General features: G+C 70.9%; 55 protein-coding genes (2 of these 55 only partly in view). 23 read left to right on the top strand and 32 right to left on the bottom strand.

Annotated elements, in window-relative coordinates; genetic code table 11:
• Positions 1-199 carry the 5' end (the start) of a type I methionyl aminopeptidase gene (map, locus tag ACIBG8_RS53425; RefSeq protein WP_397351132.1) on the bottom strand. 650 nt of this gene lie to the left of the window's left edge, so the window shows 199 of its 849 coding nt (coding positions 1-199); the start codon lies at positions 197-199; the stop codon falls past the left edge of the window.
• A gap of 32 nt (positions 200-231) precedes the next feature.
• Here map and ACIBG8_RS53430 point away from each other — a divergent pair, with 32 nt between their 5' ends.
• Positions 232-408, top strand: coding sequence for a hypothetical protein (locus ACIBG8_RS53430; RefSeq protein WP_397351133.1), 177 nt, complete (start codon positions 232-234; stop codon positions 406-408).
• 77 nt (positions 409-485) lie between these two features.
• Positions 486-779, top strand: coding sequence for a response regulator transcription factor (locus ACIBG8_RS53435; protein WP_397351134.1), 294 nt, complete (start codon positions 486-488; stop codon positions 777-779).
• Here ACIBG8_RS53435 and ACIBG8_RS53440 read toward each other — a convergent pair.
• Entirely contained in the window at positions 761-1,372 is a 612-nt protein-coding gene (locus ACIBG8_RS53440) for a cyclase family protein (RefSeq protein WP_397351226.1), read from the bottom strand. The two genes, ACIBG8_RS53435 and ACIBG8_RS53440, sit on opposite strands and share 19 nt — an antisense overlap.
• A gap of 19 nt (positions 1,373-1,391) precedes the next feature.
• Complete coding sequence (locus tag ACIBG8_RS53445; RefSeq protein WP_397351135.1) at positions 1,392-1,655, bottom strand: hypothetical protein; 264 nt, start codon at positions 1,653-1,655, stop codon at positions 1,392-1,394.
• Positions 1,656-1,728: 73 nt separating this feature from the next.
• On the opposite strand from ACIBG8_RS53445, the gene ACIBG8_RS53450 reads away from it, so the two are divergent.
• Positions 1,729-2,721: a LysR family transcriptional regulator gene (locus tag ACIBG8_RS53450; protein WP_397351136.1), complete on the top strand. Its 993-nt coding sequence runs from the start codon at positions 1,729-1,731 to the stop codon at positions 2,719-2,721.
• 1 nt (position 2,722) lies between these two features.
• Here ACIBG8_RS53450 and ACIBG8_RS53455 read toward each other — a convergent pair whose 3' ends face one another.
• Positions 2,723-3,301 carry a hypothetical protein gene (locus ACIBG8_RS53455; protein ID WP_397351137.1) on the bottom strand — a complete coding sequence of 193 codons (579 nt, stop codon included), beginning with the start codon at positions 3,299-3,301 and terminating at the stop codon, positions 2,723-2,725.
• Between the two features lie 95 nt (positions 3,302-3,396).
• Between ACIBG8_RS53455 and npdG the strand changes: the two genes are divergently transcribed.
• Together npdG and ACIBG8_RS53465 are read left to right on the top strand one after the other, a co-directional pair.
• Positions 3,397-4,041: an NADPH-dependent F420 reductase gene (npdG, locus tag ACIBG8_RS53460; protein WP_397351138.1), complete on the top strand. Its 645-nt coding sequence runs from the start codon at positions 3,397-3,399 to the stop codon at positions 4,039-4,041.
• Positions 4,042-4,129: 88 nt separating this feature from the next.
• A complete protein-coding gene (locus tag ACIBG8_RS53465; protein ID WP_397351139.1) occupies positions 4,130-5,410 on the top strand; it encodes an esterase-like activity of phytase family protein in 1,281 nt (426 codons plus the stop codon).
• A 262-nt stretch (positions 5,411-5,672) separates the two neighbouring features.
• Here the strand turns inward: ACIBG8_RS53465 and ACIBG8_RS53470 are convergent, their stop codons facing one another.
• The 7 genes from ACIBG8_RS53470 to ACIBG8_RS53500 all read right to left on the bottom strand — a co-directional run bounded on the left by ACIBG8_RS53470 (position 5,673) and on the right by ACIBG8_RS53500 (position 12,038).
• Entirely contained in the window at positions 5,673-6,353 is a 681-nt protein-coding gene (locus tag ACIBG8_RS53470) for a class I SAM-dependent methyltransferase (RefSeq protein WP_397351140.1), read from the bottom strand.
• A gap of 273 nt (positions 6,354-6,626) precedes the next feature.
• Positions 6,627-7,232, bottom strand: coding sequence for a DNA-binding response regulator (locus ACIBG8_RS53475; RefSeq protein ID WP_397351141.1), 606 nt, complete (start codon positions 7,230-7,232; stop codon positions 6,627-6,629).
• Positions 7,229-8,314, bottom strand: a complete 1,086-nt coding sequence (locus ACIBG8_RS53480) for a sensor histidine kinase (protein WP_397351142.1) — start codon at positions 8,312-8,314, stop codon at positions 7,229-7,231. Before ACIBG8_RS53480 ends, ACIBG8_RS53475 begins: the two co-directional genes overlap by 4 nt.
• A 10-nt stretch (positions 8,315-8,324) precedes the next feature.
• The gene (locus ACIBG8_RS53485) at positions 8,325-9,068 is read right to left on the bottom strand and encodes an ABC transporter permease (RefSeq protein ID WP_397351143.1); all 744 of its coding nucleotides are present in this window, start codon (positions 9,066-9,068) and stop codon (positions 8,325-8,327) included.
• Positions 9,061-9,942, bottom strand: coding sequence for an ABC transporter ATP-binding protein (locus ACIBG8_RS53490; RefSeq protein WP_397351145.1), 882 nt, complete (start codon positions 9,940-9,942; stop codon positions 9,061-9,063). Before ACIBG8_RS53490 ends, ACIBG8_RS53485 begins: the two co-directional genes overlap by 8 nt.
• A 28-nt stretch (positions 9,943-9,970) precedes the next feature.
• Positions 9,971-10,612 (bottom strand): alpha/beta fold hydrolase, encoded by a 642-nt coding sequence (locus ACIBG8_RS53495; RefSeq protein WP_397351146.1) that lies wholly within the window; start codon positions 10,610-10,612, stop codon positions 9,971-9,973.
• 10 nt (positions 10,613-10,622) lie between these two features.
• A complete protein-coding gene (locus ACIBG8_RS53500; RefSeq protein WP_397351148.1) occupies positions 10,623-12,038 on the bottom strand; it encodes a PLP-dependent aminotransferase family protein in 1,416 nt (471 codons plus the stop codon).
• 59 nt (positions 12,039-12,097) lie between these two features.
• Between ACIBG8_RS53500 and ACIBG8_RS53505 the strand changes: the two genes are divergently transcribed.
• Positions 12,098-13,261, top strand: a complete 1,164-nt coding sequence (locus tag ACIBG8_RS53505) for a trans-sulfuration enzyme family protein (protein ID WP_397351149.1) — start codon at positions 12,098-12,100, stop codon at positions 13,259-13,261.
• Between the two features lie 63 nt (positions 13,262-13,324).
• Here ACIBG8_RS53505 and ACIBG8_RS53510 read toward each other — a convergent pair whose 3' ends face one another.
• Positions 13,325-13,975, bottom strand: a complete 651-nt coding sequence (locus ACIBG8_RS53510) for a response regulator (RefSeq protein WP_397351150.1) — start codon at positions 13,973-13,975, stop codon at positions 13,325-13,327.
• A complete protein-coding gene (locus ACIBG8_RS53515) occupies positions 13,972-15,024 on the bottom strand; it encodes a sensor histidine kinase (RefSeq protein WP_397351151.1) in 1,053 nt (350 codons plus the stop codon). Before ACIBG8_RS53515 ends, ACIBG8_RS53510 begins: the two co-directional genes overlap by 4 nt.
• Positions 15,025-15,154: 130 nt before the next feature.
• Between ACIBG8_RS53515 and ACIBG8_RS53520 the strand changes: the two genes are divergently transcribed.
• Positions 15,155-16,246: an alpha/beta hydrolase family protein gene (locus ACIBG8_RS53520; protein ID WP_397351152.1), complete on the top strand. Its 1,092-nt coding sequence runs from the start codon at positions 15,155-15,157 to the stop codon at positions 16,244-16,246.
• Here the strand turns inward: ACIBG8_RS53520 and ACIBG8_RS53525 are convergent.
• Both ACIBG8_RS53525 and ACIBG8_RS53530 read right to left on the bottom strand, forming a co-directional pair.
• Positions 16,224-16,544: a DMT family transporter gene (locus tag ACIBG8_RS53525; protein ID WP_397351153.1), complete on the bottom strand. Its 321-nt coding sequence runs from the start codon at positions 16,542-16,544 to the stop codon at positions 16,224-16,226. The genes ACIBG8_RS53520 and ACIBG8_RS53525 overlap by 23 nt on opposite strands.
• 9 nt (positions 16,545-16,553) lie before the next feature.
• The gene (locus tag ACIBG8_RS53530; protein WP_397351154.1) at positions 16,554-16,910 is read right to left on the bottom strand and encodes a DMT family transporter; all 357 of its coding nucleotides are present in this window, start codon (positions 16,908-16,910) and stop codon (positions 16,554-16,556) included.
• 103 nt (positions 16,911-17,013) lie between these two features.
• Here ACIBG8_RS53530 and ACIBG8_RS53535 point away from each other — a divergent pair, with 103 nt between their 5' ends.
• On the top strand, positions 17,014-17,316 hold the full coding sequence (locus ACIBG8_RS53535) for an ArsR/SmtB family transcription factor (protein WP_397351155.1): 303 nt from the start codon (positions 17,014-17,016) through the stop codon (positions 17,314-17,316).
• On the top strand, positions 17,316-18,224 hold the full coding sequence (locus ACIBG8_RS53540; protein WP_397351156.1) for a threonine/serine dehydratase: 909 nt from the start codon (positions 17,316-17,318) through the stop codon (positions 18,222-18,224). The genes ACIBG8_RS53535 and ACIBG8_RS53540 overlap by 1 nt, the downstream gene beginning before the upstream one ends.
• Before the next feature lie 402 nt (positions 18,225-18,626).
• Here the strand turns inward: ACIBG8_RS53540 and panB are convergent, their stop codons facing one another.
• Positions 18,627-19,520 carry a 3-methyl-2-oxobutanoate hydroxymethyltransferase gene (panB, locus tag ACIBG8_RS53545; protein WP_397351157.1) on the bottom strand — a complete coding sequence of 298 codons (894 nt, stop codon included), beginning with the start codon at positions 19,518-19,520 and terminating at the stop codon, positions 18,627-18,629.
• 133 nt (positions 19,521-19,653) lie between these two features.
• Between panB and ACIBG8_RS53550 the strand changes: the two genes are divergently transcribed.
• Positions 19,654-20,856, top strand: coding sequence for an MFS transporter (locus tag ACIBG8_RS53550; RefSeq protein ID WP_397351158.1), 1,203 nt, complete (start codon positions 19,654-19,656; stop codon positions 20,854-20,856).
• Positions 20,857-21,214: 358 nt separating this feature from the next.
• Here ACIBG8_RS53550 and ACIBG8_RS53555 read toward each other — a convergent pair whose 3' ends face one another.
• The gene (locus ACIBG8_RS53555; RefSeq protein WP_397351159.1) at positions 21,215-22,168 is read right to left on the bottom strand and encodes an intradiol ring-cleavage dioxygenase; all 954 of its coding nucleotides are present in this window, start codon (positions 22,166-22,168) and stop codon (positions 21,215-21,217) included.
• Positions 22,169-22,340: 172 nt separating this feature from the next.
• Here ACIBG8_RS53555 and ACIBG8_RS53560 point away from each other — a divergent pair, with 172 nt between their 5' ends.
• Positions 22,341-23,891 (top strand): MFS transporter, encoded by a 1,551-nt coding sequence (locus ACIBG8_RS53560; protein WP_397351160.1) that lies wholly within the window; start codon positions 22,341-22,343, stop codon positions 23,889-23,891.
• 7 nt (positions 23,892-23,898) lie between these two features.
• Positions 23,899-24,498 carry a TetR/AcrR family transcriptional regulator gene (locus ACIBG8_RS53565; protein WP_397351161.1) on the top strand — a complete coding sequence of 200 codons (600 nt, stop codon included), beginning with the start codon at positions 23,899-23,901 and terminating at the stop codon, positions 24,496-24,498.
• 106 nt (positions 24,499-24,604) lie between these two features.
• On the opposite strand, the gene ACIBG8_RS53570 is transcribed toward ACIBG8_RS53565, so the two are convergent.
• Together ACIBG8_RS53570 and ACIBG8_RS53575 are read right to left on the bottom strand one after the other, a co-directional pair.
• Entirely contained in the window at positions 24,605-24,859 is a 255-nt protein-coding gene (locus ACIBG8_RS53570) for a hypothetical protein (RefSeq protein WP_397351162.1), read from the bottom strand.
• Positions 24,852-25,382 carry an RNA polymerase sigma factor gene (locus ACIBG8_RS53575; protein WP_397351163.1) on the bottom strand — a complete coding sequence of 177 codons (531 nt, stop codon included), beginning with the start codon at positions 25,380-25,382 and terminating at the stop codon, positions 24,852-24,854. The genes ACIBG8_RS53570 and ACIBG8_RS53575 overlap by 8 nt, the downstream gene beginning before the upstream one ends.
• 175 nt (positions 25,383-25,557) lie before the next feature.
• On the opposite strand from ACIBG8_RS53575, the gene ACIBG8_RS53580 reads away from it, so the two are divergent.
• From ACIBG8_RS53580 to ACIBG8_RS53595, 4 genes are read left to right on the top strand one after another with little or no spacing between them, the layout of a single operon-like run.
• A complete protein-coding gene (locus tag ACIBG8_RS53580) occupies positions 25,558-27,534 on the top strand; it encodes a hypothetical protein (protein ID WP_397351164.1) in 1,977 nt (658 codons plus the stop codon).
• Positions 27,531-27,905 (top strand): hypothetical protein, encoded by a 375-nt coding sequence (locus ACIBG8_RS53585; RefSeq protein WP_397351165.1) that lies wholly within the window; start codon positions 27,531-27,533, stop codon positions 27,903-27,905. The genes ACIBG8_RS53580 and ACIBG8_RS53585 overlap by 4 nt, the downstream gene beginning before the upstream one ends.
• The gene (locus ACIBG8_RS53590; protein ID WP_397351166.1) at positions 27,902-29,104 is read left to right on the top strand and encodes a hypothetical protein; all 1,203 of its coding nucleotides are present in this window, start codon (positions 27,902-27,904) and stop codon (positions 29,102-29,104) included. The genes ACIBG8_RS53585 and ACIBG8_RS53590 overlap by 4 nt, the downstream gene beginning before the upstream one ends.
• A complete protein-coding gene (locus ACIBG8_RS53595) occupies positions 29,101-29,637 on the top strand; it encodes a TetR/AcrR family transcriptional regulator (RefSeq protein ID WP_397351167.1) in 537 nt (178 codons plus the stop codon). The genes ACIBG8_RS53590 and ACIBG8_RS53595 overlap by 4 nt, the downstream gene beginning before the upstream one ends.
• Here ACIBG8_RS53595 and ACIBG8_RS53600 read toward each other — a convergent pair.
• The 6 genes from ACIBG8_RS53600 to ACIBG8_RS53625 all read right to left on the bottom strand — a co-directional run bounded on the left by ACIBG8_RS53600 (position 29,613) and on the right by ACIBG8_RS53625 (position 38,896).
• Positions 29,613-30,509 (bottom strand): aminoglycoside phosphotransferase family protein, encoded by an 897-nt coding sequence (locus ACIBG8_RS53600; protein WP_397351168.1) that lies wholly within the window; start codon positions 30,507-30,509, stop codon positions 29,613-29,615. The two genes, ACIBG8_RS53595 and ACIBG8_RS53600, sit on opposite strands and share 25 nt — an antisense overlap.
• Positions 30,509-32,275, bottom strand: coding sequence for an NAD+ synthase (locus tag ACIBG8_RS53605; RefSeq protein WP_397351169.1), 1,767 nt, complete (start codon positions 32,273-32,275; stop codon positions 30,509-30,511). Before ACIBG8_RS53605 ends, ACIBG8_RS53600 begins: the two co-directional genes overlap by 1 nt.
• A gap of 32 nt (positions 32,276-32,307) precedes the next feature.
• Complete coding sequence (locus ACIBG8_RS53610; protein WP_397351170.1) at positions 32,308-34,254, bottom strand: sensor histidine kinase; 1,947 nt, start codon at positions 34,252-34,254, stop codon at positions 32,308-32,310.
• A gap of 129 nt (positions 34,255-34,383) precedes the next feature.
• On the bottom strand, positions 34,384-35,850 hold the full coding sequence (locus tag ACIBG8_RS53615; protein WP_397351171.1) for a BTAD domain-containing putative transcriptional regulator: 1,467 nt from the start codon (positions 35,848-35,850) through the stop codon (positions 34,384-34,386).
• Positions 35,825-37,666, bottom strand: coding sequence for an ATP-binding protein (locus ACIBG8_RS53620; RefSeq protein ID WP_397351173.1), 1,842 nt, complete (start codon positions 37,664-37,666; stop codon positions 35,825-35,827). The genes ACIBG8_RS53615 and ACIBG8_RS53620 overlap by 26 nt, the downstream gene beginning before the upstream one ends.
• 39 nt (positions 37,667-37,705) lie before the next feature.
• The gene (locus ACIBG8_RS53625) at positions 37,706-38,896 is read right to left on the bottom strand and encodes an MDR family MFS transporter (RefSeq protein ID WP_397351174.1); all 1,191 of its coding nucleotides are present in this window, start codon (positions 38,894-38,896) and stop codon (positions 37,706-37,708) included.
• A gap of 61 nt (positions 38,897-38,957) precedes the next feature.
• On the opposite strand from ACIBG8_RS53625, the gene ACIBG8_RS53630 reads away from it, so the two are divergent.
• On the top strand, positions 38,958-39,911 hold the full coding sequence (locus ACIBG8_RS53630) for a DUF5937 family protein (RefSeq protein WP_397351175.1): 954 nt from the start codon (positions 38,958-38,960) through the stop codon (positions 39,909-39,911).
• On the opposite strand, the gene ACIBG8_RS53635 is transcribed toward ACIBG8_RS53630, so the two are convergent.
• The 3 genes from ACIBG8_RS53635 to ACIBG8_RS53645 form a co-directional block, all read right to left on the bottom strand.
• A complete protein-coding gene (locus ACIBG8_RS53635) occupies positions 39,902-40,834 on the bottom strand; it encodes a terpene synthase family protein (RefSeq protein WP_397351176.1) in 933 nt (310 codons plus the stop codon). The two genes, ACIBG8_RS53630 and ACIBG8_RS53635, sit on opposite strands and share 10 nt — an antisense overlap.
• 20 nt (positions 40,835-40,854) lie before the next feature.
• The gene (locus ACIBG8_RS53640; protein WP_397351177.1) at positions 40,855-41,388 is read right to left on the bottom strand and encodes an EF-hand domain-containing protein; all 534 of its coding nucleotides are present in this window, start codon (positions 41,386-41,388) and stop codon (positions 40,855-40,857) included.
• 86 nt (positions 41,389-41,474) lie between these two features.
• Positions 41,475-41,975 (bottom strand): SecDF P1 head subdomain-containing protein, encoded by a 501-nt coding sequence (locus tag ACIBG8_RS53645; RefSeq protein WP_397351178.1) that lies wholly within the window; start codon positions 41,973-41,975, stop codon positions 41,475-41,477.
• Between the two features lie 68 nt (positions 41,976-42,043).
• Here ACIBG8_RS53645 and ACIBG8_RS53650 point away from each other — a divergent pair, with 68 nt between their 5' ends.
• Positions 42,044-43,408, top strand: a complete 1,365-nt coding sequence (locus ACIBG8_RS53650) for a glutamine synthetase family protein (RefSeq protein WP_397351179.1) — start codon at positions 42,044-42,046, stop codon at positions 43,406-43,408.
• Here ACIBG8_RS53650 and ACIBG8_RS53655 read toward each other — a convergent pair whose 3' ends face one another.
• Both ACIBG8_RS53655 and ACIBG8_RS53660 read right to left on the bottom strand, forming a co-directional pair.
• Positions 43,409-43,672, bottom strand: coding sequence for a hypothetical protein (locus ACIBG8_RS53655; protein ID WP_397351180.1), 264 nt, complete (start codon positions 43,670-43,672; stop codon positions 43,409-43,411).
• 88 nt (positions 43,673-43,760) lie between these two features.
• Complete coding sequence (locus ACIBG8_RS53660) at positions 43,761-44,639, bottom strand: TetR/AcrR family transcriptional regulator C-terminal domain-containing protein (protein WP_397351181.1); 879 nt, start codon at positions 44,637-44,639, stop codon at positions 43,761-43,763.
• Between the two features lie 91 nt (positions 44,640-44,730).
• Here ACIBG8_RS53660 and ACIBG8_RS53665 point away from each other — a divergent pair, with 91 nt between their 5' ends.
• The 5 genes from ACIBG8_RS53665 (at position 44,731) to ACIBG8_RS53685 (ending at position 54,113) form a co-directional block, all read left to right on the top strand.
• Positions 44,731-45,879 carry an FAD-dependent monooxygenase gene (locus ACIBG8_RS53665; RefSeq protein WP_397351182.1) on the top strand — a complete coding sequence of 383 codons (1,149 nt, stop codon included), beginning with the start codon at positions 44,731-44,733 and terminating at the stop codon, positions 45,877-45,879.
• Positions 45,880-46,022: 143 nt separating this feature from the next.
• Entirely contained in the window at positions 46,023-48,449 is a 2,427-nt protein-coding gene (locus tag ACIBG8_RS53670) for a collagenase (RefSeq protein ID WP_397351183.1), read from the top strand.
• 117 nt (positions 48,450-48,566) lie between these two features.
• Positions 48,567-49,679, top strand: a complete 1,113-nt coding sequence (locus tag ACIBG8_RS53675) for an ROK family protein (RefSeq protein ID WP_397351184.1) — start codon at positions 48,567-48,569, stop codon at positions 49,677-49,679.
• A gap of 51 nt (positions 49,680-49,730) precedes the next feature.
• Complete coding sequence (locus ACIBG8_RS53680) at positions 49,731-52,502, top strand: RICIN domain-containing protein (RefSeq protein ID WP_397351185.1); 2,772 nt, start codon at positions 49,731-49,733, stop codon at positions 52,500-52,502.
• Between the two features lie 81 nt (positions 52,503-52,583).
• Positions 52,584-54,113, top strand: coding sequence for a long-chain fatty acid--CoA ligase (locus tag ACIBG8_RS53685; RefSeq protein WP_397351186.1), 1,530 nt, complete (start codon positions 52,584-52,586; stop codon positions 54,111-54,113).
• Here the strand turns inward: ACIBG8_RS53685 and ACIBG8_RS53690 are convergent.
• Both ACIBG8_RS53690 and ACIBG8_RS53695 read right to left on the bottom strand, forming a co-directional pair.
• Positions 54,110-54,910: a helix-turn-helix transcriptional regulator gene (locus ACIBG8_RS53690; RefSeq protein ID WP_397351187.1), complete on the bottom strand. Its 801-nt coding sequence runs from the start codon at positions 54,908-54,910 to the stop codon at positions 54,110-54,112. The two genes, ACIBG8_RS53685 and ACIBG8_RS53690, sit on opposite strands and share 4 nt — an antisense overlap.
• A gap of 98 nt (positions 54,911-55,008) precedes the next feature.
• Positions 55,009-55,190 carry the final stretch of a serine hydrolase domain-containing protein gene (locus ACIBG8_RS53695; RefSeq protein ID WP_397351188.1) on the bottom strand. The gene runs 1,066 nt beyond the window's last position, so 182 of the gene's 1,248 nt are visible here — the last part of the coding sequence; its start codon lies beyond the right edge, outside the window — the gene reads right to left on this strand; the stop codon is at positions 55,009-55,011.

Here is a 55,190-nt window from a genome sequence, read left to right on the forward strand (position 1 = left end):
GCACGCAGTGCTTGCCGACCTCTTCGAGGGCCTGCGCGGCGATCCTGCCCGCGACCCGCATCTTCTCGATGATCTCCGGCGTCTTGACGTCGTCCTCGCCGGTCTTGGGGCGCTTCTTCCCGACGTACTCCGGCCTTTCGATGTGTGCGGGAACCTTGCGCATGGGCGAAATCCGCCCGGGCTGGAGCAACGTCGTCATGAAGGAGAGTCTACGGGGGCAGAATCCAACGCATGACGAGTGATCAGTGGTGGTTCTGCCTCAAGCACATGCGCGTCGAGCCCGACCAGGGCTGTCCCAACAAGGACCGCATGGGTCCGTACGCGACGGAGCAGGAGGCCGCGGGGGCGCTGCAGCGCGCCTCGGAGCGCAACAAGGCCTGGGACGAGGCGGAGGCCGACGAAGACTGAGTAGCGGGGTACTCATGCCGGTACGCGAACATACGCAGACACTCTGAGAGGTCAGCCCCCTCGGAGAGGTCCACACCATGTCGCGTCTGCGCGAATTGCTCGAATCCCTGTCCGCCGACTACGGCCTGGTGGTCCAGGCCGTCAGCCCGCACGCCATCCTGATCACCGAGCACCGCGAGGAGGAGTCCCTCACCAAGAGGGAGAGCGCGGTGCTCAGGCTGGTCGCCCAGGGTCTCACCAACGGGCAGATCGCCAGAAGACTGGAGATCAGCCCGCGAACCGTGGAAAAGCACGTCGAGAACGCCAGGGGCAAGCTCGGCGCCGCCAACCGGACGGAGGCGGCGCTGCTCTCCTACGGTATGACGGCGTAAGCCCGGACCGGGAACGTTCCCATGCCCACGACCATCGGCGGCGCCGCGTGGAAGCGGAACCCCTCAGCCGGCAGCGCTGCCAGCCCGGTCAGGTGCTCGACGATCGGGATGCCCGCGCCCAGCAGCACGGTGTGCGCGGGCCGCGGCCCGCGCGGGGGAGTGTCGTCGATGTTGAGCGAGTCGATGCCGACCAGCGCCGCCCCCTGCTCCACCAGCCATTCGGCGGCCGCCGGGCTCAGGAACGGGTGGCCGTCGAGGTATGCGGGGGTGCCGAAGAAGCGGTCCCACCCGGTCTCGACGAGTACGGCCCGGCCGCGCACGTCCAGCCCCTCGAACGCGGAGACGCCCACGGAGCGGTCGGACGACCGCACCACCAGTCCCGGCAGGTCGGCGATGGCGGACAGGGGCACCTGCGACAGGTCGGACCCGTCGGCGTAGCGGTGGTGCGGGGTGTCCAGGTAGGTGCCGGTGTTGGCGGCCAGCGTGATCGTCCCGATGTGGAACTCGGTGCCCTGCTCGTAGATCTCGCGCGAGGCCTCCCTGCTCAGGTGCGTCCCCAGCACGGGCCCAGGCACTCCGGGGTAGGTGACCATGCCCTCGGTGATGCGGTGGCTAAGCTCGACGATCACTGGTGACTCCTCTTCTGATGAGCTTGTAGACCGCCACGATGCCGATGGCCGCCCAGATCAGGTTCAGCCCAGCGGACGGCCAGGCCGCGTTGTAGGCGCTGTTGACCATGAGGCTGAGCGACCCGGTGAGATTGATCAGCTGGTACCGCACGCCGTCCCCCGGCATCCGCGACGTGGACACCATCGCGTAGCCGTACAGCAGGAGGGCGGCGCCCAGCCAGCCAATCACATCCAGCAGCAGGTCCATGCCGCACATTGTCCTGACCAGGCAGGATATAGCGCAATTAACGATATCTAACTGCGCGCGTAAGCTGACCTGCATGGACATCGACCCCCGGCGGCTGCGGGTGCTGCATGAGGTGGCCCGCCGCGGTGGGGTCATGCGCGCGGCCGAGGCCCTCCACCTCACCGCCTCCGCAGTCTCCCAGCAGCTCGCCCAGCTCGAGCGCGAGGTCGGCCTGGCGCTCATCGACCGCTCGCAGCGCCGCGTCTCGCTCACCCCGGCAGGCCGGGTGCTCGCCGGGTACGCCGAGCGGGTCGAGGACGAGCTGGCCGAGGCCAGGCGCGAGCTCACCCGCTTCACCGAACGGCTGGCGGGACCGGTGACCATCGCCGCGTTCCCCACCGTGATCACGCACATGCTCGTCCCGGCCATGCGCGACCTGGCCGAGCGGCACCCGAAGATCACCCCGGTCATCCACGAGCTGTACGGCCAGCCGGCGCTGCAGGAACTGCGCCTGGGCGGCGTCGACATCGTCATCACCGAGCAGGACATGAGCCTGCCGCCGCTCCCGCAGCCGTCGCTGATGGAGCGCACCCTCTACGTCGACGAGTTCCGCGTGGTGGTCCCGGCGAGCTGGCCTGACCCGCCGTGCGCCGTCGCCGACCTGGCCGACGTGCCCTGGGTGGCCGGGTGGCCCGAGCACGCCGTAGGGCAGGCGCTGGAACGGCTGGCCGCGCTGCACGGCTTCGAGCCGCGCAGGCAGCACGTCATCATGGAGTTCGGCCCGATGCTCGCGCTCGTCGCCGCAGGCCACGGGGTGGCCATCGTGCCGACCCTCGCGCTGCTCGACGTGCAGAAGGGCGACGTGCGGGTGAGCGAGGTCAGGGACGTCGGCGCGCGCAGGATCGCCGCGCTCACCCGGATCAGCAGGACCCGCTCCGGCGAGCCCGACCCCGTGCAGGCCGTCGTCATCGGCGCGATCGCCGAGGCGACCCAGGCGCTCGGCGAGTCCCTGGTCGGCCACCTGGGCTCCCCGGGCAGTTCTGGCGAGCCAGCCGGTCAGCTGGGTTCTCCCGAGTCGGTCGGCTGAGCTAGTCGGCGACCTGGGGGCCGCTGACCCGCTCCAGGAGCCTGGCCAGCCGGTCGCGTAGCCCCAGCCGTTGCGGCAGCTCGCCCGCCGCCGCGCTGACGAGGTGCTGGGCGCCGTCGAACGTGATCAACCCGTCGGGGGGTACGGCTATCGCGTCGTGGGCGAGCCCGGCCAGCTCCCGGTCGGCGCCCTCGATCGCCAGGATCGTCGCGCCCGTGCGCCTGGCGTCGTCCACCCGCTCCAGGAGCGGCACCGGCGCCTTCTGCTCGGCCACGACGAACAACGTCTCGCCCCGCCGTACCTCCTCCAGCCGGTCGAGGCCGACCCGCAGGTGGGCCGGGGCGTCGTCCGGCGGGGTCCATCGGACCAGGGTGGGGGTGAGCTGCGGCAGGTCGGCGAACCTGGCCTCGTCGCTCAGGTGCGCCGTCAGGTGCCACGGCTCGTCGTCGGGCGTGCCGACCAGCAGCAGCCCGCCGGGGGAGCGGGTGGCCCGCAGGGCCAGGCCGAGCTCGCGGGTGCGCTCCACCCAGCCGGTCTCGGCGAGCAGCTCGCGCAGGAAATCCACCGACCCTGAGTCCATCAGTCCATCGTGCCCCACGGGCCCCGGTTTCGCCTGGCGTTCCGGCGTGCGGACCTGGCTCTCCTGCGGCGGGCGCGGGCTGGCATGATCGAGCCATGACTGAACTCTCCATCGGCATTCTCGGCGGCACCGGCGACCAGGGGAAGGGTCTCGCGCACCGGTTCGCGCAGGCCGGGCACCCCGTGCTGATCGGCTCGCGCAACGCCCAGCGCGCCCAGGAGGCGGCGGACTCGATCGGCCTCGGCGCGCGCGGCGCGGAGAACGCGGTCGTGGCGGCTGAGGCGGACATCGTGATCGTGGCGGTGCCGTGGGACGGCCACAAGGAGCTGCTGATCTCCCTTCGCGAGCCTTTGGCCGGAAAAATCGTGATTGATTGCGTCAATCCGCTGGGCTTCGACAAGCAGGGCGCCTACGCGCTGCCGGTCGAGGAGGGCAGCGCCGCGCAGCAGGCGGCAGCCGTACTCCCCGACAGCCGGGTCGTCGCCGCCTTCCACCACGTCTCCGCCGTGCTGCTGCTCGACCCCGCCGTGGAGAAGGTCGACCTCGACGTCCTGGTGCTCGGCGACGACCGCGAGGCCACCGACACCGTCCAGGCGCTGGCCGCGGTGATCCCGGGCGTCCGAGGCGTGTACGGCGGGCGGTTGCGTAACGCGCACCAGGTGGAGGCGTTCACCGCCAACCTCATCTCGATCAACCGCCGATACAAGGCACACGCGGGGCTACGCGTCACTGACGTGTGAGCCGCCGTTCACCCTCACGTCAACATCCGGACGTCGCGCGTCGCTACCTTTCGTCTGCTCATGCAGCATTTGACCGATAGGAAGCCTCGTGTCGCGTTCACTCATCGCCGGGCTGGCAGCCGCCACCCTGACCGTCCTCGCGGCGTCCCCCGCGCTCGCCGCGCCTCCGTCACGTGAGCCCAGGGTCACCTCGGACGTGACCCTGTCCGCGCCCGCGCTGGCCGAGTTCGAGCAGGGCCTGGTGCAGGACGACCGCGGCGTCAAGCTCGGCGGGGTGGGCAGCGGCCTCTACCCGGCCGGGCGGCGCGGCGAGTACTGGATGGTGACCGACCGCGGCCCGAACGGCGAGCCGAAGGTCAACGGGGAGAAGCGGCGCACCTTCCCGGTGCCCGAGTTCGCCCCCGCGATCGTCCGCGTCGCCGTACGGCACGGGGTGGCCACCGTCGCGCAGACGATCACCATCAAGAACGCCGACGGGACCCCGATCAGCGGGCGGCCCAACCAGGTGGGGCACGACGAGGTGCCCTACAGCTGGGACGGGCAGACGCAGCTCGCCTACGACCCGGGCGGGCTCGACACCGAGGACATCGTCACCGACGGGCGCGGCGGGTTCTGGCTCGTGGACGAGTACGGGCCGTCGCTCGTGCACGTCGGGTCAGACGGGCGGATCCTGACCAGGTACGTGCCCAAGGGCCTGGGGCTGACCGGTGCCGGTTACCCGGTCGCCGAGACCTTGCCTGCCGTGTTGTCGACGCGGCAGCAGAACCGCGGCTTCGAGGCGCTCGGCGTCTCGCCGCTGGAGCGGGCTCTGTACCTGGCCGTGCAGAGCCCGCTGGCGAACCCGGACAAGAAGACCGGCAAGGCTTCTTCGACGGCTCGCATCCTCCGGGTCGACCTGCGGACGGGGCGGGCGACCGGGGAGTGGGCGTACACGATGGAGAGCGTGGGGACCTTCGACCCGGCTGCTGAGCAGGGGGACATGAAGATCTCGGCGCTGAACGTGCTCAGCCCTGGGCGGTTGTTGCTGCAGGAGCGCACGGATGCGCTGGCCAGGTTGTACAAGGTGGACCTGCGGCGGGCCACGAACCTGTTGGGCGGGCCGTACGACGATGTGGCGACGAGTCCGTCGCTGGAGGCTGCGCTGCCTTCGTCGGTGACGGTGGCAACGAAGGCGCTGGCGGTGGATCTGGCGGCGATTCCCGGGCTTCCCGGGAAGATCGAGGGCGTCACGGTGCTGGACCCGATGACGCTGGCGATCGCCAACGACAACGACTTCGGGCTGGGTACTTTCGGGGCTGACGGCCGGTTGGTGGACTCCGGCATCGCCAGCCACATCCTCACCATCCGCCTCCCCAAGCCCCTCCTGTAACCCACTCCACACCCCAAGGACGCCTCTCCACCCGCGAGGGGCGTCCTTGGGTGCGAGGCCCTCCGGTCTTTGGGCGACGCTTCCACCCGCGGGTCCGCTCCGCTCGTGAGGCCCGCCACCCGCGAGAGGCGGTCCCGCCCGCGGGTCCGCCCTGCCCGTGAGCCCTCAACCCCGCGCGAGGCGGTCCACCCGCGATGCCCTCCGCCTGTGGGGCCCGGCCACCCGTGAGGGGTTCGCCCCTAACGCGCCTTCACCCCTCTCGTCAGGGGGTGGCGAGGGGTTTGCGTAGGCGGACGCCGAGGACCAGCGGGGTGGGGCCGTTGCCCTCGGCGAGGCGCTCGAAGACCAGCCCTGCGTCGGTGAACATCCGCATCAAGTCCGACAGCGGCCAGTGCATGGCGCCCACCTTGTCGCGCACCCCCTCGGTCGTCCACGAGGCCTTGGTCCACAGACGGTCCAGGTACCCGGGACGGATGACCGCCGCCTCGGGGTCGGCCCGGTCGGCGAACCAGCCGCAGAAGCACGGATGCACCCCCACGTGCGCGAACACCCCACCGGGCCGCAACACCCTGGCCACCTCCTTCACCACGGCCGCATAGCCGGGCATGTCGGTGTGCACCATCACGCACGCCACCGCCGGGAGCTGCCCGTCGGGGACGGGTAACCGTTCGGCGTCCGCCCGGACGACGGGCAGGCGGCCGCGCGCGTGCCGCAGCATGCCGGTGGACAGGTCCACCCCGACCGGCGTCCAGCCGAGCCCGCGCACCTCGCCCGCGTAGGCGCCGGTGCCGCATCCCACCTCCAGGCAGTGGCCGGTGCCTTCGCCGAGCAGGTCGCGCAGTATCCGCCTGATCCCGTGAGGGTCTTGGTCGGGCGGTTGCTTCCCGAGGAACACTTCCTCGTACCAGTCCGCGATCTCGTCGTACGCCGGGGTTGATGCCATGGCGGTCCTCCGTCCGTCGAGATCATTAACCGCCGCACCACCCCACCCGGGCCAGCCATTCAGCCCTCAGCATGTCCGCTCCCGGCGCAACCCGGGGAGAAGAGACTCAAAGAGGCGAGGCCCCGCAAAGGGCAAGGTCCCATGAAGAGCGGAGGTCCGTGAGGGGTGAGGGTCCTTTGAGGGCCGGGGGCTCCGCAGGGGCCCGTGAGGGGGAGGTCCGTGAGGGTGGGGTTCCTGAAGGGCGGGGTCAGCCGAGGGGCTTCGGGGGTGGGGTTAGAGCCAGCCCGCGTCTTCGGCGATGCGGATGGCGTCGATCTTGTTGCGGGCGCCGGTCTTGGTGATCGCGGCGGTCAGGTAGTTGCGTACGGTGCCCGCCGACAGATGGAGCCGCCCCGCGATCTCCTCCGCCGACGACCCGCGGGCAGCCTCGCGCAACACCGTCGACTCCCGCGCCGTCAGAGGGGTCTCGCCGTACTCCATGGCGGACGCGACCAGCTCGGCGTCCAGCACACGAAGACCAGCGGCAGTCCGCCGGATCGCGTCCGCCAGCCGGTCACCAGGCGCGTCCTTCACCAGAAACGCCGTGATGCCCGCCGCCAGCGCCCGCCGTACCTGACCAGGTTGCCCCATAGCAGTGAGCACCAGGATCCGGCACGACGGCAACCGCCCCAGAAGCGACGAAGCCGCCGTGATGCCGTCCACCACCGGAAGGTCGATGTCCACGATCGCCACATCCGGCCGCACCCGCAACGCGGCGGGCACGATCTCGTCGCCCCTGGTGACCTCCGCCACCACCTCGATGTCCGACTCCAGCCGCAGCAACGCCGTGAGCGCCGCGCGGATCATGTGCATGTCCTCCGCCAGCAGCACCCGGATCACGCCGGCACCTCCACGGCCAGCCGGAACCCGCCGGACTCCGTCGCGGCAGCCTGTACGGCCCCGCCCGCCTGGGCGGCCCGTTCGTCGAGACCGGACAGCCCCCCGCCCCTGGCCCCGGTGGCGTGCGCGCCGTCGTTGACGAGTTCCAGCCGCGCCGCCCCGTCCCGCACCGAGGTGCTGATCGTGCACAGGGTGGCGGCGCTGTGCCGCAACACGTTGGTGACGCCCTCGCGCACCGCCCACGCCAGCGCCTCCTCCGACCCCTTCGGCAGCGCGGCGGCGGCCAGGTTGACCTGGCACGTCACGCCGGACGACTCCAGCAGCGCCACCGCCCGGTTGATCTCCCCGGCCAGCGTCATCTCCCGGTACCCGCGGGCCACCTGCCGCACGTCCTGCGCCGCCTCCCGCGCCACCTGCACCAGCTCGCCCACCTCTGTCCTGGCGGCGGCCGGGTCGCGGTCGAGCAGCCGCGAGGCCAGGTCGCCCTTCAGCGCGATCGCGGTGAGGCTCCGCCCGAGCCCGTCGTGCAGGTCCCGCGAGATGCGCAGCCGTTCCTTGAGCACCGCTGCCTCGGCGAGGTCCGCCCTGGCCGCCTCCAACTCGGTGGTCACCTGCACGAGCCTGACCAGGCCGTAGATCATGCCGCCGGTGATGAGCACGGTCAGCATGTAGTAGCCGGTGGACCCGATGTCGTGGGAGTAGCCGTAGACCTGCCACCCCTGCCAGCCCGCCATCGCCACCACGACGGGAACGCTCCACCGCAGGTCGACGAGCAGCAGCAACGGCCCGGCCAGCAGCGGTGCCGTCCCCGCCGACCAGCCGTTGTGCAGCAGCAGCTCGGGCAGGTAGGTCGCGAGGACCTGTACGGCGAGCACGAGCGGGAAGAACCTGGGCCTCGTGTTGCGCAGCGCGGCCCGGACGTTCAGGAAGTGCGGTGTGTAGAAGGCGGCGAACGTGACCAGCGTCAGGACGGACGTCCGCGTGGACCCCTCGATGAGGGACACGACCACGGCCGCGATCGTGTAGCCGACCGAGACGAGGGCGACCACCGCGATCGCGATTATTCGGGCTTGCTTGCTCATATGCCGACCATTATGACTTTCGGGACTCCCAGCGGAACCAGAGCTTGATCGCGGCCAGCCCGATGACGGCCCAGATCGCGAGGTTGAGCGCGGGCATCAGGTAGCCGGACCAGGCGCCGCCCTCATGCGCGATGGTCAGCGCCCTGACCAGCGCCGTGCTGGGCAGCAACCCGAACGCCGACTGCACCCACTCGGGCAGCAGCTTGAGCATGGGGCCGAACCCGCCGCCCCCGACCCCGGCGAGCAGGAAGAACGGCATGGCCATGACGGAGGCGATCTCAGCCCGCGAGATCGCCGCGGTGAAGGCCGCGCCGAGCAGCGCGAGCACCCCGGCTCCGGCCACCACGAACACCAGGAAGACCACGGGCTGAGCGGGCGGGGGTACGGTCCCCGTCGCGTAGAGCACGACCGAGATCGCCACGGCGACCAGCGTGGACTGCAGGGTGATGTTGACGAGCTCGCCGCCGAGGATGTCGCGGTCGCGCAGGCCGGTGGCGCGCATGCGCTTGAGAATGAGCTGGTCTCTGCGCGCGGACAGCGACACGGCCGCCTGGTTCAGCGCGGTGAGCGTGACCAGCATGCCGAGCAGGCCCAGGTGCGTCGCGAGGACAGGCACATCCTCGCCCAACTTGCTGAACAGCACCGGCAGCCCGATACCGAGCCCGAGGGACAGCGCCACCGAGGTAGAGACGGCGACCCGGTCGCGCCAGTAGATCCTGCCGCCGAAGCGGGCGACGGCCACGAGTTCACGCATGTGACAGCTCCAAGAAGAGGTCTTCCAACGACGCCGTGCGCACTTCGAGGCCGCGCAGCCGTACTCCCCGCTCGCCCGCCCAGCTCAGCAGCGTCTGGGCGGCCAGGTCGGGATCCTCGGCCCGGCAGACGGCGACGCCGCCGCTGACGGTCACCGGAAGGGGGAGATCCGCGGGATTCATTCCTTCGGGAAGTTCGAAGGAGACCCGCCCGGACTGGGCCGCGAGGGTCTCGGCCATGCCTCCGCTGGCCACAATCATTCCGTCGTCCATGATGGCCATGCGGGTGGCCAGGCGCTGCGCCTCCTCCAGGTAGTGGGTGGTCAGCAGGATCGCGGTGCCCTCCGCCGCCAGGCCGCGGACGACCTCCCAGGTGTTCCTGCGCGCCTCGGGGTCCATGCCGGTGGTCGGCTCGTCGAGGAAGAGCACGTCGGGACGGTTGAGTACGGCCAGCGCCAGGTCGAGCCGGCGCTTCTCGCCGCCGGACAGCTGGCGCACCTTCGTGCCCGCCTTGGCGTTCAGCCCGGCCAGCTCCAGAGCCTCTCCCGCAGGCCGGGGCGCGGCGCTGAACGTGCGCCAGCTCTCCACGGTCTGGGTGACGGTCAGGTCGGGGAAGAACCCGGCCTCCTGGAGCATGATGCCGGTGCTCCTGCGTACCCGCCTGCGGTCCTTGACCGGGTCGAGGCCGAGCACCCGCACCTCTCCCGCGTCCGGGCGCTGGAACCCGGCGAGCACCTCGATCGTGGTGGTCTTGCCGGCGCCGTTCCTGCCGAGGAGGGCGAAGACCTCACCTGACTTTGCTTCGAAGGTGATGCCTTTCACGGCTTCGAAGCTGCCGAAGCTCTTTCTGAGCCCGTTGACTTCAATCGCATTCATGCCTCTGATCGTCGGCCGCGGGCGCGTTTCAGGGCAGTGAAGAATTCACGACTTCCCGGGCGACCGCTGACGGGTCGTCGAGTTGCTGGAGGTGGTGGCCCGGGAGGTGGGTGACGGGCCAGCCGCGGGCCTCCGCTTCCTTGGCGACCGGTTCGTACGGCGGGCTGAACCACACATACCGGCACGCCACCCTGTCCCACCCGGCGGGCACCGGGATGCGTTGGGTGAAGTAGTCCAAGGGCAGCCGGGGCTGCTCGGCCACCACCTCAGGCGGCAGGCGCATCGTCGAGGGGTCCCACCAGTCGGTCCAGCGGGGCAGCACGTCGTCGGGCCCGGCCAGGCTCCGCAGGAACGGCAGATGCGCGGGGTCCGTCGCAGGCACCGAGCCCGAGCGCGGCGGTACGTGCGCGTCCACGAACACGCACCCCCTGACGCGCCCGCCGAGCGCGTTGGCGATCGCCGGGACCAGCAGCCCCGCGTTGCTGTGCGCGACCAGCACCAACGCCCCGGCCGAAGGCGCCTGCCGCACCGCGGCCGAGACCACCTGAGGCCAGTACGGCGGAGCCGTACGCAGGTCGGGAACGACGGCCCCGCTCAGCAGCGCGGCCACCGGGGCCCACGTGGACGGCCCGACGAGCGGGCTGTGCAGGAGGACGAACGTGGCATTCATGTCTCTATGTCTAGACGATGAGCGAGTGCCGCGACGCGGGCCGCCGCGCGCCGTCATAGACCTCCCAGGCGGCTGCCAGGTTGTCCACCGCCTCGGTGAGCACGTCGTGCGCGAACAGGAAGTGCAGCCGCATGTGCTCCGCGTGCCCGCCCGTCGGGTCGAACGACCGCCCAGGTGGTACGGCGACGCCGTGGCGCAACGCGACCTGCGCGAAGGAGTCGACGTCGCCGCGCGGCAGCCGTACCCAGATCGTCTGGCCGCCCTCGGCTGGCTCGAACTCCCAGTCGGGCAGCTTGCGCCGCAGTTCACCGCAGAGGTGGTCGTGTCCGGCGCGCAGCGTGGCCACCCGCGCCCGCCGTACCTCGTCCAGCCTGCCCAGCAGGTGGGCGGCAGCCCTCTGAGCCAGGACCTCGCCGCCGAGGTCCTGGATCGCGCGGAGCCTGGCCAGCCGCGAGACGAGCGCGGCGGGGGCGCGGACCCAGCCGACCCGCAGCCCACCCCAGACGATCTTGCTCAGCGAGGCGATCGTGATCACCTGCTCGCCGCCCGGGTAGGAGGCCAGCGGGCTCGGCGTGTCGCCGTCGAAGCAGAGCTCGGCGCACACCTCGTCGTCGATGAGCGGCACGTCGTGTTCCGAGCTGAGCCTGGCCAGCCTCCTGCGCGAGAAGCCGTCCATGATCGAGCCGGTGGGGTTGCGCGCGGTCGGCACTACGTAGGCCAGCGACGGCCGGTCGCTGAGGTCGCGCAGCGGCCTGATGACCGCCGAGGCGTGCCTGAAGACCTCCAGCGCGCCGGGATAGGTGGGGATCTCCGTCTCCACGGTGTCGCCCGGCGCCACCAGCAGCTCGGTGAGCAGCGTGATCGCCTGCTGCGCCCCGGTCGTGACGAGGATCTCCTGCGGGGAGGTGGGCAGGCCGCGCCCCCGGTAGTAGGCGGCGATCGCCTCGCGCAGCACGGTCTGGCCTGCGGGCTGGTAGCCGATGTCGTGCCTGACCAGCGCCAGCGACGCGAGGGCCGCCTGGTAGGCCTCGATCAGCGCGGGCGGCGGCTCGTCGGGCGCCGCGCAGGTCAGCAGGGCCACGCCGTCCGGCGGCTGCAGGATGTGCAGGAGCAGGGGGTTGGTCACGACGTCCGTCGCCGCGCGCGTCGCGGGCAGCTGCGCGTCGGCGACCCTGGTGCCGCTGCCCTGGCGGCGCACCACGCGCCCCTCCTGCTGGAGCAGGTCGTAGGCGGCCACGACGGTGCCGCGGCCGACGGCGAGGCGTCCGGCCAGGACCCGGTCGGGCGGCAGGATCTCGCCCGGCGGCAGCACGCCGTCGTCGATCAGGCCGCGCAGGCGGGCGGTGAGCAGCAGGTAGAGGGGGCCGCGCCCGGAGGCCCACCGGCCGAGCAGATCCACGAGATCGTCGAGATTGGCTCGCTTCATGGACCAATACTGTCCGATTGGCTCTGATATCGCACGAAATTTCAGGTCATGCTCGATTCATGGATCTCGAGACGCGCGCCGTACACCTGCCCATGCCGGTCGTCGACGGAAGCTCACCCATCAGCGTGCCGCTCTACCAGACCTCCGGGTTCGCCTTCGACGACCCGGCCGTGTTCGCGGACGGCATGAGCCGCCCCGACGGCGCCTTCGTCTACGCCCGCTACTCCAACCCGACCGTGCGCGCGCTCGAAGAGGCGATCGCCGGTCTGGAGGGCGGTGTGGCCGCGTTCGCTGCCGCCTCGGGCATGGGCGCGATCAACTCCGTGTTGCTCGGCCTGCTCAAGCCGGGCGACCACCTCGTCGCGCAGCGCGCCCTCTACGGCGGCACCGCCGCGATGATCAACGACCTGGTGGCGAGGTACGGCATCACCGTCACCTACGTCGCCGAGGACTCGCCGGACGCGCTGCGCGCCGCCGTCACGCCGTCCACGAAGCTCGTCTACCTGGAGACCATGGCCAACCCCATCGGCCAGGTCGCCGACCTGCCCGGGATGTGCGCGGCGGCGAGCGACCTGGGCATCGTGTCCGTGGTGGACAACACGTTCGCCACGCCGCTGCTGTGCCGTCCGCTGGAGTACGGGGCGGACATCGTCCTGCACTCCATGACGAAGTACCTGTCGGGGCACTCCGACGTGCTGGGCGGCATCGCGGTGTTCGCCTCCGACGAGCTCTACCGGCACCTCTGGCACTACGCGATCTCGCTCGGCGCCACGCTCGACCCGTTCGCCGCCTGGCTGACGCTGCGCGGGCTGCAGACGCTGCCGCTGCGCATGGAGCGGCACTGCTCCAACGCCCGGCTGCTCGCCACCCGCCTGGCCGAGCACCCGGCCGTGGCCGCCGTGCACTGGCCGGGGCTCGCCGCGCACCCGTCGCACGAGCTGGGTTCCAAGCTGCTGTCCGACTTCGGCGGGGTTTTCGCCTTCGACCTCGTCGAGGGACGTGCCGCGGGGGAGAGGTTCATGAGTTCCGTACGGCTCGCGCTGCTCGCGCCCTCGCTGGGCGGGGTGCAGACGCTGGTCATGCAGCCCGCCACGACCTCGCACCGGTCGCTGAGCGCGGCCGAGCTGGCCAGGCACGGGATCGCCGAGGGCACGGTCAGGGTCGCCGTCGGCATCGAGCACCCGGAGGACCTGTGGGCCGACTTCGCCCAGGCCCTCGCCTGAGAACACCTGACAGAAAGGTCTTCCTTTGAGGGAGGGATGTGGGGGCCTTCTTGGTCAGGTGTTCTATGAGGGGTGGATCAGCCGGTTCTCGTAGGCGTAGATGACGATCTGGACGCGGTCGCGCAGCTCCAGCTTGGCCAGGACGCGGCTCACGTGCGTCTTCACCGTCGCCTCCGCCACGTGCAGGCTCGCCGCGATCTCCGTGTTCGACTGGCCGCGCGCCACCCGCACCAGCACCTCCTGCTCCCGCTCGCTGAGCCGGTCCACGCGGGGCCCTTCGCCGGTGGGCAGGTGGTGGCCGAACGTCTCCAGCAGGCGGCGGGTGACGCGCGGCGACACCACCGCGTCCCCAGCGGCCACGTCGCGGATCGCCGCCAGCAGTTCCTCGGGCAGCGCGTTCTTGAGGAGGAACCCGGACGCCCCGGCGCGCAGCCCGGCGAAGGCGTACTCGTCCAGGTCGAACGTGGTCAGGAGGAGGACCCTCGTCGCCGGGCGTTCGCGGACGATCCTGGCGGTGGCCGCGATGCCGTCCATGCCGGGCATCCGCACGTCCATGAGGACCACGTCGGGGCGCAGCTCGGCGGCCAGCCGTACGGCCTCGGCCCCGTCCGCCGCCTCGCCGACCGGCTCCAGGCCGGGCTGGGTTTTCAGGAGCAGGGTGAAGGCGACGCGGAGCAGCGCCTCGTCGTCGACGAGCAGCACGCGGACCGTCATCGCGGCAGCTCCAGCCGCGCGAAGATCCGCCAGCCCCGCGCGCGGGGCCCGGCCTCCAGGACCCCGCCGTACGCGGCGGCGCGCTCGCGCATGCCGACCAGGCCGCGGCCCCAGGTGGGCGGCGCGGTGGACGGGCCGTCGTCGGTGACCTCGACGGTGGCGGACCCGGGCGCGAGCCGTACCTGGACCTGGGCCTTCGTGCCCTTGGGCGCGTGTTTGAGCGTGTTGGTCAGGGCCTCCTGGACCAGGCGGTAGACGGTGAGCTGGGCGGCGGCGGGTACGGTCGCCGGGACGCCCTCCACGTCGAGGCTGGTCGGCAGGCCGGTCGCGCGCATGTGGTCGGCGAGCGCGTCGAGCTCGGCGATGCCGGGCATCGGGTGACGCGACGCCTCGCCGCCCAGGGAACGGCGCATGTCGGCCAGGGCCTGCCGTCCTGTGCCGGAGACCTGGCGCATCGCCGCCGCCGCCTCGACCGGCGCGCACTCCTGGGCGGCCGTGGCCGCGTCGGCCAGCGCGACCATGACGGACAGGTTGTGGGTGACGATGTCGTGCATCTCCCGCGCGATCCTGGCGCGTTCCTCGTCGACGGCGCGCTGTTCCAGCTCCCGCGCGTGCTCCTGCCTGGCGCGCATGTGCAGGCCCAGCAGGACGGCGGCCGCCGCCATCGCGGCCAGCGCCACCGCAGACGCGAGGAGCCTGCCCGGCGGCGCCCAGCTCAGCGTCGCGAGCCCGATCCCCGCCGTCGTCACGACCCCGGCCGCCAGCGTGTACGGCCAGGCCCGGTGCGCGGCCAAGGTGTAGAGCGCGACCAGCAGCGCCATGTCGGCGGGCAACTGCACGCCGAGCAGCCACTGGACGAACGCGACCGCTGCCACCAGCGCGAACACGACCACGGGAGCCCGCCGCCGCCAGACCAGCGGAGCCAGCAGCCCGGCCTGGAGCACGATCGCGTACGGCTCCGCCGTACCGGCCAGGCCAGGTCCCAGGGTCACCACGAACAGCCCGGCGGCCAGGAGCGCGTCGAGCAGCACGGGAGGAACGGAACGCATGGCGTCAGCCTATGGGCGCTTCTCGCCCGCTCCGCGTCCTCCCTGAGGAGGACGGTGCGACCGGCGGCTGACCGCAAGACCGTCCGCGCGCTGGAAGCGGTGGCATGGCCTTCGCTGACAGCCTCGTCCCATGAGTACTTCTCTGATCACGGCCCTGCTGGTCGCCGGTTCCACTCTTGTCCTGCCCGCCCCCACCGGCGCCGACCCCGTCGGTACCGTGTCCATGCACCTGGTCGACCGGTCGCGGCGGGACCCGCTGGTCCGGTCGGTGCGCTTCCGGGAACTGATGGTGAGCGTCTGGTATCCGGCGCAGGCGTCGGACCGGCCCCTGGCGCCCCACATGTCGCCCAAGGCCGCTGCGGACTGGGACGAGCACTCCGCCCCCGGCCTCGGCATCAAGCCCGGCGCGGTGAACTGGGCGGCGACCGCCACCCACGCCCGTTCCGGAGCTCCAGCCACCGGCCGCTATCCCGTCATCGTGTTCGCCTCGGGGGACGGCGGGCCGCGCACCCTCGGCACCGCGCTCGTCGAGGACCTCGCCAGCCGTGGCTACGTCGTCGTCACCGTCGACCACACCTACGAGGCGGACCAGGTCGAGTTCCCCGGCGGGCGGGTCGTGCGGGCCGCTCCGCTGCCCGCCAAGCTGACCCCCAAGGTCATCGCGGCGCTGCTGAAGAAGCACGCCAAGGCCCGGGTGGCCGACCTCAGGTACGTGCTGGACCAGCTGCCCTCGCTGGGCATCCCGATGGACCTCACCCGGGTGGGCCTGCTCGGGCAGTCGATCGGCGGCGCCGCCGCCGCGCAGGCCGCCCACGACGACCCCCGCGTGGACGCGGCCGTCAACCTGGACGGCGGTTACCTCGGTCCTGTGGCGCGCACCGGGGTGACCAAGCCGTTCCTCCAGGTGTCGTCCGACCGCGAGCCGGACCCGAGCTGGCGGACGTTCTGGGCGGCGTCGAAGGGCTGGAAGCGGGAGCTGCGCTTCAAGGGGGCCGCACACGGCTCGTTCACGGACCTCCAGGCGCTGCTTCCCCAGGTGCGGGACGTGCCGGGGGTGCGGGAGCTGATCGGCACGATCGACCCGGCCCGGTCGGTGGCGGCGCAGCGGGCCTATGTGGGCGCCTTCTTCGACCTGCACCTCAAGGCCCGCCGTACCCCGCTCTTCGACCACCCCGACCCCCGCTTCCCCGAAGTCGTCCTCAGAGGCCAGAAGCGAGCTTGAGGGTGATGGCGCCGGCGATGATGGCGGCGAAGGAGAGCAGCTTGGGCAACGTGATCTTCTCCTTGTAGATCAGGGCGCCGAGCAGGACGGTGCCGATGGAGCCGATGCCGGTCCAGATGGTGTAGCCGACGCCGACGTCCAGCGTCTTGAGCGCCAGGCTGAGGGTGTAGATGCCGCCGGCGGCGGCGAGCAGGGTGAAGACGGACGGCCAGAGCCGGGTGAACCCCTGCGTGGCGTTGGTACCGAGGGCGAAGGCGATCTCGAAGACGATGGCGATCGCGAGGTAGATCCAGGCCATGATGCTTCCTTAGGCGATGGTGGTGACGGTGGCGGTTGCCGGCTTGGCGAGTTTGTCGGCGAGCTTGAGCCCCAGGACGCCGCCGATGATCAGGACGAAGGCCAGCGCCTTCCAGATGTTCATCGACTCGTCGAAGATCAGGGTGCCGAGGGTGACCGTTCCGACGGAGCCGATGCCGGTCCAGACGGTGTAGCCGACGCCGACGTCGAGGGTCTTCAGCGCGAGGCTGAGGAAGAAGATCCCTCCGGCGGCCGCGCCGGCGGTCAGGAGGGACGGCCACAGCTCGGTGAAGCCGTGGGTGGCGTTGGTCGCCAGGGCGAAAACAACCTCGAAGACCGAGGCGATGAGCAGGTATATCCAGGCCACGGGAACGATCCCTTCACTTGCCGGTGTCTGTGGAAATAAGCATGTATGTGCAAGCAACTAGTGTCAAGTTGACGAAGGGTTAGGGGATTAGGAAACTGGCTAAGTGCTGTCCGTCGACGAGATGCGCGCCCTGGCGAGCGAACCGCGCCTGCTGATCCTGGAGTGGCTGGCCGACCCGGTCGGCCACTTCCCGCCCCAGACCGACGGCGACCTGGTGGCGGACGGGGTGTGCTCGATCTTCATCGCCAGGAAGCTCGGCATGACGCAGCCGAGCGCCACCGGGCACCTCAAGATCCTGGAACGCGCCGGGCTGGTCACCGGCACGCGGATCAGGCAGTGGGTCTTCTACAAGCGGAACGAGCAACGGATCGCGGCGCTCAAGGCGGCGATCGTGAGGGAGCTGTGATGTCGATATCCCTGTCCGAGATCGAGGCGGCGGCCGGTCGGATCGCTGGACACGTTCTGCGCACGCCGGTGCTGGAGATCTCGCCCGGGGTGTTTCTCAAGCTCGAGCAGTTGCAGCACGCGGGGTCGTTCAAGGTGCGCGGGGCGTTCAACCGGGTGCTTTCCGCGCCTGCCGTGCCCGCTGCGGGGGTGATCGCCGCCAGTGGGGGGAACCACGGGATGGCGGTGGCCTGGGTGGCGCGGGCGCTGGGGCTTCGGGCGGAGATCTTCGTGCCCACGGTGACGAGTCCGGTGAAGGTGGCCTGGCTGGGGGCGCTCGGGGCGCACGTCACGCAGACGGGGGCTGTCTATGCGGAGGCGGCTGAGGCGGCGTCCAAGCGGGCGGCTGAGACGGGGGCATTGGAGGTCCATGCGTTCGACCAGCGGGAGGTTGTGGCTGGGCAGGGGACTCTGGGGTTGGAGCTCCTGGAGCAGACGGGTGGGGTGGACACGGTGCTGGTGGCTGTGGGCGGGGGTGGGCTGATCTCGGGGGTGGCGGCTGCCATCGGGGCTTCTCGGGTGGTGGCGGTGGAGCCGGAGTTGATCCCTACGCTGCATGCGGCGTTGGAGGCTGGGCGGCCGGTGCGTGTGTCGGTGAGCGGGGTGGCTGCGGATGCGTTGGGGGCTTCGCAGGTGGGGGCTTTGCCGTTCGCCGTTCTGGGGTCGTCGGGGGTTCGTAGCGTGTTGGTGTCCGACGAGGCGATCGTGGAGGGGCGGCGGGCTTTGTGGGGGGAGCATCGGGTCGCGGCTGAGCACTCGGGGGCGGCGGCGTTTGCGGCGTTGGCGAGTGGGGTTTATGTGCCGGAGGAGGGGGAGAGGGTGGCTGTGGTGGTCTGCGGGTCCAACACAGACCTGTCAACGCTTACGTGACCTTCGGAGGGTACGGCGGGGCCCCTGGCGCGCCGTGCGGTCGGTGAGCTGGGGTCCGCACACGTTGCGCCGAGCTCCGCCGTACACCACCTCGCCGACGCGGCGCTGGAAACCCGCCGCCACACGGGCCACACACGGGCAACCCGCGCACCCACAACCCCACGCGCCCACAACGGCGCGCGCGCACGACCCCGCGCGTGTCGGTCAGCGCGATTGGTGCGCGGGGGTCCGCACACGTTGCGCCGAGCTCCGCCGTACACCGTCTCGCCGACGCGGCGCTGGAAACCCCGCCACCTAAAGGGCCACGCATGGGCAACCCCCGCGCCCGCAACCCCGCGCCGAAACCCGCGCGCGGTAGTCATGTGGGTGGGCGGGGCGCCTTTAAGGCGCCCCGCGTTGGGGTTAGTTGTAGGTGTGTTCTGGGCCTGGGAAGGTGCCGCTGGCTACCTCGTGGGCGAAGGTGCGGACCGCGCGGTCCATGTCGCTCGCCAGATCGGCGTACTTCTTCACGAACTTCGCCGGAGTCCGGGTGAGGCCCATCAGGTCCTGCCACACCAGCACCTGCGCGTCCGTCGAGCCCCCCGCGCCAATACCGATCGTGGGGATCGACACCGACGTCGTCACGCGCTCGGCAAGATCGGTGGGCACGCACTCCAGGACGATGGCGAAGGCGCCCGCGCGTTCCAGGTCCTTGGCGTCCGCGACGAGCTCCTCGCCCGACTGCCCCCGCCCCTGGACCCGGTAACCGCCGAACACGTTCACCGACTGCGGGGTCAGACCGAGGTGCGCCATCACCGGGACCCCCGCCGAGACCAGCGCCTCGACCTGCGGAAGCACCCGTCGCCCGCCTTCGAGCTTGACCGCGTGGGCCCCCGCGACCTTCATGAACCTGGCCGCCGTCTCCAGCGCCTGCTGCGTGGAAGCCTGGTAAGAACCGAACGGCAGGTCAGCCACCACGAGGGCGCGCGACGATCCACGGACTACGGCCGCGGTGAGGGAGATCAGGTCGTCGACCGTGACGGGCAGCGTCGAGTCGTAGCCGAAGACGACCATCGCGGCCGAGTCGCCGACCAGCAGGACCGGGATCCCGGCCTCGTCGAAGACGCGCGCGGTCATGGCATCGTAGGCAGTGACCATCGGCCACTTCTCGCCGCGCTCCTTGGCCAGGGCGATGTCGCGTACGGTCACCCGGCGGCCGGGCTTCCCGCCGTAAAGACCTGCCGGCCCGCCGTACTGGTCAAGACTCGGGGCGTCGGCGGCCGAGCCGGGCGCGCTGTTGTGAGCGGTAGAGGACATGGTGCACCTCCGGTGGACGTCTCGAGTCGCCCCTGTGGCGTACCCGGACCCTTCGATGATGGCACGGCGCGATATCCAGTGGCGAAACTGTCGGTCCCGCGCGACACAATAGAGGCGGAGGTAAGCAATCAAAATGGCTATCGAACCTTACCGTCGTCTGCTGCGACTGCCGGGTGTCCGCACGTTGCTGCTGGTCGGGCTGCTGGCCAGGGTGCCCGCCACCGCGACCGGCATGGCGCTCACCCTGCACGTCGTCACCGGCCTCGGCCTCGGCTACGCGCAGGCCGGGCTGGTGGGCATGGCGAGCACGGTCGGCATGGCGGTCGGCTCGCCGCTGTCGGGAAGGTTCGTCGACAAGTACGGCTTGCGCCCCATCCTCCTGGCCACCACGGTGGCGCAGGCGCTGTTCTGGAGCACGGCCTGGCTGCTGCCGCTTCCTGCGCTGGTCGGGGCCGCCCTGGTGGCAGGGTTGTTCGCGTTGCCGGTGTTCAGCGTGATCCGGCAGTGCCTGTCGGCCATGGTGCCGCTGGAGCAGCGCAGGATGGGCTTCTCGCTCGACTCCATGCTGGTGGAGCTGTCCTACATGGCCGGTCCCGCGCTGGCGGTGGCCGGGGTGACGGTGCTCGGCAGCGGGTTCACGCTGGCGGCGATCGCGGTCGGGATGACCGGGTCGGGGGTGGCGCTCATCGTGCTCAACCCGCCGACGCGGTCGGCCGAGGAGCTGGAGGCCCCGGCGGAGAAGGTGTCGAGGCGCACGTGGCTGACGCCCGGGTTCGTGGCGCTGCTGGGGACGGTGGCCGCGGCGACGTTCGTGCTGACGGCCACGGAGCTGTCGCTGGTGGCCACGATGAACCGGGCGGGGGACACCGCCTGGGTGGGGCTGGCTGTGGCGATCTGGTGCCTTTATTCGCTGGTCGGCGGGTTCGTGTATGGCGGGTTGCCGCGGGGGTTCTCGCCGCTGGCGATCATCCTGGTGATGGGGCTGCTGACGGTGCCCGTCGGGTTGCTGGCGGTGGACTGGTGGTGGCTGGTCGCGGCGCTGGTGCCCGCGGGGGTGCTGTGCGCGCCCGCGCTGTCGTCGACGGTGGACAGGGTGAGCCGGTGGGTGCCCGCCGGGGCTCGTGGTGAGGCGATGGGGTTGCACGGGACGGCGCTGCTGATCGGCGGGGCGACTTCGGCGCCGATCGCGGGGGCGATCATCGACGCGCACGGGCCGTCGTGGGCGTTCGCGGTGGGGGGCTCGGTGGCGGTGCTGATGGTGCTGATCGCCGTCCCCCTGTGGCGCCGCCACCCACCGGTCCCAGCCCGGACCAAGGAACTCGCCACCGCCCACTGACCACCCGCGAGGACTCCCCGTCGTGGGGGGTGGGTTGCCTCACGCGAAGGGGGCCACTCGCCGTGCGGGGCTTCACGCGATGAGGGTGTTCTCGTCGCACGGCCCTTCACACGATCAGGGTTTCTGGCCGTGCGGTGCTTCACGCGGTGAGGGTTTCTCGCCGTGCGGTGCTTGGGGTTGCGCTGTCTGTACGGCTGGCGCCAGGGGACGCCCACCCGCCGACGTGGGCTGGCGGCTGTCCAGGGAGACGGTCGGCGGGCGTGCACATCACTCGCCGCTACGCCGCCCCGCCAGCCCCGACGTGGCCACCGGCCCATAGCTGGTGGGAGTGGTGTCCCCGGCTGTCCAACGCGGCGGGCTAGCTGGTGGGGGTGGTGTCTCCCGGGGAGCCCGATGGGGGAGAGCCGCTGGGCGGGGTGCCGCCTGAAGGAGGGGTGCCGCCGGGGCCGTCTGAAGGTGGCGTGCCGCCTGGGCCGCCAGACGGTGGGGTGCCGCCGCCTGGGCCGTTGCCGCCGTTCCCCGAGGTGCGGTCCGGGTCTACGCCCAACGTCATCGTCATCGTGTAGCCGTCCTTCACCGAGCCCGCCGTGATGGGCTTCAAAGTGGGGACCATCGCGTCCGGGTTGCCGCCCGCCGACTTCGCCTCGCCGTACACCTGGTCGTCTGACAGCTTCGTCGGCGTCAGCTCATGCCGCGAGTACGGCGGCAACGACGCACACGCGGTCACCACGTCGTCAGGGAACAACACCTGCGTGGTCTGCACCGTAGTGCCGCCCTCGTACGTCTTCCCCACCTCCCCGCCATGGTGCACCTTCACGTGGATGTGCGTGACGCGCGGGCTGTACCAACCGGGCACGACGCTGGTGAACGACGCGGTCCCGTCAGCCCCCGTGACCTGCACTCCACGCAGGAAGGTCCTGTCGTCCCCGGCGCCGTCCTCCGCGGGGACCGTACCCCCTGGGGCCTTGTCGGTGTAGCCGGAGTAGTATCCCCAGGCGTCGCAGTGCCAGATCTCGACGGGAGTGTCCGCCAGCGGCCTGCAGCCGTCCGTCACGTCGACGACGGTGAAGGTGACCTTGAGCGGGAAGCCGGGTTTGCCCTCGGTGATGTCGGAGCGGACCAGCTGGTCGGCCAGATAGTAGGGACCCTGGGTCACCTCGGGGGTCAGCACGCAGATCGTCCCGCCGCCGCTGGTGGCGGTGACCTGCGGCGACACGGAGCCCGTGCCCGAGCTGGAGCAGGCGGCGGCGCCGAGGCCGATCGCCGCGATTCCGGCGATCACCTGCCTGCGGCTGGGCTCGTTTTCCGTCATGGCCATCCTTCCAGTCGCTGGATCACTGCAGGTCCAGCGTGGTCGCGCCGCCTCAACGGGATCTTGGCCCAGCCTGAGAAAACCACTTACGAAACGAACCCGTTGCGTATCGGAATATCATGCGATACGCTCGCGTTGCGAAACACAGTCGTATCGAAACTAAGGACCCCTCATGGACGTTCAGACAGGACACCCGAAGCGGTGGACCATCCTGGGAGTGCTGGTTTTCAGCCTCCTGGCGGTGGTGCTCGACAACACGATTCTCAACGTGGCGCTGAAAACGATCGCGGACCCCATACAAGGACTCGGGGCCTCGGTGAGCCAGCTCGAGTGGGCGATCAACTCCTACACGCTGGTGTTCGCGGGGCTGTTGTTCACGTTCGGCGTGATCGGTGACCGCACCGGACGCAAGCGCATGCTCTTCATCGGAATGGCGTTGTTCGGCCTGGCCTCCCTGGCCAGCGCCTACTCGCAGGATCCGACACAGCTGATCCTCGCCAGAGCCCTCATGGGCATCGGCGGCGCGGCGATCATGCCCGCCACGCTGGCGATCATCTCCAACGTCTTCCCGCCGCAGGAGCGCGGCAAGGCGATCGGCGTCTGGGCGGGCGGCGTCGGCCTGGCCGTCGCGATCGGTCCGATCACCGGCGGCCTCCTCATCGAGCACTTCTGGTGGGGCTCGGTCTTCCTGATCAACGTCCCGATCGTGCTGATCAGCATGGTTCTCATCGCCACCATCGTGCCCGAGTCGCGTGACCCCAAGCCGAGCAAGCTCGACCCGGTCGGCGTGGTGCTGTCGGTCATCGGCCTGGTCGCGCTCAGCTTCGGCATCATCCGCGGCGGCCAGCTCGCCAGCTTCACCGACGTGCAGGCGCTCGGCCCGCTGGCGCTGGGCCTCGTCGTCCTGGGCTTCTTCGTCTGGTGGGAGCGGCGCATCGACCACCCCATCTTCGACGTGCGCAACTTCTCCAACGTGCGCTTCAGCTCGGCCATCGCGATGATGGGCATCGTCTTCTTCGCGATGATGGGCGGGATGTTCTTCCTGGTCTTCTACCTGCAGATCGTGCTCGGTTTCACGCCGCTGCAGGCGGGCGCCCTGATGATCCCGTTCGCCGCCGCGCAGCTGATCTTCGCGCCGCTGAGCCAGCGGGTGAACCAGGCGCTGGGCGCCAAGCTCGCCTCGACGATCAGCCTCATCGTGGTCACCCTGGCGCTGGCCAGCTACACGCTGATGGACCAGAACACCAACATCATCGTCATCGAGGTCATCTTCTTCGTCCAGGGCGCCGCGATGGCCAACATCATGCCCCCGGCGACGACCGCGATCATGGACTCGCTGCCCAGGGAGAAGGCCGGTGTCGGCTCCGCGATGAGCAACACCGTCCGCCAGGTGGCCGGCGCGATGGGCGTGGCCGTTCTCGGCTCGATCCTGTCGACCAACTACCGCAGCGAGATCGAGCCCGCCCTGGCGGCGGTGCCGGACAACCTCAAGCACACGGCGGGCGAGAGCATCACCGACACCCTGTCGGTCCTGCCCCAGCTCGGCGCGCAGGGACGGGCGCTGATCCAGCCCGCGTTCGACGCCTTCATCACCAGCATGCACGTGACAGCCCTGGTTTCCGCCGGCATCGCCCTGGTGGGCGTCGCCGTGGTCGCCAAGTGGATGCCCGGCAAGGTGCGCGCTGTGGCGAAGGTGGAAGACAAGGAACCAGCGGTAGTGTGAGGCCGCGATGACTACTGAGACGGCGACGGCCCGCCCGGCGGGCCGTCCGCGTAGCGAGAAGGCGGAGCGGGCCATCCTCGAGGCGACGCTCGATCTGCTCGGCGAGGGCATCGGGGTGTCCGAGCTGTCCATCGAGGCGATCGCGGCGCGGGCAGGCGTGGGCAAGACCACGATCTACCGGCGCTGGTCCAACAAGGAGGACCTGGTCGTCGACGCGCTGGCCACGCTCAAGGCGCCGATGCCCGAGCTTGCGGGCAAGTCGGTGCGCGACGACCTGATCACCCTGCTGGAGGTCATGCGCAACGAGGCGGGCCAGGTCCGCACCCGGTGCGTCATGAACATCGCGATGAGCGAGTCCGACCGCTTTCCGCACCTCTTCGAACGGTTCAGGAAGATCGCGGTCGAGCCCCGCAGGGCGGCGATCAAGGCGGTTCTCGCGCGCGGTGTCGCCACCGGCGAGCTGAGGTCCGACCTGGACGTCGACCTGGCCATGGCGACCCTGTCCGGGTCGATGATCTACCAGACGAAGTGGGGCGGGGCAGAGGAGCTGAACGAGGATCTGTCAGCACGGATCATCGACCAGCTCTTCGCCGGTTTCGCCCCCTGAAGACACCTTCCAGAGAGAACCCTCTTCCCTTTTGAGGGAGGTCCTTCTTGTTGGGCGTTCTTGGTCGCAGAAGGCTCCTGTACGGCCTGGCCGTACAGGAGCCTTTTCACGTGCGGGTCAGCTCGCAGACCCCGTCGACGCACTCACGGCGCAACCGCCCCATCGAGAGCGTCTGCGCCAGCCCGATCGCCCAGCACGTGGGGCAGCCGCGCAGCGCCAGCACGCCGACCGGCGCGAGCAGCAGGCTGAGCGGCCCCACCACCGGCAGGAGCGCCAGCGCACCGGCGAGCGCCCCGAACCCCACCACGCCGCGCACCAGGTGGCGCGTCAGCGAGGCACTCGCGAAACTACGCTCAGCCATGCTCACCCCTCAGATCGCGGTGTACGGCGGCGCGGGCGCGGTGCAGCCGTGACTTCATGGCGGGCAGGCTGAGCCCGAGCGCGCCGGCCACCGCAGGGCCGCTGTAGCCCTGGACGTCACGCAGGATCAGGACCTGCCGCTGGTCGGCGGGCAGGTTCGCGATCGCGGCCGCGACCCTGCCCGCCTCCAGGCGGCGCAGCACCTCGTCCTCTGCGGACGGCAGGGCGACCTCGCGCACCGGAGGCGGCGGCATCAGGCGGGCCCGGCGCAGGCACTCGTTGCGCACGATGCGGAACATCCACGAGGCGAGCGCCGCCGCCGCCCGGAGCGCCCCGATCTTGCGATAAAGGATGATCAGGGCTTCCTGCGCCGCGTCCTCGGCGTCCTCGGGCGTGGCGCACAACGTGTGGGCGAACCGCCGGACGTGCGGGTGCGAGTAGGACACCAGCGCCGTGATCGACTCGACGTCCCCCGCCTGCGCGGCGACGACCAGGTCCTCGGCGGGCCAGGCCGGGCTAGCCACGACGGCGCCTGAGGACGACGACGGAGCACGTGCCGAGCAGCACGGCCGCAACGGCGACGACGATAACAACGGTCATGACAACCTCCATATCCGGGATTACACGGATAAGAGGGCTGGGGGTCAGCAAAGGATTCACATCTAGGCAGAACGTGAACAATGTTCTAGTCTCCGGGCCATGCCCCCCACCTTCCGCAGGATCGCGACCCTGGTCGCCCTGACCTTCGGCCTGCTGTTACCGGCGGCCGCCGCGCTCGCGCACGAGGAGCGTCCTGTGACGCTGCCCGACGGCTCGGGAACCGTACCGGCCCTCAGGTCCGCAGAACCCGACCTCCTGGTCTGCAAAGCTGATAAATCCGATTTCGAGCGGAGGATCGCCGCCTTCCCCGCCGACCTCAAACAGCGCAATCTTGACCTCTTCGCGAAATGTCAGGCGACCGGCTCCCGCCACCTGCAGGAAGCCGTCGACAAAGTCGACAAGCCCGGAATGACCATCGCCATCCTCCCAGGCCTCTACCAGGAGGAGCCCAGCCAGCCCCAGCCCACCGGCGACTGCGCCAAGCTCCCCGCCCGCTGGTCCAGCTGGGGCTACCAGATCCTCACCTTCGAGCAGCAGCAGGCCTGCCCGCACAACCAGAACCTCGTCGCCGTCCTCGGCAAGAAGGACCTGCAGATCGAGGGCACCGGCGCGGCCCCGCTCGACGTGGTGATCGACGCGCAGTACCGCAAGCTGAACGCCGTGCGCGCCGACCGCACCGACGGCATCTACTTCCGCAACTTCACCGCCCAGCGCACCACCTTCAACGGCCTGTACGTCCTGGAGTCCGACGGCTTCGTCATCGACAGGGTGCTCGGCCGCTGGACCGACGAGTACGGCTTCCTCACCTTCGCCAGCGACCACGGCCTCTACACCGACTGCGAGGCGTACGGCAACGGCGACGGCGGCCTGTACCCCGGCAGCGCCTCCAACCTCAACGACGGCAAGGGCCACGACGTCCCGCGCTACGCCATCGAGATCAAGGGCTGCAGGTCGCACGACAACGCCCTGGGCTACTCGGGTACGGCGGGCGACTCGATGTGGGTCCACGACAACGAGTTCTACGACAACATGGTCGGCGCCACGATGGACAGCCTGTGGCCCAGCCACCCCGGCCTGCCGCAGAACCACGCCAAGTTCGAGAACAACAAGATCTACAACAACAACCGCGACTACTACACCTTCACCCGCGACGGCACCTGCAAGAAGCCGCCCGCCGAGCGCGGCTACGAGAAGGGCGTCGTCTGCCCGCAGGTCGGCATCCCGCCGGGCACCGGGCTGCTGGTCGCGGGCGGCAACTACAACATCTTCAGGAACAACAACGTGACCGGCCACAAGCGCGCCGGGTTCCAGCTCTTCGGCGTGCCCGCGTTCATCCGCGGGGAGAGCGCGCTAGCCAAGCAGGCGGACACCTCGAACTTCAACCGCTACGAGGGCAACCGCTTCGACGGCAACGGCATCAACGTCTGGTGGGACGGCCAGGGCACAGGCAACTGCTGGCAGGGCGACGCGGGGGCGTCGACGCCGCGGGTGCTGCCCGCGTGCGCGGCCAGGGCGCCCGAGCTGTCCGGCGGGTCGAGCAGGTGGCTGGCGGAGCCGGTGAAGATCGCCAAGCTGTATCTGTGCGCCGACTTCAGCGCGACGCCGCAGGGGCTGCCCGCGGGGTGCGACTGGTTCGGGGCCGCCGGGTTCGGCAAGGTCGAGACCCAGCTCGCGCTGGGTGGGTCGCTGGTGCTGGCGCTGATCGCGCTGCTCCTGTGGCGGCGGCTGAGAGGCGGATGGCTGCTCGCGCTGGGCACGGTCGACGGGCTCATCGGGCTGGTGCTCGACGTCTGGGGCGCCGCGGCGGACAGCACGCTGATCGCCGGGATCGCGCTGGTGTTCATCGGGGCGTGGCTGCTCTGCGTGGGCGCGGTCGCCCGTGGGGCGCGGCCGGTGTTCGGGTGGTTCACGGTCCTGCTGGGGTTCCTGGCGCTGGCCGACGCCTTCGACCGGCTCGTGCACCTCATCCCGCTGATTCCCGTCGGTCCCGGCTGGATCCGTGGGTTGCTCACCGGGATCTGGGTGCTGTGGGCGGTCGTGGTGCTCGCGCCCCGGCGGCGCCTGGAACCCGCATGAGGCGGGTCCTCGTGCTGTGCCTCCTGCTCTCGGGGTGCGGGCCGCTGTCGGAGACCCATCACCGGCCCGGCAACAGCCACCAGGTGGCGACGGCGGCGCCGAGCCCGGGGGCGCCACACGCCGACATCGCGATCGCGGGCGGCCGGGTGTCGCCGCCGAGCGGGTGGCTGGAGGTGCGCAAGGGGGAGACCGTCTCGCTCACCGTCACCAGCGACGTGACCGACGAGCTGCACGTGCACGGTTACGACGTCGAGGCGGCGCTCACTCCCGGCAAACCCATCACCGTCACGATAAAGGCGGATATGACGGGGGTGTTCGAGGTGGAGACGCACGGCAGCAAGCTGGTGCTCATCCAGCTGGCGGTGCGATGAACGTTCTCGCGCACGGGGTCGGCAGCCGCAGTGACCTGCCGATCCCGGCGTTCTACGCCTACGCGGGCGCGATCGCCGCGCTCGTGGTGTCGTTCCTGGCGCTCGGGCTGCTGTGGGCGGACTCGCGCTTCCGCGGCGAGGCGGCCGGGCGGGTGTTGCCGTGGAAGGCGCCGTCGCTGCGCTGGGTCGGCGCGGTGGCGCTGCTCTTCACGGCCGGGTGGCTGCTCGCGCCGGACGACGGCAACGCCGCGCCGTACCTCGTGTATGTGCTCTTCTGGGTGGGGCTGGTGCCCGCTTCGCTGCTGTTCGGCCCGGTCTGGCGTTCCTTGAACCCCTTCCGGTTACTCCCGGATCGGCCGCGCCTGCCGTTGAAAGTGGGCTATTGGCCTGCCGCGCTGGGTCTGTTCGCCTTCACGTGGATGGAGCTCGTCTCGCCGGAGCCGGCCGCCCGCTCGACGCTGGCGATCCTTCTCGTGGTGTACGGCGCGGCCCAGACCGTGGGCGTCCTCGTGTACGGCCACGCCTGGCTGGAACGCGGTGACCCGTTCGAGGTCTACTCCACGCTGATCGGCCACCTGGCCGTGCTCGGCCGCCGCTCCGACGGGTCGGTCGTGCTGCGCAGCCCCTTGAACGGCCTCGACGCGATCGCGCCCGCTCCCGGGCTGGTCGCCGCGGTGTGCGTGCTGCTCGGGAGCACCGGGTACGACGGCTTCTCCAACGCGCCCGCCTGGGTCGACGCCCTGCAGACCGGCCCGCTGGGGCGGACGGGGCTCGGCACGCTCGGGCTCCTCGCGGCGATCCTGCTGGTCGGGCTTCTCTACGCGGCCTGTCTGGGACTGGCAGGGGTGATCGGCGGGCGTAAGGGGCTGGCGGGGGCGTTCGCGCACTCGCTGGTGCCGATCGCGATCGGTTACCTGATCGCGCACTACTTCTCGCTGTTCGCCATCGAGGGGCAGCGGGCGGTGATCCTCGGGTTCCGGCTTCCGCTCGTCGTGAACACGGAGGTGGTGAGCGCGGGCACGATCGCGACCGTCCAGGTGCTCGCGATCATCGCGGGGCACGTGCTGGGCGTGGTCGCGGCGCACGACAGGTCGGTACGGCTGCTGCCGTACGGGCGGGCGGTCGCGGGGCAGATCCCGCTGTTCCTGCTGATGGTCTGCTACACCATCGGCGGGCTGACCTTACTGTTTGCCACATGAGACGTATTCCGGTGCAGCAGCGCAGCGTCGAGCGGGTGAACCAGATGCTCGACGTGGCGGCGGAGCTGCTCGACGAGGGCGGATACGACGCGCTCAGCACCCGGACCGTGGCGGCGCGCTCCGGGTTGCCCATCGGGACCATCTACCGCTTCTTCCACGACAAGAGAGGCCTGGCCGACGCTCTGGCTCACCGCAACCTGGAACGCTTCCTGGCCAGGATCGCGGACGGCCTCGACGAGGTGACCACCTGGGAGCCTCTGGTCGACCTGGTGGTGGACGAGTACCTGGACATGAAGGCCCACGTGCCCGGGTTCGCGGTGATGGACTTCGGCGCGAGCGCCGAGGTGGCCGACGCCCTGGCCACGGTGCTCGCCCCCCGCCTGGGCCTCCCTGACGACGAACGGCTCCGCCGTACCCTGCTGACCGCCGTGGAGGCGGCGGACGGGCTGCTCCGCGCCCACCACGCCGACCCCCTGATGGTCGCCGAGACCAAGGACCTCCTCCACGCCTACCTGTCCCGCAAGCTCCCCTGAGCGAGGACCTCGTGGAGGACGTGGCGGGCGTTGGCGGAGATGACGGGGTTGGTGGTGCGGTAATACGGGAGCTGGATCGCGGCCATCGAGAGGGCCCAGCCGCGGCCCCTCGCCCACGTGGCGTCGTCCACGTCCACCTCCGCGCGGAACACCTCGCGGGCGTGGGTGGGCAGGAGGCCCCAGGCGGGGATCAGGTCGCAGGCCGGGTCGCCGACACCCGCGGTCGAGAAGTCGATCACGGCCGCGAGCCGGGCGTCGCGGACCAGCAGGTTGCTGGGCATCAGGTCGGAGTGGACCCACACCGGCGGGCCGGTCCAGGGATCGGCGGACAGGGACTCCTGCCAGGCCGCCTCCAACGCCACCGCGTCGAAGCTCTCACCCAGCTGGGTGATCGCGTCCCTGGTCGCGGTGTCGACCCTCGACAGCGGGACGCCGCGGTACGCGGGCGGCCCACCGGCGACGTCGGCCTTGCGCAGGGTCCTGACGAAGCCCGCCAGGTCGCGGGCCAGTTGCGTCGGTGCCACCACCCGCCCCTCCACCGGGTTGACCCCCTCGATCCACCGGTGCACCGACCACGGCCACGGATACCCCTCGCCTGGCGCGCCGATCCCCACGACCTCGGGAATCGCCACCGGCAGCAGCGGCGCCAGCGCCGGCAGCCACCTGCGCTCCTTCTCCAGGTCCTTCGTCCCGCCCTCGGTCAGCGGCAGCCGTACCGTCAGCAGGGACCCCAGCCGGTAGACGGCATTGACCGTCCCGCCCGACTCGAGCCGGGAGATCGGCAGGTCACTCCACTGCGGAAACGACCGGCGCACCAGCCGCCGGACGAGAGCGGCGTCGGTGTCCACCTCGTCGTCGTGCAGCCGCCCCATCAGACGCTCTCACGCCACCGGTTGGTGATCGGCAGCCGCCGGTCCCGCCCGAAGTTCTTCGGCGTGATCTTCGGGCCCGGCGGATATTGGCGGCGTTTGTACTCGGCCACGTCGACCAGCCGGATGATCCGGGCCACCAGCTCCGCGTCGTGCCCGGCCGCGATGAGCTCGGCCGAGCCCATGTCCTTCTCCACGTAGTCGTCCAGCAGCCGGTCGAGGACCTCGTACGGCGGCAGCGAGTCCGTGTCGCGCTGGTCGGGCCGCAGCTCTGCGCTGGGCTCCTTGGTGATGGAGTTCTCCGGGATCGGCGCGGCGCAGTCGAGCAGGAACGACGGGTCGGTGTGGGCGTTGCGCCACCGCGACAGCTCCCACACCATCGTCTTCGGCACGTCCTTGATCGGCGCGAACCCGCCGGCCGAGTCGCCGTAGAGGGTGGAGTAGCCGGTCGCCAGCTCGCTCTTGTTGCCCGTGGTCAGCACCAGGTGCCCGTGCTCGTTCGACAGGCCCATGAGGATCATGCCGCGCACCCGCGCCTGGAGGTTCTCCGCCGACAGGCCGCTCAGCGCGATCTCCTTCTCGAAGGCGGTCACGATGTCGGCGATCGGCACGATCCTGGAGTTGACGCCCTGCCTGCGCACGAGCTCCTCGGCGTCGCCCAGCGAGTGGTCGGAGGAGTAGCGCGAGGGCATCATCGCCACGTGCACCCGCGAGGGCCCGATCGCGTCCGAGGCGATGGTGGCGGTCAGCGCCGAGTCGATGCCGCCGGAAAGGCCCAGGATGACCGACTGGAAGCCGTTCTTGGCGACGTAGTCGCGGACGGCGAGCACCAGCGCCGAGTAGACCTCCCCGGCGTCGTCGAGCCGTTCCGCGATCGGCGCGGGCGTGGGCTCACTGGAGAGAGGCGCCGACGACAGCACCTCCCGCTCGACGGTGATCGTCGTGCCGTCGCCCGCGTCGTAGGCGGCAGGCTCGACGGGAGCCGTGGCGAGGGGCAGGTCGAGGTCCACGACGAGCAGCTCGGAGCGGAACTGCCCGGCCCGCGCCACCAGCTCGCCCGAAGCGCTGACGACCAGCGAGTCGCCGTCGAAGACCAGCTCGTCCTGCCCGCCGAACTGGTTGACGTAGGCGAGGGCGCACCCGGCCTCGCGTGCCCGGCGCGCGACCAGTTCGAGCCGCACGTCGTCCTTGTCCCGCTCGTACGGCGAGGCGTTCGGCACGACGAGCAGCCCGGCGCCCGCCCGCCCGACCACGGCGACGGGCCCGCCCTCCTGCCACAGGTCCTCGCAGACGGCGATGGCGACGTCCACCCCGTGCAGGCGGAAGATCGGCAGCCGGTCGCCGCGCACGAAGTAGCGGTACTCGTCGAAGACGCCGTAGTTGGGCAGGTGATGCTTGGCCGTACGCATGAGGACCCTGCCCTCGTACAGGACGGCCGCCGCGTCCAGCGGCGCGCCCTTGGGCTGCCCCACGCGGGGCGCGAGCCCGGCGCGGTCGACGTAGCCGACCACCACGGGCAGCCCGCCCAGCCCTTCCTCGGCCAGCCGCCTGGCGGCCGACGCCACGGTGGCGATGCTGGCGTCCACGAACGACGTGCGCAGCACCAGGTCCTCGACCGGATAGCCGGTGAGGAACATCTCGGTGAAGACGACCAGGTGCGCGCCGCGCTCGGCCGCCTGGCGGGTCCTGTCGAGGAGCAGGTCGGCGTTGCCGGACAGGTCGCCGACCGCAGGGTTGTCTTGGGCTAGGGCTATGCGCAGGTAGGCCACACAAGTAGCCTAGTACTCCAGCTTTCTTATCGTCAAACAGACGATAAGGGGAGTGTCGCCTTCACCCTGGTCCCGCCTCCCGCGCGCGGCAGGATCGCGCACGAGCCGCCCAGCTCCGCCGCGCGCTCGCGCATCGAGGCGAACCCCACGCTGGACTCCGCGCCGGAGGGCACGCCGACCCCGTCGTCCTCCACCCGCACCGCCAGCCCGGCGGCGGTCCTGCGCAGCGACACCCGCACCCAGGAGGCCCGCGCGTGCTTGGCCGCGTTGGTCAGCGCCTCCTGCGCGATGCGGTAGGCGGCCGTCTCGACGACGGCGGGCAGCCCCTCCAGGTCGCCGCGCGTCTCCACCACGACGCCTGGACCGGCCAGCGCGCGCACCGCCCCGGCCAGCCCGAGCTGCTCCAGCGTCGGCGGGCTCAGCCCGTAGACGAGCTCGCGCACCTCCTGCGCCACCTCGTTCATGCCCTCGCGCAGGTCGCCCAGGAGCCGGTCGGCGGCGCCGGGCGAGTCCCCGGCCCTGGCGAGCGACATCGACATCCCGGCCAGCGCCTGGCCCAGCCCGTCGTGCAGGTCGCGGCGCAGCCTGCGCCGCTCCTCCTCGCGCGCGGTCAGGATGCGCTCGCGCGAGCGCTGCAGGTCGGCCGACATCCTGACCGCGTGCGCGACGTCGGAGAGGTACGGCGCGGCCGCCGCGACCAGCCGCTCGGTGTAGTCGCGCGAGAACCTGCGCGCCCCCTGCGGCCCGACCAGCAGCGTGCCGACCGGCTCGCCGTGCCACACCAACGGCACGGCCCGCGGCGCGTCGCCGAGCTCGCCGGAGACGGCGCGCCGCCCGCCGAGCACCTCCACGGCGACGCCGGTGGCGCCGAGCCCGTCCCTGGTGACCTCGGTGACCGCGGCGAGCGCGGTGACCGGGTCGCCGTCACGCACCTCGTCGGCCAGCCGCGCGGTCAACCGGCGGGGATCGCCGTGCGTGCCGTACATGGCGCGGTCGACCAGGCGGCGCAGCCGTACGTGAAGGGGGTGGAAGAACGCGCCGGTGGCGACGGCTGCCAGGAGCCCGGCGGCGTGGTCGTACCCGGCGACGAAAACGCTGGCGGCGCCGGTCACGGCCAGGTAAGCCGCGCCGACGGCGGCCAGCAGGCCACCGGCCACCAGCGCCCGCCCGATCAGCTCGTCGAAGTCGAACAGCCGGTAACGCAGCACGGAGAAGGCGATCGCGACCGGGATCAGCGCCGTCGCGACCACCAGCGCGGCCCACCACCCCGGCCCGGCCAGGAGGCACACGACATACGCGGAGAACGCCGCCAGCGGCCACGCGATCTGCCGCCTGACGACGGGGTCGGCGCCGCGCAGCCGCAGAACCATCGAGACCAGCGCGGACACGATCAGCGCCTGCAGCGCCCAGAAGACCCCCTGGTGAAGCGCCTCGGAGAAGGGGAAGTCGACAGCGAGCGGGTTGGCGATCACGACAGGGTACGGATAACCGTCCAGGCTCGGGTCGGGACGCAGCAGCGATCTGACGACCTCCACCAGCGTCACCACGACGGCCAGGACGGACACGGGCAGCCAGCGCCTCGACGGCAGCCGCCCGTCGGGAGCGAACAGCGGCAGCAGTACGGCCAGCAGCGCCCCGCCCGCCGCCCACCCGGTCGCGCCGACGTTGCGCAGCACCCCGGCCAGCTCCATCTGGCCCGACGCCGCCGCCTGCAGCATGCCCGCCTTGCCCGCCACGTTGAGCGCGCAGGCCAGCCCGCCCCAGCACATCAGCCACGCCAGCACGTGCCTGGGCCGCTGGAGCACCAGGAACGCGCCCACCACCGGAAACGTCAGCCCGGCAGGGACGTCGGCGGCCATCGGCACCTCGGGCCGCCACGCGAGCGGCAGCCCGAACTGCACCACGAGCCCGGCGACGGTCAGGCATACGGACACGACCGCGAGCACCGCCGCGACCGCGACCCCCCGCACGGCCGCCATCCGCTGAGGAACCCCTAACAAAAAGACCTCCCCCACACATCTCTCCCCTCAAAAGGGAGAGAGGGGCATAGACGGGAGGGTCTCCCCCCTGGGGCTTTCTGGGCGCTCTCGAAGTGAGGGTTCATTCTGTTAGGAGCCCGCCCCCGGCTTGATCAGCCCGCTCTCGTAGGCGGCCACGACGAGCTGCGCCCGGTCGAACAGCCCCAGGTGCTCCAGCAGCCCCGCGACGGTCGCGGCGACGGCGGGGTCGGGCAGCGCGAGCGTCTGCGCGATCTGCCGGTTCGTCATGCCGCGCGCCACCAGCTTCAGCACGTCGAGCTGCGCGTCGGCCAGCCCGGCCAGCGCCGGGGGAGCGCCGGGGTCGGTGCGCCCGGCGAACGCCGAGATGATCCGCGTCGTCACCGCCGGATCGATCAGCGCGTCACCGGCGGCCGCGGCGCGCATCGCGGCCACGAGCTGCTCGGGCGGCGACGTCTTGAGCACGAACCCGCTCACCCCGGCCCGCAGCGCGGCGTAGAGGTTCTCGTCGGTGCCGAACGTGGTCATCATGACGACCTTCGGCGGGTTCTTCTCCGCCAGGATCCTGCGCGCCGCGGTGAGCCCGTCCAGCCTGGGCATCTGGATGTCGAGCAGCACGAGGTCGGGCGCGGTCTCGCCGACCACCGTGATGGCCTGCTCGCCGTCCCTGGCCTCACCGGCGAACTCCAGCCCAGGCTCGCTGTCCAGGACCACCCTCAAGCCGGTACGCACCAGAGCCTGATCGTCGGCCACCACGACCCGCAGCGTGCCCGCCTCGCGTTGGGCTTCGACCTCCACCGGGGGGAGGTCGAGCCGCTGGGCCAGCATGTCGGCCTCCAGCCGCTGCAGCACCGCCGACAGGTCGAGCCCCAGCTCGTCCCGCCACACCCCCCTGGCCCTGCGCAGCGCGGCCAGCGCGTCGCCCTGCCGCCCGGTCCGGTAGAGCCCCAGCGCCAGGAGCCGCCACGCCTCCTCGCGCAGCGGGTGCGCCGCCGCGTGCGCCTCCAGGTCGGCGACCATCGACGTCGCCCTACCGAGCCGCAGCCCGGCGTCGGCGCGCCGCTCGACGGCGACGAGCCGGAGCTCCTCCAGCCGCCCCGCCTCGGTGGCCGCCCACGGCAGGTCGGCGAACTCGGCCAGCGCCGGTCCGCGCCACAGATCGAGGGCCGTCTCCATGGCGGTCCACACCTGCTCGGGGCCGCCGTCCGCCTTGACCAGCGCCTCGAACCGCCAGGAGTCGACGTGGCCGTCCTCGGTGCGCAACGCGTAGCCGGGCGGCGCGGACACCAGCACCTCGGCCTCCTGCCGCGGCGCGCGGTCGGGCTCCAGGGCGCGGCGCAGCCGGGAGACGTACCCCTGGACGGTCGACAGCGCCTGCGCGGGCGGGTTGCCCGGCCACAGCTCGTCGATGATCGTGTTCACCGGCACGGCCCTGCCCCTGGCGACCAGGAGCCGGGCGAGCACCGCCATCTGCCGCTGCCCCCCGAGATCCAGGGGGGCGTCGTCGTGCCATGCCTGGAACGGTCCCAGCACGTTGAACCTGACTCCGACGTCAGAGCGGTAGGTCTGCCTGGACAACCGTTCCGCCTCCTTCCGCTTGTCTGACTGTGCAGGTGCCGCCGAGCTCGGCGGCGCGCTCGCGCATGGACGCCAGCCCCACCCCTGGCCGCGCGTCCGGGGGCAGGCCCCGGCCGTCGTCGGCCACGGTGATGCGCAGGCGGTCGTCCTCGCGGTCGAGCGCGATCGTCATGGTGGTCGCCCCGGAGTGTTTGTGGGCGTTCGTGATGGCTTCCTGGATGATGCGGTAGGCGGCGACCTCGACGGCGGCGGGCAGCCCGCTGACCTCGCCCGACGTGCGGACCGCCAGCCCGGTCAGGTCCTCGATCGCCGCCGCCAGGCCCAGCTCGTCGAGCGCGGGCGGGCGCAGCCCGTAGACCAGCAGTTTGATGTCGCCGTTGACCGCGTCCATGCCCTCGCGCAGGTCGGCGAGCAGCCGCTCGGCCTGCTCCGGCGAGGCCCGCATGGTCAGCCGGGCCGCGTTGATCGACATCGCCATGCCGGTGAGCGACTGGCCGAGCCCGTCGTGCAGGTCGCGGCGGAGCCTGCGCCGCTCCTCCTCGCGCGCGGCCAGGATGCGCTCGCGGGACCGTTGCAGAGCGGCCACCAGGTGCACGGCGTGCGCGGCGTCGGCGATGAACGGGGTCAGCGTGGCGATCACCCGCTCGTCGTGCGCGGCGGGGAACCTGCGCCGGTCGGGCGCGCCGATGAGCAGCAGCCCGACGGGCTCGCCGTGCCACACGAGCGGCACGCTCCTGGCCGCCTCGCCCACGGTGCCCGACTCGATCGTGCCCACGGCTGCGCCGGTCACGGAGAGGCCCTCGCGCAGCACGTCGAGGGTGGCGAGCAGCCCGTGCTCCGGGTCGGCGTGCTGCAGCCGCCGCCTGGCCAGCGCGGCCAGCGCCGTCGGGTCGCCGGTGCTGCCGTACAGGAGCCGGTCGACGCCGCGCTGCAGGGTCCTGCGCATCGGGGCGAAGAACGCGCCGGCGAAGAGCGCCGCGGCCAGCCCCGCCATGCGGTCGACGCCGGACAGGAACAGGCTGGAGGCCGCTCCTGCCGCGAAGTAGACGCCCGCGACCGCCACGGCCAGGCCGGAGCCGACCAGCGCCCTGCTGATCAGCGTGTCGATGCCGAACAGCCGGTAGCGCATCACCGCCACGGCGATGGCGGCCGGGATCAGCGGGATGACCAGCGTCGCCGTCCACCAGATCGGGTCGCCCACCACCCACGGGATCAGCAGGCCTGGCAACACCACGAGGATCCAGAGCAGTTGCCGCCGCTCGACCGGCCCGCCCCGGTGGAACCGTACGGCCAGCGAGACGAACGCCAGCACCATGGCCAGCGACTGCAGAGCGTGCCCCGCCTCCCTGACCGGGGGCAGCCCGGCGAGCTTGCCCGCCCAGTCGATCGCCACCGACGCCACCGCCACGGCGACCACCCAGCGCCAGCGCGGCGAGGGCAGCCGTCCCGTCGGGTAGAGCAGCGGCAGCAGGACGCCGAGCGTGAGCGAGCAGGCGTTCCAGGTGAGCGTGACGATCGGCCAGTGGGAGGGCGGGTCGCCGAGCAGGTGGGCGGTGTTGGCGGCCAGGATGTTCGCGGCGGCGCTGAACCCGCCGAGGCACAGCAGCCACCCGATGACCAGGCGCGGCCTGCTGTAGACGAGGACCGCGCCGAACAGCGGGAACGCGGTGCCCGCCATGTCCTCAGGGGCGAACGGCAGCGGCGTGTACGGCGAGTGCGGCAACTGGGCGGTGACCCAGATGTCGGCTATCTCGAGAACGACGGAAAGCGCGGCGATACCGATCGCCGCGCCCCTCGCCACCTGTGCTTTCCCCATGACTGAACGGGAAGATATCGGGAAAAAGCCACAATCGAATTAACTTTCGTTCAACGCGGCCCGCCTGCGGATCGCCGGGGCCAGCGCGACCATGCCCACGGCGGAGACCAGGCCGATGCCGCCGATGGAGAACCACAACGTCTTGGGCCCGACGTCCAGCAGCCTGCTGCCGACCAGCGGAGCCAGCACCGACGCCAGCGACCAGGCGAAGCCGAACAGCCCCGAGTAGCGCCCGCGCAGGTGGGCGGGGGCGAGCGCGGCCACGATCGTGCCCGCGATGCCCGCCGTGACGATCTCGCCGATCGTCCACACCGCGATCGTCGCGGCCAGCCACACGGGCGAGCTGACGAACGCGGTCAGCGCGAACCCGCCGCCCATCACCGCCACGCCCAGCGCGAACGTCAGCGACAGGTCCCTGCGTCCCAGCCAGTCGGAGACCAGCGGTTGCACCACCACGATGAGCACGCCGTTCAGCGCCATCGCCAGGCCGAACTCGCCCAGCCCCATCACCTTGGCCATCGCCACCGGCAGCATGGTGACGGTCTGCAGGTAGACCAGCGCGTTTCCGAGGATGACCAGGGTGAAGGCGACCATGACCCGGTCGCGCAGCACCACGCCGAACCCGCCCTCCTGCTCGGCCACCTCCGGCTTGGTCTCCGGTACGGCACGCCACACCAGGACGGCGAAGACGACGCTGGAGATCGCGTCGATCCAGAACAGCAGCGCGAACCCCTGCTGGGCGAGCCAGCCGCCGCCCGTCATGCCCACGGCGTACCCGAGGTTGATGGCCCAGAACAGCAGGCCGTACGCCCTGGGCCGCTCGGCCGGCGAGACGAGGTCGGCCACCAGCGCGTTGGAGGCGGGCCGGTAGGCGTCGACGACCAGGCCGAGCACGAACATCGACGCCATGATCGCCGGAAGCGTCGTGGAGAACCCCAGCGCCAGCATGGTCGCGGCGGTGGCCAGCATGCTGCCCGCCAGCGTGGCCCTGCGGCCGATCCGGTCGGCCAGGACGCCCGCCAGGAGCTGCGAGGCCAGCGAGCCAGCGCCGAACACCGCCATGACCAGCCCGGCCGCGCCGAGCGACAGGCCGCGCGCCTGGGTCAGGTACACGCCGGTGAACGGCAGGACCATGGTGCCGAGCCGGTTCACCAGGGTTCCGGTCCACAGCGCCCAGAACGGTTTGGGCAGGCCGCCTACTTTGGCCTGCAGGAAGGTCGCGGTGCTCATGGGGAGTACTTTCGTTCGGTGCGTGCCCGGACCGCGATCCTTTTAGCGCACACTAAAAGGTATGGCGATCGAGTGGGTGTTGAGTCCGGAGGACGTCGCGCGGATCAGGTTCGCCTTCTCCCCGATGTGGGAGCTGGTGGCCAGCCTGCGTACGCTGCGCGATCCGGCGCGGCAGTCTATCCACCTGCCGTGGATCAAGGCCGTGCGGCCCCGGCTGTCCTCGCTGGAGCTCGACGAGCTGTTCGCCCTGGTCCCGCCCTCGGGCTACCTGGCCGACTTCCTCACCCCGCCGCCCGACACCCCGTTGCCCGACTTCCACGAAGAGCTGTCCCGGGTACGGCTGACGCCCGCTTCTGCCGCCTTCGAGGAGGCGGGAGATCTGCCCCCTTCGCCGGTTATTTCGGCATTTCGCGACGATCCGGCGGCCGGGGTCGCGCGGGTGTGCGACGCGTTGGAGGCCTTCTGGGAGGCGTGCTTCGCCGAGTACTGGCCGCGCGTCTACAGCCTGCTCGAACGGGACGTGCTGCGCAGGTCGCGCTCGCTGGCCACCGGCGGGGCGCGCGAGCTGTTCGCCGGGTTCGGCCCGGCCGTGTCGTGGACCGGCGACCGGCTGTTCATCGACCGGCCGTGCGAGCACGGCCACGACATGCACGGCGACGGCCTGGTGCTCATCCCCAGCGCCTTCTACTGGCCGTCGGTCGCCGTGATGGCCGCGCCGTACCAGTCAGCGCTCGTCTACCCCGTCGACGGCGTCGGCACGCTGTGGGAGCAGGGGCCGCCGCCCGCGCCCGGGGCCCTCGCCGCGCTCATCGGCAGGAGCAGGGCGCAGATCCTGCTCGCCCTGGCCGAGCCGACCACCACCTCCGCGCTGGCCAGGCGCATCGAGCTCACCCCCGGCGCGGTCAGCCAGCACCTCGGGGTGCTCAGCGACGGCGGGCTGGCGGTCGGGATGCGCGTCGGCAAGCAGGTCCTCTACCGCCGCACCCCGACCGGGGACGCCCTGGCTCAGGCGTAACGCGCGCTCTCCAGCAGCCAGTCCAGGTGCGCCCTGGGCGCGGCCAGGTAGGCGCAGGCCACCTTGGCCACGTTCCTGGCGGTGAGCTGGTCGAGCCCGTCCAGGCGCAGCCGCTGGGCGGCCGCGCGCATGTCGGCGCAGCGCTCGGCGATCCGGTCGAGCGTCCAGGCGATCGCCTCCCGCTCGCCCAGCTCCAGCTCGCGCATCGCGATCACCACGAGGTTGTGGCCGTCGCCGCGCTCCTTCGGCACCGACGCCACGTCGTTGCACCAGGCCACCGCGTCGTTGCAGGCGTCGACCAGGCTCTGCCACGGCTCGCCCGCGTGCAGGTCGACCGGCACCTCCACGCCCAGGCACGGCTCCACCAGGTCGTACAGGAACGGTCCCACGGTCGCCCTGCGCATCGCCGGGTACTCCGCCAGCGACGGCCACGTGCCCTCGGCCCTGTTGCGCGCCTCCTCCGCGCACGCGTCCTGCTGCATCTGCAGGTGCGTGGCGAAGCGCAGCCGCCAGTCGTCGCTCATCTGCGCGCTGGTCAGCCGCCACAGCTCGGCGAACGACGACTCCAGCGGGTGCTCGCCGTGCCCGTCGAACAACCTCGGGTACGGCGCGCCCTCCTCGTCCAGGTCGTCGTCCAGGTGGAACAGCCACGTCAGCCACTGCGCGAACAGCGTGCCCGCCGCGACGTCGAAGTCGGCGAACGCCCGCCCGGCCATCCGGTGGAACCCCACCCCAGGCCCGACCCGCAGGCCGGTACGGCGGGCCCAGTCGATCACCGCCGCCTCGATCGCGTAGACGGACGGGTGCATGCGGCACGGCTCGGCCATCGCGGGCACGCGGCCGGTCAGCGGAAGCAGGGACTCCGCCGCCCTGGTGGCGGCGCGGGAGCGGGGGACCAGCGTGGACATCACCGCGGACTTCACCGCGGACAACACCCCGGTCCTCACAGCGGCCCGTACAGCCAGTTGCCCGCGGCGTGCGGATCGTCGCCGGTGTAGTACTGCCTGGTCGCCTCCACCAGCTCCGCGACCGACAGCCTGCCGTCCACGTCCCTGTCGAGCCGGTCGAAGGCGGCGTCGACGTCGTCGTAGGCGGTGCAGAACGCGCTCAGCATGATCCGGAACTCGGCCGGGCCGATCTGGCCGTCGCCGTCGGTGTCGCACAGCTCGGCCACCGCCTGCGCGGCGGGCGCGAAGACCGGCTCGAAGCTGTCGCCTTCGATGAAGGCCGCCGTCATACGGCCGTGGAACTCCTCGGCCGTGATCCGGCCGTCGCGGTCGCCCGCCAGCGTGTCCCAGATGGCGTCGAAGCTGTCGATCAGCTTCCTGCCGGTGGTCGTCGTCGGCGACTCGCCGAAACCGACCAGGATGCGTGCGCCGAGCCCGAGCAGGTCCTCGCGGCCGACCGTGCCGTCGGCGTCGAGATCCATGTGGCCGAATGCCCGGTCAAGCTTGCGATTGCGCAGGTCAGTAACCATTGATGCCTCCCCCGTGATCACACATTAGGTGGGGGAGGGGCCTTTGTCAGCGAGCCACACCTTTACCCGTGACAAAGGGTCATTGGTCAGCTACCGCCCAGGCTGTTGGCGAGCTCCGTCGCGGTCTTCTGGGTGAAGCCGCCGGAGATCTCCAGCGTGCCGCCGGGAATGGGGGAGATGATGGTCGGCGCGGTGATCACCTTGCCGTCGATGACGACGGCCAGCCGGTTGCGCGGCTCGGGCTCCTTGAACAACCGGGTGGTCAGGTCGGCGAACGCCTTGCCGTCCTGCTTGTTCAGCTCGACCTGGATCAGCCAGTCACCCGCCTGGCCCTGTCCCGCCGCGACCTTCTCCGGCCTGATGTTGGAGATGCCCGGCAGCGTCCTGTAGCACTCCTCGCCGGTCTTGTCCGCCGTGAAGCCGTTCGCGCAGGGGGGCTTGGCGACCTCGACGACGGGGAGCAGGTGGAAGGCGGCCGTCACCGGAGGCTTCTGCCTGCCGTTCAAGGTCAGCACCACGACCACGGCGCCGATCCCGATCGCCAGCACCGCCGCGGCCGCGATGGCCACGACCTGGGTGAGCTTCACAGGTCCCCCTCGTAACGTGTGCGAAACACGGAGCGGGCAGACTATAGGGGAACAGAGAGGCAGGGACAGTGGACCGACAGCAGGAGTTCGTTCTCCGCACACTCGAGGAGCGCGACATCCGGTTCATCCGGCTGTGGTTCACCGACGTGCTCGGCTTCCTCAAGTCGGTCGCCATCGCGCCGGCCGAGCTCGAGGGCGCCTTCGCCGAGGGCATCGGGTTCGACGGCTCGGCCATCGAGGGCTTCGCCCGCGTGTACGAGAGCGACATGCTCGCCAAGCCCGACCCGGCCACGTTCCAGATCCTGCCCTGGCGCAGCGAGAACCCCGGCGCCGCCCGCATCTTCTGCGACATCCTCATGCCGGACGGCTCGCCGTCCCACGCCGACCCGCGCTGGGTGCTGAAGCGCACCCTCGCCAAGTGCGCCGACATGGGGTTCACCTTCTACACCCACCCGGAGATCGAGTTCTTCCTGCTGAAGAACCGGCCGGGGCCTGGCAGCGAGAAGCCGGAGCCGATCGACTTCGGCGGCTACTTCGACCACACCCCGCACAGCTCGGGCCACGACTTCCGGCGCCAGGCGATCATGATGCTGGAGTCGATGGGCATCTCGGTGGAGTTCAGCCACCACGAGGGCGCGCCCGGCCAGCAGGAGATCGACCTGCGTTACGCCGACGCGCTCACCACGGCCGACAACATCATGACCTTCCGCCTGGTCATGAAGGAGGTCGCGCTGGAGCAGGGCATCTGGGCGTCGTTCATGCCCAAGCCGTTCACCGAGCACCCGGGCTCCGGCATGCACACGCACATGTCGCTGTTCGAGGGCGACCGCAACGCCTTCTACGAGGCCGGCGCCGAGTACCAGCTCTCCAAGATCGGCCGCTCGTTCATCGCCGGGCTGCTGCGGCACGCCGCCGAGATCACCGCCGTGACGAACCAGTGGGTGAACTCCTACAAGCGCCTCTGGGGCGACGTCGAGGCGATCGCCGGGGCCGGTGGCGAGGCGCCCTCGTACATCTGCTGGGGCCACAACAACCGCTCCGCCCTGGTCCGCGTGCCCATGTACAAGCCGCACAAGGGCGGGTCGACGCGCATCGAGTTCCGCTCGCTCGACTCGGCCTGCAACCCCTATCTCGCCTTCGCCCTGGTGCTGGCCGCCGGGCTGAAGGGCATCGAGGAGGGCTACGAGATGCCGGCCGCGGCCGAGGACAACGTGTGGGCCCTGACCAGCGCGGAACGCCGGGCACTGGGCATCCAGCCGCTGCCGCAGTCATTGGACGAGGCGATCGGCATCATGGAGCAGAGCGAGCTGGTGGCCGAGACGCTGGGGGAGCACGTCTTCGACTTCTTCCTGCGCAACAAGCGGACGGAGTGGCGCGAATACCGCCGCCAGGTCACCGAATACGAACTCGGCCGCTACCTCCCCGTCCTCTAGCTACCAGGCGGCCTCGGGGAGCTCCACCGGCAGCTCGGCGCCGTGGCTGAGGTCGAGGATGACGACGCCGTCGGCCAGGCGGACGACCCTGGCCCTGGTGACCCACTGGGCGTCGTAGAGGCGGCGGGCGGCCGCCACGGCGTACTGGGCGAAATGTACGCGCTCTGCTGTCGGCGGGGCGCCGCGGCGCTCGCAGCGCAACTCGTAACGGTCCACGGGCCAGCAGCGCGCGATCGGATCATCGCGGCGTGCGGTTCTGGCCATGCCCCACCTCCCCTTCCCCCGGCATGGTGACAAATGTAGAGCTGTGACTATTGATAGGGAAGGGGATGGCTAACAACCGGTATGACCGTCACCGGAACATGACATCCAGACCGTCCAGCAGCCGGGTCAGTCCGAACTCCATCAAGGTGTCCAGGTCGTAGTCGAGGCCCGGCTGGGTCAGCACGTGGGCCAGGTACGGGAAGCGGCCCGATGCGATCAGGGAGGTGATGGACGTCTGCCTGCTCGCCAGCCACTCCTCGTCGCTGAGCCCGGTGTCGCGCACCGCGCCCGCCTCGGGTTCGAGGTTGATCGCGATGCCGTTGACGTAGGCGGAGACGGTGACCGACACGTGCAGCATCGTGTTGGCGTCCAGCCCGAGCCCGTCGAGGGAGGCCATCGCCCACTCGCTGCGCGCCACCGCGTTCTGCGCGTAGACGGGCCTGGTGAACGACATGACCTGCGCCAGCCACGGGTGCCGCCGGTAGCCCGCCCACTCCAGCCTGGCCAGGGCCTCCAGCCGCGCCCGCCACCCCTGCGGCGGCGGGTCCGGATACACGTCCTCGCCGCACGCCTCGTCGATCATGAGCTCGACGAGTTGCTCCTTGTCCCGCACGTCGCGGTAGAGGGACATGGTCGGGGTGCCGAGCTCGGTGGCCAGCCGCCGCATGCTCAGCGCGGCCAGCCCCTCGGCGTCGGCGAGGTCGATGGCCGCGCGCACGAGGTCGGTACGGCCGTGCCGTACCGGCCTGCGCGGCGGGGAGGCGGCCACGACGGTGCCGATCCCCGGCATGGGGCGCACCAGCCCCTCCTGGGCGAGCGTGGTGAGCGCCTTGGTGGCCGTGGCCATCGCCACCTGCCACTCCTCGGTGATCTGCCGGGTGGACGGGACCCGGTCGCCGGGCTTCAGCTCGCCGCTGGTGATGCGTCGGCGGATCTCGGCGACGATCCGCTGGTAGGGCGCCTGCATACTAGTGCACTATACCAGCGCACTAGGCTTTACAGGGAAAAACAGTGTTCGTACGGTGTATTCAAATACAGCGTACGAACGGAGAAGCGCCATGGACGTCCTCATCTCGGGCGCGGGGATCGCCGGCCCCGCCCTCGCCCACTGGCTGGTCCGAGCCGGTCACGACGTGACCGTCGTGGAACGGGCCACGGGCCCCCGCTCCGGCGGCCAGGCGGTCGACTTCCGTGGCCGCGCGCAGATGGGCGTGCTGGAGCGGATGGGCGTGCTGGAGGAGATCCGTGCCCGCCAGACCCACATGGGCGCCGTCGACATCGTCGACGCGGGCGGGTCCCGGCTGGCGAGCCTGCCGTCCGACCTGATGAGCGGCGAGGTCGAGATCTTCCGCGGCGACCTGGCCGACGTCCTGCGGGCCACGACGGACGCCACCTACGTCTTCGACGACTCGATCACCGCCCTCACCGAGACGGCCAGGGGTGTCGAGGTGTCCTTCGAGCGGTCGGCCGACCGCAGGTTCGACCTGGTCGTGGGCGCGGACGGTGCCCACTCGGCGGTGCGCCGCCTGGCGTTCGCGCCGCGGGCACCGCACCACCTGGGTTTCTACGCGGCCACCTTCGCCGTCGCCGAGCGCCCCGGGTTGCGCGGGAGGGGCGAGATGTTCAGCGTGCCCGGCGCGAGCGCGGGGGTGAACGGCTACGCGGGCAGGACCATCGGAGCGTTCCACTTCGCCGCCCCGGTCCTGGACGTCGACTACTGGGACGCCAAGGGGCAGCAGGACCTCCTGGCGGAGAGGTTCGCCGGGGTCGGCTGGCAGGTGCCCGAGCTGCTGCGGGAGATGCGGGCGGCGCCCGACTTCTACTTCGCCGCCGCCGAGCAGCTCCGCCTGGACCGCTACGCGAAGGGCAGGGTCGTGCTGCTGGGCGACGCCGCCTTCGGTCCTGGGCCGGGCGGGATGGGGTCGGGGCTGGCGGTCGTCGGCGCGTACGTGCTGGCGGGGGAGCTGGCCGCGGCGGGCGGCGACCACCGGGTGGCGTTCGAGCGGTACGAGCGGGAACTGCGGCCGTACGTCGCGGTGTGCCAGAAGCAGGCTCAGGGGGCGGACAGGTTCCTGGTGCCGGGCACGGAACGGCAGATCAGGGGGCGCGATCGGACCTTCAGGATGCTCTCCTGGATGCCGGGCAAGGGCCTGATCGCCAAGCTGGCGAGCAGAGCTGCCAACGCGATCGAGCTGAAGAAGTACTAGTTAACTGGGAGAGTGACAGATAGTCAGTTTGTGTCACCGAAGTGAACCTTGCCGGAATCTTTGGCATGTGCAATTTTACATATCACATATTCGGTGCCACACACCCCCCAGGAGTGGCGATGCGTTTATCCGCATTAACCATCGTGACCGCTGCTGCACTCGCCTTCGGCGGCTTCGCCGTACCGGCTCAGGCTGCGGCTGCTCAGGCTGCGGCGGCGGATCCCCCGCCGTCGGCCGCCGTCGCCGGGCACGAGCCGCACACCCAGGCCAGCCCCCTCAAGGCCGAGGACAGGCCGCCGCTGTCCGCCTCCAAGGACAAGTTGCGCGAGTCCTACGACACCACCCCCAAGGCGCAGGCCAAGAGCCTCGCGACGGCGGCTGCGTGCAACACCTCCGACTTCACCACCAAGACGGGCTCCGCGCTCGTCGCCGCGATCAAGGCGGCCGACACCGGCTGCGTCAACACCCTGTTCAACCTGACCGGGACCGACGCCAACGCGGCCTTCCGCGAGGCGCAGATGGTCACCGTGGCCAACGCGTTGCGCGACAACTCCGCCTCCTACCCGGGCGACAACACCACCTCGACCCTGCAGCTGGTCCTCTACCTGCGGGCCGGATATTTCGTGCAGTGGTATCACCCGGCCGACGTCGGCACGTACGGCACGGCCCTGCAGACCGCCATCCGCGGCGGCCTTGACGCCTTCTACGGCAACAGCCGTTCCAGCACGGTCAACGACGCCAACGGCGCCGTCCTGTCCGAAGCGGTCACCCTGATCGACAGCGCCCAGGAGAACGCCCGCTACATCTACGTCGTCAAGCGCCTGCTCAACGGCTACAACAGCAGCTACGACGCCTACTGGTACATGGTGAACGCCGTCAACGGCGTCTACACCGTGCTGTTCCGCGGCCACCAGGTGCCCGCGTTCGTCACCGCCGTCCAGAACGACACGACGCTGCTCGACACGCTCAAGTCGTTCGCCGACGCGCACATGGCGCTGCTCGGCACCGACAACGGCTTCCTCACCTCCAACGCGGGACGCGAGCTGGCCAGGTTCGTGCAGCACGCGCCGCTGCAGGCCAAGGTCAGGCCGATGCTCAGGTCGCTGCTGCAGTCCTCGGCCATCAGCGGGCCCACGGCCGCCCTGTGGGTGGGCGTCGCCGAGATGGCCGACTACTTCGACCACGCCAACTGCTCCTACTACGACATCTGCGACCTGGCCAACCGCCTCAAGGCGGCCGTGCTGCCGATCAGCCACACCTGCAGCTCCTCGATCAGGATCAGGGCGCAGGAGATGACGTCGGCGCAGCTCAGCTCCACCTGCACCAGCCTGGCCAACCAGGACTCCTACTTCCACGGCCTCGTCAACGACAGCGGGCCCGTCGCCAACGACAACAACACCACCATCGAGGTCGTCGCCTTCGACTCCAGCACCGACTACCAGACGTACGCCGGGGCGATCTTCGGGATCGACACCAACAACGGCGGCATGTACCTCGAAGGCGACCCGGCCGCAGCCGGCAACCAGCCCAGGTTCATCGCCTACGAGGCCGAGTGGCTGCGCCCCGACTTCCAGATCTGGAACCTCAACCACGAGTACACCCACTACCTCGACGGCCGGTTCGACATGTACGGCGACTTCAACGCCGGGATGAGCACGCCGACCGTGTGGTGGGTCGAGGGCTTCGCCGAGTACGTGTCGTACGGCTACCGCGGGGTCACCTACGACGCTGCGCTCGCCGCGGCCGCCAAGCACACCTACGGCCTGTCCACCCTGTTCGACACCACCTACGACAACTCCGACACCGAGCGCGTCTACCGCTGGGGCTACCTGGCCGTGCGCTACATGATGGAGAAGCACAAGAGCAACCTGACGACCATGCTCGGCTACTACCGCTCGGGCAACTGGAACGCCGCCAGGACGCTGCTCACCGGCCTCAACTACAACGCCGACTTCGACGCCTGGCTCACCAGCCTGGCGGGCGGGGGCGGGAACCAGTCGCCGGTCGCGAGCTTCACCGCGAGCGTGAACGGCCTGACCGCGACGTTCGCCGACACCTCGACGGACTCCGACGGCACGATCGCCGCCCGCGCGTGGGACTTCGGCGACGGCACCACCTCGACGTCGGCCAACCCGGCGAAGACGTACGGCACAGCGGGCACGTACACCGTGAAGCTGACCGTCACCGACAACAAGGGCGCCACCGCGACGGCCTCGAAGTCCGTCACGGTCACCTCGACCCCCGAGTGCACCGGCGCCGACACCAGGCAACTGGGCAAGAACTGCAAGCGCAGCGGCGTGAGCTCCTCCGCGGGCAACTACGCCTACTTCTACCTCTACCTGCCCGCCGGGACCACCAAGCTGACCATCACCAGCGCGGGCGGCACCGGCGACGCCGACCTGTACTACAACGCCTCCTCCTGGGCCACGACCGGCTCGTACACCCAGCGGGCCACCGGTGCGGGCAACGCCCACACCCTGACCATCACCAACCCCCCGTCGGGCTACACCTACATCAGCCTGTACGGCACCGCCGCCTTCTCCGGCGTCACGGTGACCACGAGCTACTGACGATCACCCACACCTCCGCCCGTCCCCGCGCCCGCGGGGGCGGGCGGAGGTCTTGACAGGGGAGAGGGGTCGGCTATTAAGTAAAGCCACCTAAGAAAAACGCGGCAGGAGGGTGGCGTGCACCCAGCGACACGTCCCAGGACCAAGGCGCAGACGCAGGACAACCGCATCCACAACCGCTCCCTCCTCCTGTCCGTCCTCTACCACGAGGGCGCCAGGAGCCGCGCCGACCTGGTCCGCATCACCGACCTCACCGCGCCGACGATCTCGGCTCTGGTCGCCGGGCTGGAGGCGGACGGCCTGGTGGCGGACAGGGAGCCGGAGCCCGACGCGCGGCGGCGCAGGGGCAAGCCGTCCGCGCTCGTCGAGATCCAGGACGACGCGGTCAACCTGGCGGTGCTCGACCTCTCGCACGCCGACCACTTCCACGGCGCGCTGACCAACCTGCGCGGCGAGGTCGTCCGGCGGGCCCGGGTGCCGATCTCCCGGGAACACGCGGTCGACCGCGTGATGGAGCTCGCCCAGATCCTGCTCGACGCCGCGGAACGTCCGGTCCTGGGCATCGGGGTGGCCTCGCCCGGCATCATCGACGACACCGGCGTGATCAGGCTCGCCGCCCACCTCGGGTGGACCGACCTGCCGCTGGCGGACCGGCTCACCGAACGGTTCGCCCTGCCCGCCCACGTGGGCAACGACGTCAAGCTGGCCGCCCTCGCGGTGCTGCACGGCGGCATGACGGACGCGCACAACCTCATGGTGATCACCACCGAGCACGGCGTGGGCGCCGGGCTGATCGTCGGCGGGCGGCTGGTCGAGGGCGAGCAGTTCGCCGCGGGCGAGATCGGCCACATCACCGTGGACGAGAACGGGGCGCCGTGCGTGTGCGGGCGGCGGGGCTGCCTCGACCCCTTCATCGACGCCGCCCACCTGCGCGCCAGGCTCGACGCCGCGCCAGCGGAGCTCCACGAGGCCGTGTTCGCCGAGGCGGGCAGGGCGCTCGGCATCGTGATCGCCCCCATCGTCAGCGCGCTCAACCTGAACGAGATCGTCCTGACCGGCCCGGCCGACCTCCTCGACGGGGAGCTCATCGCCGCCGCCATGCGGACCGCCCAGGCCCGCACCCTGTCGCCACTCAGCGCCTCGCTCCGCATCCGCCACCTGGCCGAAACCGACCTCAACCTGCGGGGAGCGGCCTGCCTGGTCCTCGCCGCAGAACTGGGCGTCTTCTAACAAACCCCCCAAATGCGCCGAACGTAGGCGTGAGCCATGTCAGGAGTAGCCGTGTTCCGAAGATTAGCCGTGGCAGGCCTGGTCGCCGTGGCCGCCATTCCCGCCCTCCCCGCCGCTGCCGAGGCAGCGACCGCCGGTACGGTCACCGTCGGCGGCAAGTGCCTCGACGACGCCGACTTCAACACCGCCAACGGCGCGGTCGTCCAGCTCTACACCTGCAACGGCAGCGCCGCGCAGGCCTGGACGTGGCAGGCGGACGGCCGCCTCACCGTCACCGTGGGCGCGCAGACCAAGTGCCTGGACGTCACCGGCGGCTCGAACGCCACCGGCGCGCTCGTCCAGCTGTACGACTGCGCCGGTGCGGCCCAGCAGAAGTTCAAGTACCTGCCCGACGGCACCATCTACAGCGTCAAGTCCGGCAAGTGCCTGGCCGTCCAGGGCTCGGTGGCGAACAACGCCAGGGTCGGGCTCGCCTCCTGCGATCCCGCGCAAGCCGTACAGAAGTGGCAGGCCGCCACGGCGCCTCCGGCGAAGTACCTGCTCACCAAGGGCGCCGACGTGCCCTTCGCCAACGGCAGCGACACCCCCAGGTCGGTCTACACCGACGCCGACGGCAAGTTCTACAGCCAGGACGCCCTGGCCCTCTACGAGTCCAACGCCCCGCGCCGCTGGGACTTCTACTCCGGCGCCACCTTCGACACGGTCACCAAGGACCCGATCAGCAACCTCAACGCCGACACCACGGACCGCTGCAACAACAGCCCGACGGGACTGAAGTCCACCTACGCCACGGGCAGCAGCTACAGCCAGCGCAACTACTGCGACCTGGTCGGCGTCTGGGTGGACCCGGACACCGGCTGGTGGTACGGCCTGGTGCACAACGAGTTCACCCCGCAGCCCTTCGGCGACGGCCTGCACTACGACTCCATCGACTACACGGTGTCGAAGGACAAGGGCAGGACGTGGGCCATCACCGGCGAGGTGATCACCTCGCCCTTCAGCACCAAGCGCGGCGACACCGCCGCCTTCCCGCACGACACCTACTACTACGGCGACGGCGACCCGCGCCTCTTCGTCGACTACCCGTCCGGCTACTTCTACGTCTTCTACGCCAGCCGCGCCCTGAACAAGACCGGCAGGGCCATCTGGCTCCAGCACGTGGCGCGGGCGCCGATCGCGCAGAAGATGGCGCCGTCGTCGTGGAAGAAGTGGCACGACGGCTCGTGGTCGACGCCGGGCACGGGCGGCGCCGAGAGCGACCTCATCCCGTCCGAGGGCTTCGGCACCGGTTACATCGCTCCCGCCGAGGACTACGCGCCGACCACTCAGGGGACCGTACAGACCCAGGTGGCCAACGGCACGATGCCCGACCACTCGCAGCTCACGGTGATGAACGTCGCCTGGAACGCCTACCTGGGCAAGTACATCGGCACGCCGCAGAACAACATCGCGCAGAACACGGGCACGCGCACCCCGCTGAAGTTCTACGCCACCGACGACCTCGCCACGCAGAAGTGGTCGGACATCGGCTGGGTGCCCGAGGTGCCCAACGCCGCCTGGTACCGCTGGATGCTCGACCCGGGCAACAAGACCAGCACCACGATCGTCGGCAAGACCTTCCGCTCCTACTGCCTGGTCGACTGCCCGGCCTCCGGCGCGGAGATCACCATCGCCCCGAGGTCCTCGGCCGACCTGCCCGCGCCGCCGGTCACGGCGAACCGCACCTACAAGATCGCCGCCGCCAACGGCAGCTACCTCGCGCAGAGCGGCTCCGCCCTCACCACCTCCACCGGCGGCACCCCGTGGAAGTTCGCCGCCACCGGCGACGGCTTCTACACCATCACCAGCCCGACCTCCGGCCAGGCGCTGAGCGTCGGCAGCGGCGACGCGGGCCGGGCCTGGGGCACCTCTGTCACCCTCGCCTCCCCAGGCTCAGCCGTCGGCCGGCAATGGGCCATCCAGGAAGCCACCAACGCGCCGCCCACCAGCGGCCCCTCCACGGGCACCGGCACCTTCCGCCTGGTCAACCGCTACAGCGGCCTGGCGCTCAGCCTGACCGGCAGCGTGGCGACCGCGCCCCAGCGTAACTGGGACAACAGCGGCACCTCCGGCGACACCCGCCCAGCTGCCGCGCAGCTCCTGACGCTCACCCCCGACGGCGGCGGCACCGGCGGCACCGTCACGGTCACCGACCCCGGCGACAGGACCGTGCCCGCAGGCACCGCCATCACCCCCGTGACGATCGCGGCCACCAGCTCCGCCGGGGCCGCCCTGACCTACACCGCCACCGGCCTGCCGCCGGGCCTGTCCATCAACGCCACCACCGGTCAGATCACCGGCACCCCGATCGCGGTCGGCGTCAGGAGCGTGACCGTCACCGTCGGCGACACGACGGGCGCGTCAGGATCGGTCACCTTCCAGTGGACGGTCACCGGCACCGACCTCGCCCGCGGCCGTCCCACCACCGCCTCCTCCACCGAGGTGACCAGCCTCGGCGCCACCCTGGCGACCGACGGCAACCCCTCCACCCGATGGGCCAGCGCCTACGCCGACCCGCAGTGGTTGCGCGTCGACCTGGGCTCCAGTCGTTCGATCAAGCAGGTGAAGCTGGTCTGGGAGGCCGCGTACGGCAAGGCGTACCAGATCCAGGTCTCCGACGACGGCAGCACCTGGACCACCGTCCACACCACCACCAGCGGCGCGGGAGGCACCGAGGACCTGACCGGCCTCAACGGGACCGGCCGCTACATCCGCCTGTACGGCACGGCCCGCGGCACCGCCTACGGCTACTCCCTGTGGTCGTTCGAGGTCTACTCCTTCTGACGGCGGAAGTCGGCACGTTCGTACAAGTCGAGCGCAGGACGGGCGAGCATCCTGGTCCCACATTCCGAGGAAAGGGCCGCGATGCTCAACCTGTCCATCATTCTGGAAGACAGCGCCCGCAATGCTCCAGACCGCACCGCCCTGGTCTTCGGTGACCTGCGCCTGCCGTACTCCTTGGTGGACACCGTCGCCAACCAGGTGGCCAACCTCCTGGTGGCGCGCGGGATCGGCAAGGGCGACAAGGTCGCGCTGCTCTGCCCGAACGTGCCCTACTTCCCCTTCGTCTACTTCGGCATCCTCAAGGCCGGAGCGACCGTGGTCCCGCTCAACGTGCTGCTGCAGCCGCGCGAGATCACCTACCACCTGACCGACAGCGACGCCAGGGCGTTCTTCTGCTTCGAGGGCGCGGCGGAACTCCCCATGGGCGCGCGTGGCAGGCAGGCCTTCAACACCGTCGAGAGCTGCGAGCACTTCTTCGCCCTGCCCGCCACGCCGCTGGCGACCGAGTCGGAGCACGGCGAGTCGTTCTGGGCGGCGCTGGACGGCATGCCGGGCGAGTTCGAGACGGTCCAGACCGCGCCGGACGACACCGCGGCCATCCTCTACACCTCGGGCACCACGGGACAGCCCAAGGGCGCCGAGCTGACCCACCAGAACATCCTGATCAACACCATGGTCAGCGACGAGATGTTCCCCACCGCCCCGGACGGCGACGTCTCGCTCATCGTGCTGCCGCTCTTCCACTCCTTCGGCCAGATCCCCGGCATGTGCGTGAGCATGCGCCGCGGCGCCACCCTGGTGCTCCAGCCGCGCTTCGAGCCAGGCGAGGCGCTGGAGCTCATGCGCAGGGAGAAGGTGACCATGTTCGCCGGGGTGCCGACGATGTTCTGGGCGCTGCTGTCGAAGATCCACGCCGATGAGGCCGAGGCGCCCTCGACGCTGCGGCTGGCGGTGTCGGGCGGCGCCGCCTGCCCGGTCGAGGTGCTCAAGGACTTCGAGGCCACCTTCGGCGTACCGATCCTGGAGGGGTACGGCCTGTCCGAGACCTCGCCGGTCGCCAGCTTCAACCAGCTCAAGCGCCCCACCAAGCCCGGGACCGTCGGCTTCCCCGTCTGGGGCGTGCAGATGCGGCTGGTGGACGACGACTGGAACACCGTGGAGGACCTCGGCGAGGTCGCCATCCGCGGGCACAACATCATGAAGGGCTACTACGGGCGGCCGGAGGAGACCGCCGAGGTCATGCGGGACGGCTGGTTCCGCACCGGCGACGTCGCCACCCGCGACGAGGACGGCTACTACTCCATCGTCGACCGGACCAAGGACATGATCATCCGGGGCGGGTTCAACGTCTACCCGCGCGAGATCGAGGAGGTGCTGATGACGCACCCGGCGGTCTCGCTCGTGGCGGTCGTCGGCGTGCCGCACGACTCGCACGGCGAGGAGATCAAGGCGTACGTCATCCTGGCGCCCGGCGCGAAGGCGACCGAGGGTGAGCTGGTCGATTGGGCGAAGGAGAACATGGCCGCCTACAAGTACCCGCGGACCATCGAGTTCCGCGGCTCGCTCCCGATGACGGCCACCGGCAAGATCCTCAAGCGGGAGCTGCGTTAGGGCACCCAGTCGATCGCGGCGGCGAGCTCGGAGGGCAGGTTGCCGAAGGTGGCGCGGAACACCCGCGTGAAGTGCGGGCTGTCGGTGAACCCCGCGCCGTGCGCGGCCACCGTCAGCGTCTCCCCGCTCGCCACCAGGCCGATGGCGCGCTGCAGCCTCAGCCACCGCACGTAAGGACGTAGCGGGATCCCCACGTGCGCGCCGAACAGGTGCGCCAGCCGGCTCGGCGACAGGTGGACGGCCTCCGCCACCGTACGCATGCGTACGGGACCGTGCCGCAGCAGCGTGGGGATCACGCAGATCGCCGCTTCCACTGCCGGGTGGAGCGGTACGCCGTCGGCGGCGCTGTGGCCGGTCCACCCCTCCACCACCCGCAGCGCCGCCGACGCCTCGGCCGAGCGCGCATGGCCGGGCGGGGGAGCGGCGAACATGGGCGGCCGGGGTCCGGCGGGATCGCCCGGCACCTTCGACGGCGCCCAGTCCGGCGCCCTGGAGCCCGCGCCGGAGCGCGCGAGCAGGGAGCGCCCCGGGGCGCTGCGCGGATCCAGGTGGACGAGCAGGGCCTCCGGCGCTCCGGTGAGGATCGTGTGGCGGGTGTCCGGGGGGACGACGGCGATCCGGGTGGTCACCCGCTCGCCCTGGGCGTCGGCCATGGTGAAGGGGGTGGCGGAGACGATCAGCTGGACCGCGTGGTGCGCGTGCAGCCCGTTCTCGCCGACCGCCCCGCCGTACAGCATGAAGCCGGGACGGAGTAAGCACCATCCGCGCCAGGGGTGCGCCATCACCCCATCATCCACCAGCCCGCACCCTCGGGAGCGCCCAGGACCCCGAGCGGGGAGACCCTCCTCACAGAGCTAAGGAGGATGCGAGAGAGGTCTCTTTTTGTGAGGTGATCTCAGGCGAAGTAGCGCGGCGTGAGGTCCGTCGTCGGCCAGGTGGTGACGGCGCCCGCAGCCTTGCCCAGGATCGGGTCGATCCCGTCGAAGTCGGGAGAGCCCTCCTCCTCGCGCCGGTTGAAGATCGCCACGTAGGAGATCCCGCTGGACAGCCGCGCCATGAACGAGAACGTGCCAGGCA

This window comes from Nonomuraea sp. NPDC050556 (assembly GCF_044457355.1).
Lineage (GTDB): Bacteria > Actinomycetota > Actinomycetes > Streptosporangiales > Streptosporangiaceae > Nonomuraea.

What these genes read in the sequence shown, in the direction of transcription:
- ACIBG8_RS53430 (WP_397351133.1), top strand. Translation starts at nt 232, where the DNA reads ATGACGAGTGATCAGTGGTGGTTCTGCCTCAAGCACATGCGCGTCGAG.
- ACIBG8_RS53435 (WP_397351134.1), top strand. Translation starts at nt 486, where the DNA reads ATGTCGCGTCTGCGCGAATTGCTCGAATCCCTGTCCGCCGACTACGGC.
- ACIBG8_RS53440 (WP_397351226.1), bottom strand. Translation starts at nt 1,372, where the DNA reads ATGGTCACCTACCCCGGAGTGCCTGGGCCCGTGCTGGGGACGCACCTG.
- ACIBG8_RS53445 (WP_397351135.1), bottom strand. Translation starts at nt 1,655, where the DNA reads ATGGACCTGCTGCTGGATGTGATTGGCTGGCTGGGCGCCGCCCTCCTG.
- ACIBG8_RS53450 (WP_397351136.1), top strand. Translation starts at nt 1,729, where the DNA reads ATGGACATCGACCCCCGGCGGCTGCGGGTGCTGCATGAGGTGGCCCGC.
- ACIBG8_RS53455 (WP_397351137.1), bottom strand. Translation starts at nt 3,301, where the DNA reads ATGGACTCAGGGTCGGTGGATTTCCTGCGCGAGCTGCTCGCCGAGACC.
- npdG (WP_397351138.1), top strand. Translation starts at nt 3,397, where the DNA reads ATGACTGAACTCTCCATCGGCATTCTCGGCGGCACCGGCGACCAGGGG.
- ACIBG8_RS53470 (WP_397351140.1), bottom strand. Translation starts at nt 6,353, where the DNA reads ATGGCATCAACCCCGGCGTACGACGAGATCGCGGACTGGTACGAGGAA.
- ACIBG8_RS53480 (WP_397351142.1), bottom strand. Translation starts at nt 8,314, where the DNA reads ATGAGCAAGCAAGCCCGAATAATCGCGATCGCGGTGGTCGCCCTCGTC.
- ACIBG8_RS53485 (WP_397351143.1), bottom strand. Translation starts at nt 9,068, where the DNA reads ATGCGTGAACTCGTGGCCGTCGCCCGCTTCGGCGGCAGGATCTACTGG.
- ACIBG8_RS53490 (WP_397351145.1), bottom strand. Translation starts at nt 9,942, where the DNA reads ATGAATGCGATTGAAGTCAACGGGCTCAGAAAGAGCTTCGGCAGCTTC.
- ACIBG8_RS53495 (WP_397351146.1), bottom strand. Translation starts at nt 10,612, where the DNA reads ATGAATGCCACGTTCGTCCTCCTGCACAGCCCGCTCGTCGGGCCGTCC.
- ACIBG8_RS53500 (WP_397351148.1), bottom strand. Translation starts at nt 12,038, where the DNA reads ATGAAGCGAGCCAATCTCGACGATCTCGTGGATCTGCTCGGCCGGTGG.
- ACIBG8_RS53505 (WP_397351149.1), top strand. Translation starts at nt 12,098, where the DNA reads ATGGATCTCGAGACGCGCGCCGTACACCTGCCCATGCCGGTCGTCGAC.
- ACIBG8_RS53510 (WP_397351150.1), bottom strand. Translation starts at nt 13,975, where the DNA reads ATGACGGTCCGCGTGCTGCTCGTCGACGACGAGGCGCTGCTCCGCGTC.
- ACIBG8_RS53515 (WP_397351151.1), bottom strand. Translation starts at nt 15,024, where the DNA reads ATGCGTTCCGTTCCTCCCGTGCTGCTCGACGCGCTCCTGGCCGCCGGG.
- ACIBG8_RS53520 (WP_397351152.1), top strand. Translation starts at nt 15,155, where the DNA reads ATGAGTACTTCTCTGATCACGGCCCTGCTGGTCGCCGGTTCCACTCTT.
- ACIBG8_RS53525 (WP_397351153.1), bottom strand. Translation starts at nt 16,544, where the DNA reads ATGGCCTGGATCTACCTCGCGATCGCCATCGTCTTCGAGATCGCCTTC.
- ACIBG8_RS53540 (WP_397351156.1), top strand. Translation starts at nt 17,316, where the DNA reads ATGTCGATATCCCTGTCCGAGATCGAGGCGGCGGCCGGTCGGATCGCT.
- panB (WP_397351157.1), bottom strand. Translation starts at nt 19,520, where the DNA reads ATGTCCTCTACCGCTCACAACAGCGCGCCCGGCTCGGCCGCCGACGCC.
- ACIBG8_RS53550 (WP_397351158.1), top strand. Translation starts at nt 19,654, where the DNA reads ATGGCTATCGAACCTTACCGTCGTCTGCTGCGACTGCCGGGTGTCCGC.
- ACIBG8_RS53555 (WP_397351159.1), bottom strand. Translation starts at nt 22,168, where the DNA reads ATGACGGAAAACGAGCCCAGCCGCAGGCAGGTGATCGCCGGAATCGCG.
- ACIBG8_RS53560 (WP_397351160.1), top strand. Translation starts at nt 22,341, where the DNA reads ATGGACGTTCAGACAGGACACCCGAAGCGGTGGACCATCCTGGGAGTG.
- ACIBG8_RS53565 (WP_397351161.1), top strand. Translation starts at nt 23,899, where the DNA reads ATGACTACTGAGACGGCGACGGCCCGCCCGGCGGGCCGTCCGCGTAGC.
- ACIBG8_RS53570 (WP_397351162.1), bottom strand. Translation starts at nt 24,859, where the DNA reads ATGGCTGAGCGTAGTTTCGCGAGTGCCTCGCTGACGCGCCACCTGGTG.
- ACIBG8_RS53580 (WP_397351164.1), top strand. Translation starts at nt 25,558, where the DNA reads ATGCCCCCCACCTTCCGCAGGATCGCGACCCTGGTCGCCCTGACCTTC.
- ACIBG8_RS53585 (WP_397351165.1), top strand. Translation starts at nt 27,531, where the DNA reads ATGAGGCGGGTCCTCGTGCTGTGCCTCCTGCTCTCGGGGTGCGGGCCG.
- ACIBG8_RS53590 (WP_397351166.1), top strand. Translation starts at nt 27,902, where the DNA reads ATGAACGTTCTCGCGCACGGGGTCGGCAGCCGCAGTGACCTGCCGATC.
- ACIBG8_RS53595 (WP_397351167.1), top strand. Translation starts at nt 29,101, where the DNA reads ATGAGACGTATTCCGGTGCAGCAGCGCAGCGTCGAGCGGGTGAACCAG.
- ACIBG8_RS53600 (WP_397351168.1), bottom strand. Translation starts at nt 30,509, where the DNA reads ATGGGGCGGCTGCACGACGACGAGGTGGACACCGACGCCGCTCTCGTC.
- ACIBG8_RS53610 (WP_397351170.1), bottom strand. Translation starts at nt 34,254, where the DNA reads ATGGCGGCCGTGCGGGGGGTCGCGGTCGCGGCGGTGCTCGCGGTCGTG.
- ACIBG8_RS53620 (WP_397351173.1), bottom strand. Translation starts at nt 37,666, where the DNA reads ATGGGGAAAGCACAGGTGGCGAGGGGCGCGGCGATCGGTATCGCCGCG.
- ACIBG8_RS53625 (WP_397351174.1), bottom strand. Translation starts at nt 38,896, where the DNA reads ATGAGCACCGCGACCTTCCTGCAGGCCAAAGTAGGCGGCCTGCCCAAA.
- ACIBG8_RS53630 (WP_397351175.1), top strand. Translation starts at nt 38,958, where the DNA reads ATGGCGATCGAGTGGGTGTTGAGTCCGGAGGACGTCGCGCGGATCAGG.
- ACIBG8_RS53640 (WP_397351177.1), bottom strand. Translation starts at nt 41,388, where the DNA reads ATGGTTACTGACCTGCGCAATCGCAAGCTTGACCGGGCATTCGGCCAC.
- ACIBG8_RS53655 (WP_397351180.1), bottom strand. Translation starts at nt 43,672, where the DNA reads ATGGCCAGAACCGCACGCCGCGATGATCCGATCGCGCGCTGCTGGCCC.
- ACIBG8_RS53660 (WP_397351181.1), bottom strand. Translation starts at nt 44,639, where the DNA reads ATGCAGGCGCCCTACCAGCGGATCGTCGCCGAGATCCGCCGACGCATC.
- ACIBG8_RS53665 (WP_397351182.1), top strand. Translation starts at nt 44,731, where the DNA reads ATGGACGTCCTCATCTCGGGCGCGGGGATCGCCGGCCCCGCCCTCGCC.
- ACIBG8_RS53685 (WP_397351186.1), top strand. Translation starts at nt 52,584, where the DNA reads ATGCTCAACCTGTCCATCATTCTGGAAGACAGCGCCCGCAATGCTCCA.